Raw genomic sequence first — 54,076 nt, 5'->3', positions numbered from 1 at the left:
GACAGCCGGGGAAGCGGCAGAGCTTCTCGTCGACAACGATCGTTTCCGTCATTGCGTCATCATAGCGTGACGAAAGACGAAACGAATACTTAATAAGTCCCGAAATGAGATCCCGCGGCGCCACACAACATAACCGGCATTATGATGTGTGCCTGTGAGCGCGATCGAGAACCGTCCGAAGACCCCGACCACAGACCTCGCGGTGACGGAATCCGTCAGAGAGCTGTTCCTCGGGGACCTGGCGGAGCTGCCCCCGGAGAAGAGGGCCGAGGCGCTCGCCCGCAGGTTCCTGCTCTCCTACGCAGGGCACACCCGCGCGGCGTACGGACGAGACCTCTCCGACTGGTTCGCCTGGTGTACTGCCCTGGACATCGACCCGCTGGCCGCCAACCGGGCAATGGTCGACGGCTACGCCCGCCACCTGGAGACACGACGGAGCCCGGCGACGATCGCCCGGCGGCTCTCCGCGATCGCCGGCTTCTACCGCTACGGCGTCGCCGAGAACGTCCTGAGCGCCTCGCCGGCCGAGCACATCAAGCGCCCCAGGACCAGCAACGACTCCCAGACCCTGGGGATGGACAGGGGAGAGGCGCGGGCCTTCCTCGTCGCCGCACGCGACCACTCGAGCCGCGCAGCCGCCCTGGTCACGCTCCTGCTCCACGACGGGCTGCGCATCTCGGAGGCCCTGGGCGCCGACGTCACCGACCTCAGCCACTCCCGCGGCCACCGCATCCTGACGATCACCCGCAAGGGAGGCGCCCGGCGCGACGTCGTCCTCAACCCGGCGACCTCTCATGCCCTCGACACCTACCTCGATGCCCGAGTCGACGGCCCGGTCTTCGTCACGGGCACCGGCAACCGCTGGCACCGCTCCGAGGCCTTCCGCCTGATCCGCCGCCTCGGCGCGTCAGCAGGCATCGAGCACGGCGACAAGCTCTCCCCGCACAGCCTCCGCCACACCTTCGTCACCCTGGCCCGCGAGGCCGGCGTACCTCTCGAGGACGTCCAGGATGCCGCGGGTCACGCCGACCCGCGCACCACTCGCCGCTACGACCGCGGCCGCCACAACCTCGACCGCCACCCCGCCTACGCCCTGGGCGCGTTCCTCGCGGACTGAGGCCCTACTCCGCGTGGGAGTGCGCGCCCGCCTCATGGTGATCGGTGGCCCGCATCGCGCCGTAGAGGTGGTGGCTGTACACCTGGTAACCGAGCATTGCCTGCACGTAGCGTCGTTCGTCCTCCATGGACCGGGCGCGGTTGGCGGCCAGTTCGCGGAGGGCATCGAGGCGCTGCTCGAGCTCGTCGCGCAGGACGTCGGTCAGGTAGTCACCCAGCTGTTGGCTCGAGCCTGATTCGATCGCATGCTCGGCCAGGGGGATCACGGGACCGACCGACACCCCGGCCGGCTTCAGGCCGGTGTAAGGAGCGCCCTCCCCGGCGCGGTGCAGGCGCACCACGGTCTCGAAGAACCACAGCTCAGCGGTATCGCGGACCTGCGGTCCGGTGTCACGGAGCGGCGCCACACGGTCGTAGGCCGCGCGAACCTCGGCTTCGGCTTCGGCGGGTACGAACGGCAGGACAAGGTTCACATCAGCCGCTTCCAGCGCCTGGCGAGCCGCAGCGACGACGGGGCCGTCCATCGAGTCACAGTGCGGAGGCATGCCATCCCTCCTTGACGGATTTCGTATCGATCACTTCGACGCTAGGCGCGGGTGCCTGCGAGCGAAAGAGCCCAAGGTCACCGTCGTGTCGGGCCGCGCGGGCCGTTGGGCCCTGCCGTCGACGCCGGCCTGATCGCCACCGTCGATCGGTGTCCACCCGCACCGCCGTCCTGACTGATCCTGATACCGCGCTGCCGCTTCCTGAAGGTCTACGCACCCAGATCGGTCAGGTGCAGATGTCCGTCACCGTCTGCGGGCGCGACAGCGCGCGTCTGGCTTCGACCGCCGGAATCCGCCGGAGGGCCTGACAAGCCGTACCGGTCCCAGTACGTTCGGTGTGGCAGCCACCCTTGTCAGCGTTGACGGAGGAGAGATATGAGCCAGACGAGCGTTCAAGAGCTCACCACGGACTACGTGGTGGTGGGGGCGGGATCGTCGGGAGCCGTGCTCGCAGCACGACTCAGCGAGGATCCGAACGTCCAGGTGACCCTGCTCGAGGCGGGTCCGCGCGACAAGGGCATGAACATCCACGTCCCGGCGGCGTTCTCCAAGCTCTTCCGGACCGAGCACGACTGGGACTACTCCACCGAGCCACAGCCGGAGCTCGGCGGCCGCCGGATCTACTGGCCGCGCGGCCGGATGCTGGGCGGCTGCTCCTCGATGAACGCGATGATGTGGGTCAAGGGCCTCCAGACCGACTACGAGGAGTGGGGTGCGGCGGCCGGACCCGAGTGGGGCTGGGACGCCGTCAAGAAGGCCTACGCGAAGCTCGAGGACGTCGAGGACGCCACCGCGCTCGACGGCACCGGTGGCCCGGTCCGCGTGGAGCGGCAGCGGAGCCCACGTCCCTATACCGAGTCGTTCCTCCAGGCCGCAGAGCAGGCCGGCTTCACTCGCGGGCGGGCCAACGGCCCCAACCCCGAGGCGTACGTCGAGACCATGGTCACCCAGCGCCGCGGCGCCCGGTGGAGCACCGCCGCGGCCTACCTCAAGCCCGCCGCCAGACGCGCCAACCTGAACGTGGTCACCGGCGCCCAGGTTTCCCGGGTGACCTTCGACGGACGCCGCGCGACCGGTGTCGAAGCCGTCGTCGTCGACGGGCAGCGGACAACCGTCACCGCACGGCGCGAGGTGATCCTCGCCGGCGGCGCTGTCAACACCCCCCAGCTCCTGATGCTCTCCGGGATCGGGCCGGCTGCGCACCTGAAGGACCTCGGCATCGAGATCGTCCACGACGCCAAGGAGGTGGGGGAGAACCTCACCGACCATCTCGTCGCGGGTCTCGGCTGGGAGGTCGAGCAGGGCTCGCTCGCGACCGCGGAGTCGCTCCGCCACCTGGCCAACTACCTGCTGCGCCGGCGCGGGATGCTCACGTCCAACGTCGGCGAGGCCTACGGCTTCCTCCGCTCGCGTCCCGACCTGGAGGCGCCCGACATCGAGATGATCTTCGCTCCGGTCGGCTTCTTCGACGAGGGACTGGTGCCGTTCGTGGGCGAGGCGGTTGTCGCCGGTCCGATCCTGGTCGACCCGGCCAGCCGTGGGCGGATCACGCTCGCCTCCTCGGACCCTGCCGCCAAGGTGCTCATCGACCCGCGCTATCTCTCCGACCCCGAGGGCAGGGACCGCGCGGCGATGGTGGAGGGCGTCCGGGCCGCCCTGGACATCGCCGCGCAGCCGGCGCTCAAGCCGATCCTGGGCGAGCTCCTGCGTCCCGAGCTCCCGGCGGACTCCACGGCGGAGGAGGTTGCCGACGCCCTGCTGGCTCGCCACGCGCACACCCTCTACCACCCGACCGGCACCTGCCGGATGGGCACGGACGAGGCGAGCGTGGTGGATCCGAGCCTGCGCGTACGCGGCGTCGAAGGCCTTCGCGTCGCGGACGCCTCGATCATGCCGAGGATCGTGCGCGGCCACACGAACGCGCCCGCGATCATGATCGGCGAGCGCGCTGCCGACCTCATCAGGAACCCGAGACCCTGAAGGCGTACGCCACGGGCAAGGTCGCCCACTACAAGATGCCACGCCACGTCCTGGTCGTCGAGGAGTTCCCGATGACCGTGACCGGCACGGTGCGTAAGCTCGAGATGCGGGAGAAGACGGTCTCCGAGCTCGGGCTGCAGGGACTCAGGTCAGCGAGGCCGCCGCGACCGCCGTGTCGTCGCCGTCGAGGGTGATCTCGACCCGTTCGACATCGGCGATCGGCACCGCGGAGGAGGCGTCCAGTCCGAGCGTCTCCCCGCCCGACCAGGTCCACGACCCGGCGACGGTGCGCGCCCCGTCCCGGCGGACCAGCACCAGGTCGTACGTCACCGGCGGACCCTGATAGTCGGACGGTGTCGGTGGGCTCTGCCCGGGCTTCGGCGGGTAGTGGCAGCTCCACGTGAGCTTGGTGCCCCACGAGGTCGGGGTGACGACGAGCTGGGCCCACATGTCGACGCTGCCGACGGGGCGCAGGTCGACGGTGCGGACGTTCGCGCCCGCGGAGCCTGGCGGCGCGACGGAGGTCGACGGCCGGGCGATCGGGTCATGGCTCCCGGCGCGGCCGAGCAGCAGCCCGCCGATGGCCGTCCCGCCGGCAAGAAGGACGATGGCGGCCGCGACCGCGAACGCCCGGCGCCGCAGTCGCGACCTGCGTACGGCCCCGGCCAGGTCGGCGAGCGGCGGCGGGGTGACCTCGGCAGGCGCGTCCTCGAGCAGCTCCTCGGCCTCCTCGCGCGAGAGCGCCCCGAGCAGTCCTGGCATCCCGGCGAGCTCGGCGACCCCCTCTCGGCACACGGCGCAACCGGTCAGGTGGCGCTCGAAGACCCTGCGGTCGCTCGGGCTCAGCGCCCCGAGCACGTAGGACGCGTCCCAGTCGGCGAACGTCTGGTGCCCGGAGGCGTCCAGGCGGTCATTCATGAGGTGACCCCCTTCTCTTGCAGGGCGAGACGCAGGGCTCGCAGTCCGTAGTGCAGCCGAGACTTCACGGTGCCGGGCGGGATGTCGAGCTCGCGGGCGAGCTCCGCGACCGACCGGCCGCCGTAGTAGGCGCCGACCACCACGGCCCGGTGCTCGACGGAGAGGGCCAGCAGCGCATCGGCGACGACCCAGGAGTCGAGCACGGCCTGGGTGTGGTCGGCCCGGCTCTGGTCCGGGGGCGACTCCGCGGCGTACTCCCGCTTGCGGCGAGCGCTGCGCAGGTCGTCGATGACGAGGTTGCGGGCGGTGGTGAACAGCCAGGCGCGTACGCCGTCGTCGGGCCGCTGCAGCACCTCCGGGCTGCGCCAGGCGCGCAGCAGCGTCTCCTGCACCACGTCGCGGGCCTCCTCCGCGTCGCCGGTGCGGCGTACGACGTAGCGGTAGAGCGCCTCGGAGTGGGCGTCGTGCACCGCCACGAGCAGCTCGTCCTCCGCGCCAATGTCAGCTCCCCGCACCGAACCAGGATCCCAGAGTCCCGGTCAGCCCTTGACCAGCTCGAGCGAGAACTCGACGCTGCCGGTGTCCTCAACGCTCACGAAACCCAGGTTCGGGGCCTCGACCCCGAAGTCCGCGAACGTGATCGGGACGCTGCCGACGACCTGGAGGGCGCTGGCGCCGTCGCCGCCGACCTCGGCGTCCACCGTCACCGACCTGGTCTCGCCGTGCACGGTGAGATCGCCGACCAGCTCGACCTCGGTCGCACCCGCCTCGAGGGCAGCGGGCTCGGTGAGCTCGAAGGTGGCGGTCGGGAACTTCTCGGCCTCGATCGCGTCGTCGCGGAAGTAGCCGTCCCGGTTGCCGGAGTCGGTGGCGATCGTGGCCACTTTCACCTCGATGGCGGCTGCGGTGACCTCGTCCTCGGCGATGGTGACCTCGCCGGTCACGTCCTCGGTGCGCCCGGTGACGGTGACGTCCTCGCCGCGCAGCACCTCGTCGAGGCGGTAGCCGGCGTAGGAGCCTTCGGAGACGGTCCAGGTGCCGGTGCTGTCGGCGCCGTCAGCCGGCGCCGCCGACGCGCTGAGGCTGGGCTTGTCGGCCGCCGCGTCCTCGGCCCGATCCGCGTACCAGCGGGGTCCGAAGATCGCCGCGACCCCGCCGACCACAACTACTGCCGCCCCGATCCCGACCACTGCCTTCGTACGTGTCCGCACGCCGTTTCCTCTCACCGCGAGGCCGGCCCGATGCCCGCCTTCATCCCTACTACGGAGCGCTGTGGCGAACGGTTCAAACCGGTCGCCGTGACGGGTGACACAATCGGTCGCGGCCCCGATCGAACCCCAAGGAGACTCCCCATGCCCCAGACCCCGCTCGAGCTCTTCGGCATCGAGACCCTCATCGGCGATGAGGACCGCGCGATCCGCGACACGGTGAGATCCTTCGCGGAGAAGGAGATCAAGCCGCACCTCGCCGACTGGTTCGAGGCGGGCTCGGTGCCCGTCAAGGAGCTGGCCCCCGAGCTCGGCAGGCTCGGCGTGCTCGGGATGCACCTGGAGGGCTACGGCTGCGCGGGCACCAGCGCCACGGCGTACGGCCTGGCCTGCCTGGAGCTCGAAGCCGCCGACTCCGGGATCCGCTCGCTGGTCTCGGTGCAGGGGTCGCTGGCGATGTTCGCGATCTGGAAGTGGGGCAGCGAGGAGCAGAAGCAGGAGTGGCTGCCGCGGATGGCGGCCGGAGACGCGATCGGCTGCTTCGGTCTGACCGAGCCTGACTTCGGCTCCAACCCGGCCGGGATGCGCACGCGTGCCCGGCGGGACGGCGACGACTGGGTGCTCACCGGCACCAAGATGTGGATCACCAACGCTCCGGTCGCCGACGTCGCTGTCGTCTGGGCCCAGACCGACGAGGGCGAGAACGGCAAGGGGATCCGCGGGTTCGTGGTCCCGACCGATACGCCCGGCTTCTCCGCCCCGGTGATCAAGCAGAAGCTGTCGCTGCGCGCCTCGGTCACCGGCGAGATCGTCCTGGACGAGGTTCGGCTCCCGGCCTCCGCGGCTTTCCCCGAGGTCAGGGGGCTGAAGGGCCCGCTGTCCTGCCTCAACGAGGCCCGTTTCGGCATCGTCTTCGGCGCCGTCGGCGCGGCCCGTGACTGCCTCGAGTCGGCGATCGCGTACGCCGCTTCCCGCGAGATCTACGACAAGCCCCTCGCCGGCTACCAGATCACCCAGACCAAGCTCGCCGACATGACGGTGGAGCTCGGCAAGGCAATGCTGTTGGCTCTGCACCTGGGCCGTCTGAAGGACGAGGGCACCCTCCGCTCCGAGCAGATCTCGCTGGGCAAGCTCAACAACGTCCGCGAGGCGATCGCCATCGCCCGCGAGTGCCGCACCATCCTCGCTGCCGCCGGTGTCACCCTCGAGTACCCGATCCTGCGCCACGCCAACAACCTGGAGTCGGTCCTCACCTACGAGGGCACCAGCGAGGTCCACCAGCTGATCATCGGGCAGGCGCTGACGGGGGAGTCCGCATTCCGCTGACCCGGGCTCACGCGAGGCGCCTCAGTCAGGTCGCGCAGGTGGGCTGTTCGGTGAAGAAGCTGGTGCCCCGGCGAGCATGAAGCCCAGGGTGAGGTGGGTGGTCGCGGTCGAGGTGGAGGCACGGGCATGACCCCACTTCTCGAAGATGTGAGCCCGCCCGTCGGGTACGCCCTGCGCTGTGCGGTGGAAAAGCTCCGGGCTGTAGAAGGCGTCGCTGCGGCCGCCGACTACCAGTGTGGGGGCCATGATCTGCGGCAGGTCGGCCTCGACGTCGAAGGCGTCCTCGGCATCGAGGGTAACCAGCAGGTCGGTCGGGTCGGCGGGGACCATCAGGCGGGCCGCCCAGCGCGCGAGCGGGCCTGTCGGACGCCGTAGGGGCCAGGGAAGCATGCCCGTCATCATGGATGCCCACGCGGCGCGTGGCTCTCCGGCCCTGATCAGGCGCGCCATCTCTGCTTGCATCGCACGCCCGCGCGAACCCAGTCGGCACGCCGATGAGACCACCACCAGTCGGCGCACGAGGTCCGGCCGGTCGACGGCGAGCTGGAGCGCGACCGACCCGCCGGTGCTGGTGCCGTGCAGGAACACTGGCTCGCTGAGATCGTGCGCGATCGCGTCGGCCAGATGGCCTGCGATCTCGGACATCGACTGCCCTGGTCGCAGTCCTCGCCTGCGATTGACCACGAGCACGGTGAAGTCCTGGGCGAACGGGGTCGCGAAGGCAAGCGCCATCCGACGCTGCAGGCCTTCGGGCACTTCGTGGTCGGGGGTCAGACCCAGCACCGACACCAGCGGCGGGCCGTGTCCGATCCTCAGGTAGGGGATGTCGCCGTGGAGCAACCCGACCGACTCTCGTTCCTGCATCTCATGCCTCGTCTTCGCGGGCGCGCTCTCTGTCGGCTGTCAGTGCGCCGGCGAGGGTGAGCACCAGTCCGCCGAAGGCGACCGGAGGCAGCAGCACGGGCAGCAAGGTCGAGTCGACGCCGGCCAGCCACTGCAGCAGCACGACACCGAGAAGGAGTGCCAGGAAGCTGCTCACGGTGAGCAGCAGTAGGGAGCGCCACGCAGAAGCCAGCGCGCGGCGAACACGGCCGGGCTTCCTGGGCCGGGTCCTCGGGTCTGCGCGGAGCAGGCCGATGGCCAGCACGAGGCCGACCAGTGGCGGTCCGAACCCGCCGCCCACGACCAGCAGCAGAACGGAGAGGCTGAGCAGCACCCAGCCGTCCCGGCGGTGAGGCCGGGCCCGTACCGCCCACCATCCCAGAGCAACGGCGGTCACGACGCTGACCACACCGGCGATGCGCAGGTCGGGGATCAGGGTCATGGCCGGCTCACCGTCCAACGGCTCGAAGGCTGCCACGTCCGGCCACGACTCGATCACCAGCCCATCGGCCGTCGAGGCGTCCTGGAGGAGCTCGCCCACCCCGTGCTCGATCCCCGCCAGCGATGCCACCAGCCCGATGGTTGCGACGACGACGCGGACCGCCGAGGACGACGCTGTCTCGCGATCGAGAAGGGCGGGCTCGGTCCGGCTCATGGCGTCGCGTCACCTCCAGTGTTCAGGGTCCGACAGCCACAGCCTCGGTGCCGCCCGGCAACCCGAGGAAGGGGCAGAGGACCCGGGAGGACGGGACATGGTGCCTTCCCTTGCGGGTTCGGGGTCGAGGACGCGAGGCCGGGCGGGTTCAGACGAGGGCGGCGGCGAGCAGGGTGAAGGCCGCGACGATGACGGCGACGCGCAGGTAGTGCCAGCGCTCCCAGAGGCTCAGCTGGGCCTTCCAGTCCTCGGGCCGGTTCTCCGGGGTCCAGGACTTGTTCCGGTTGTTGATCGGGACGAGCAGCAGGACCGACATGACCACGCTGAGGATCAGAAGCGCGCCCGCGGTGATGACGAGAGCAGTGCCGTCGTGCTGCCACCCGGCGATGGTCCAGATGCTCACCAGCACGAGAGAGCTGATGTACCAGACCGGCATCACGGTGCCGAGCATCCGACCCCCGTGCGCGTGGCCCAGTTGGCTGCTCTCCTCCGGCAACGCGTTGAGGATCCGGTTGAGGACGAAGGCGACGGAGAACTCGACGCCCACCATGACGCCGACGACCACGGTGGTGACGACCTCGAGTGTGTTGAACATGATGCTCCTTCAGAAATCTAGCAGCGCTAGGACGACGTGCAACGCTAGCAGTGCTGCTGCTCGAATGTCTAGCAGTGCTAGGATTCCGATCATGTCGGTACAGGAGCGCAAGCAGCGCGAACGAGCAGACCGTGAGCGGTTGATCGTGGCGACGGCCCGTGAGCTCGCGGAGGCCCAGGGCTGGGAAGCGGTGACCACGCGCCGGCTCGCCGAGCGCATCGAATACAGCCAGCCCGTGCTCTACAGCCACTTCCGCGGCAAGCGGGAGATCATCGGCGCCGTGGCCCTCGAGGGGGCTTCCGAGATGGCCGCGGCGATGCGGGCCGCGACGGCCGTCGCGAAGACTCCGCGAGAGCGGGTCGCCGCGCTGGCCCGTGCCTACCTCGACTTCGCTGACCGCAACCCCGCGGTCTACGACGCCCTGTTCCAGCTCGACGGCGGCCTGGCGTACGCGCAGGAGGACACCCCGGAACAGCTGAAGGACGCCTTCGCGGCGCTGATGGAGACCCTGGGCGAGGTCGCCGGGGACGGCGTCGCCCCGGGGCTGTTCACCGAGGTGTTCTGGGCGTCGCTGCACGGGATCGCGACCCTGAGCCGGTCGGGACGACTGCTGCCCGAGGATGCCGAGCGGAGGCTCGAGCTGCTGGTGGATCGCCTCGCCGTGCTCTGAGCGCGTCAGTCGCGCGGCACCAGGAAGGAGGCGCGCCAGAGCTTGCGGTCCTTCTCCGAGACCATCCCGTGCTCGGTGAGGTAGGGCATCATCTTCTCGCCCATCCAGGCCAGGGTGGCGCGGTAGTGCTCGTTGCCGAGCGCCTCGCGGCGGGCGGCCATCGGGTCGAGGCCGACGGCCGCATAGCAGTCGGGGTGGACCAGCGAGCGGGCCATCACGTAGGCCGAGCGGGCGGTGAGGTTCTGGTGGAGCCGGAGCTGCGTACGCCCGATCTTCTGCGTCATCGCCGCGGCGAGCTCCTCGCGGGCGAAGGTGACGTGGCGAGCCTCCTCGGTGACGTGGATGCGGGAGGCCATCCGGGTCAGCGGCTGGCAGCGCTCGTCCTTCATCAGCTCGCGCTGCCAGCGGTCGAGCGGCTCCTCGCCGACGAGGGTCGCGGAGAAGACGCTGGGCCCGTGCAGCAGCGGAGCGAGCTTGCCGATGCGCAGGACGGCGGGGCGAGGGCCGTACGCCGGTGCGTCCATCGCCGCGATCGCCCGGCCGAACATCACCGAGTGGCGGGTCTCGTCGCCGATCTCGGTCAGCGCGTACTGCGTGCGCGCCGTGCGTGGGTCGGCCCCGTAGACCTCGCGGAGCAGGAGCTGCATGAGCAGCACCTCGAACCACAGTCCCACGCTCATGATGCTGGCGACCTCGTGGCGGGAGAGCTCGATCTGCTGCTCCTGGCTGAGTCGGTCCCAGGTCGGGGTGCCGTAGAGGGAGACGCGCTCGGGCTGCATCCACCACAGGCCTTCGACGGGCGCGGCGTCCCAGTCGAGATCGACCTCGGGGTCGTAGGACTGACGCGCGGTGGAGCGCAGGAGCCGGTCGGAGGTCGGGTCGGCGATGGTCATTCTTCTCCAGACTGAACTACGTGTTACCGAGAGTTACGGATAGTTGCTAGAGTGCAGGACATGACACGGAAGGTCAAGGACGACGGTCGCTCCTCGCGCTGGGACGCGCACCGGGAGGCGAGGCGCGCAGAGCTGGTCGGGGCGGCCGTACGCGCCGTCGACTCCGCCGGCGCCGAGGTCTCGATCGCCGACATCGCCGTCGAGGCCGGGGTGAGCAAACCGGTGCTCTACCGCTACTTCGCCGACAAGGCGGAGCTGCACGGCGCCGTGGGGATGTGGGCTGCGCGGCAGATCCTGGACGCGGTCGTCGATGCCGTGCTCGCGCCTGCGCCGACCCGGCAACGCGTCGAGGCAGGGGTCGCTGCGTACGTCGAGACCATCGCCGAGCACCCCAACGTCTACCTGCTCCTGGTGCGCCAGCACACCGGCGGCACCGACCCGCTCGCCGACGGCAAGCAGCTCATCGCGGCGACCTTCGCACGCCTGCTCGGCGACACCTTCGGCCGTCTCGGGGTCGACGCCGCGGGAGCTGAACCATGGGCGCACAGCCTGGTCGGGATCGGTGAGTCCGCGGGCCAGTGGTGGCTCGACCGGCGCACCATGTCGCGCGCCGCGTTCACCCGCTACCTGAGCGAGTTCGTCTGGCACGCCCTGGAGGGCACCACCGCCGAGTACGGCGTCGACCTGAGCGCCCTGGACCGTCCCGAGATCGTCACCTCACTGCGAAAGAGTCCCCGATGAGCGAGCACGAGCCCCAGCACCTCTACGACGGCCCCGCCCACCTCGAGTCCGCGGACGCCACCTGGGAGGCCGACGTCGCCCTGCGCGGCGTCTTCCAGCCGATCGACGGCCACTTCCACTGGTACGGCCGTGTCGGGGCGACCCTCGACGGCGTACGCAACGGGCAGACCGTCACCGTCCGCACCGATCACGGCGAGGCCGAGGGCCGGCTCTCCGACATCGACCCCTGGGGGCGGTTCCGGGTCTCCGGGACGGGGAAGCCGCCGTTCTGACGCCGCGGTACCTCAGCGCACGAGCATGAGCGTGGCGGCGCCGATCCCGACGACGACGATCAGCGAACGCAGCACCGTGGCCGGCAGGCGACGACCGATGTGGGCACCGACGTACCCGCCCACGACCGAGCCCGCGGCGAGCAGTCCGACGGCCCGCCAGTCGAGATCGGCGATGGCCAGGAAGATCACGGTCGCGACGACGTTCGAGGCCATCACCGCGAAGGTCTTGAGCGCATTGACGGTGCGGAACTCCAGGTCGGTGCCGAGCCCGAGCACGGCCATCATCATCACCCCGGACCCGGCGCCGAAGTAGCCGCCGTAGACGCCGGTCAGCGTCGCGAACACTGTGGTCAGACCGGAGATCCGCACCCGCGGCTCGTCGTCGGTGGCGTGCTGGCGCAGGAACCGGCTCAGCCGGGGCTGGATGCCGACGAGTACGCAGGTGCCGAGGATCAGCCAGGGCACGACCGCCTCGAAGACCGCTCCTGGCAGCCACAGCAGCAGCAAGGATCCGGCGACGCCGCCTCCGGCCGCCGTCATCAATACGGCAGCGGTGACGCCCGGATGCTCAGCGAGCTCGCGCCGGTAGCCGAAGGAGCCGCTCAGCCCGGCCGGCGTCATCCCGACCGTGTTGGAGGTGTTGGCCACCACCGGCGGCAGACCGACCGCGACCAGGACCGGAAAGCTGAGCAACGAGGCGACCCCCACGGTGGAGGTGAGGATGCCGGCGCCCAGGCCCGCGGCGAGCACCGCGAGCTGGTCCAGCCATGTCATCAGTCGCGGAGCAGCGCGACGTCGCTGACCAGCATGACGTGGCCGTGCATCGCGGCCGCGGCGGCCTGCGGGTCGCCCGAAGCGATCGCGTCGGCGATCTTCTGATGGCCGGCGAGCGAGGTCTTGGGCCGGTCGGGCTGGGAGAGTGACTCGATGCGGGTCTCCCGGATCAGCTCGCTGATCTCCGACATCATCTGCTCGAGCAGAGGGGAGTGGGCGGCCTCGGTGACCGCGTGATGGAAGAGCTCGTCGCCCTGGACCCCGCGCCCACCGCCCTCGATGTCGTCCGCCATCGCCTTCAGCGCGGCCTGGATGCGGTCCAGATCCTCCTGGGTACGCCGCTGCGCGGCCAGCGCGGCGATCTTGGTCTCCAGTGCGTCGCGCGCCTCGATGACGTCGGGGATCCGCTCCGCGTGCGCCCGGATCGCATCGGTGATGCGATCGACCCTCGGCTTGTCGGTCAGCACCGTCCCGTCGCCGTGCCGCACCGCGACGACGCCGATCACCTCGAGCGCGACCAGCGCCTGGCTGAGGGTCGCCCGGCTCACCCCGAGGCTGGTGGCGAGCTGCCTCTCCGGCGGCAGCCGGTCACCGGCCTTCAGGTCGTTCTCCGAGATCCAGGCCGTGATCTGCTCCGCGACCTGCTCGTACAGACGAGTTCGCTGCAGGGGTCGCGGAAAGCGGGAGGACTCACTCATGGCTACAGGGTATTGACGTTCCTTCGATTGTCCTATTGGCTAGGCCACTGAGCCGCCGTGATCCGGGTCACACAGCATGCGGTGTCATCTGGGGGCCAACAGAAGGGAAGTCCGATGGGACCGGAATGGGTGGCGATCATCGCGTTGGTCGCCTTGTTCGTGGCCGGCACGTTGCTGCCGATCAACATGGGAGCTCTGGCCTACGTCGCGGCCTGGCTGGTCGGGATGTTCGCGCTGAACCTCGACGAGAAGGAGATCCTGGCCGGCGTCAGCGCCGACCTGATCCTGACGCTGATAGGTGTCACCTATCTGTTCGCGATCGCGAGGAACAACGGCACGGTCGACCTGATCGTCAGCAGTGCTGTCCGCGCGGTCGGAGGCAGGGTCGCCCTGATCCCGTGGGTGATGTTCGGCGTGACCGCGCTGCTGACCGCGATGGGCGCTGCCAGCCCGGCTGCCTGCGCGATCATCGGGCCGGTGGCTCTCGGCTTCGCCGGCCGCTACAAGATCAACCCGCTGATGATGGGCATGTTCGTCGTCCACGGCGCCCAGGGCGGTGGCTTCTCGCCGATCAGCATCTACGGCACCATCACCAACTCGGTCATGGTCGACAACGGCCTGCCCGCCAGCGAGATGACGGTCTTCCTGACCAGCCTGGTCGTCAACCTGATCATGGCGGCGATCCTGTTCTTCGCCCTCGGTGGACGGTCGCTGATGGCCATGCGGCTCGACCCCGACGAGGCGGCCAGCGCAGCAGCCGGCGTACCGGGCGAGCTGAACGAGGGCGGCGTCACCGTCCCCGCCCGCGGCTACGGCACCGTCGCCCCGACCGGCACCAAGCCAGGCATCCGCACCGAGCAGGTCCTGACCCTCGCCGCCTTCGTGATCGTCGCGGCCATCGCCCTGTTCTTCGACAAGAACATCGGCTTCGCCTCGATCACCGCGGCGACCGTCCTCGCGGCTCTCTCGCCGAGCCAGCACAAGGACGCCATCCGCCAGATCGCCTGGCCGACCGTGCTCCTGGTCGCCGGCGTCTCGACGTACGCCACGATCCTGAACACCGCCGGATCGCCCGAGTTCGTGGGTGGCTGGGCGGCCGGCCTGGGCGTCGCCGCGGTCGGTGCGCTCATCCTCTGCTACGTCGGGGCCGTGGTCTCCGCGTTCGCCTCTTCCACGGCGCTGCTGCCGATCATCATCCCGATCGCGGTGCCCCTGATAGCCGAAGGCGGGATCTCGGCGGCGATGTTCGTGGCGGCGCTCGCGATCTCCTCGACGATCGTCGACGTGAGCCCGTTCTCCACCAACGGCGCACTGATGCTGGCCAACCGGCCCGAGAGCATCACCGAGGAGCACTACTACAAGCAGATCCTCGGCTACAGCGTCGTCGTGGTGCTGGTCGGTCCCCTCCTGGTCTGGGCCACCATGGTCCTCCCGGGTTGGTGACGCGCATGCGTGGACCACTCGACGACGTCGTCGTCCTCGACCTCTCCCGCGCCCTGGCCGGGCCGCACGCCGCGATGATGATGGGCGACCTCGGTGCCCGCGTGATCAAGGTCGAGGCGCCCGGGCACGGCGACGACACCCGGGGCTGGGGCCCGCCGTTCGTGGGGGAGGAGGGGCAGCGCGAGGCGACGTACTTCCTCTCGGCGAACCGCAACAAGGAGTCGATCACCCTCGACCTCAAGGACACCGACGACAAGGACGTGCTGCTGCGGCTGGTCGACCGGGCCGACGTGCTCATCGAGAACTTCCGCACCGGCGTCCTCGACCGGCTCGGACTCGGCATCGACGAGCTCCAGGCCCGCAACCCGCGTCTCGTGGTGCTCTCGATCACCGGGTTCGGCCACGACGGACCCGAGGGCGGACGATCCGGTTACGACCAGATCGCGCAGGGCGAGGCTGGCCTGATGTCGCTCACCGGCTCGGGCCCCGATGACCCCCAGCGGGTCGGCACCCCCATCGCCGACCTGCTGGCCGGGATGTACGGCGCCTACGGTGCACTTGCCGCTCTCCACGAGCGCGACCGCACCGGCCGCGGCACCGTCGTCCGCACCTCGCTGCTCTCCGCGGTCGTCGGCGTCCACGGGTTCCAGGGAACCCGATGGACCGTCGCCGGCGAGGTCGGCCGCGCGCAGGGCAACCACCACCCGAGCATCTCCCCGTACGGTCTGTTCCGCTGTGCCGACGGGACCGTGCAGATCGCGGTCGGGAGCGAGGGGCTGTGGCGGCGGTTCTGCAGCGCGTTCGACATCTCGCCGGACATCGACGGGATGGCCACCAACCCCGAGCGTGCGGCCAACCGGGACAAGGTCGTCGAGCTCGTCGAGACACTCTTCGAGCCGTGGCCCGCCGAGGAGCTGCTCGCCAAGCTCGCCGAGGCCGGTGTCCCCGCTGGCAAGGTGCGCTCCCTGGACGAGGTCTACGCCTGGGAGCAGACCGCCAGCCAGGGTCTCCTGATCGACGTCGACCACTCGACGCTCGGACATCTCACTCTTCCGGGGCCGCCGCTGCGGTTCTTCACCGAGGGAGCAGAGGTGACCCCCACCGGCCACGCCGCGCCGCCCACGCTCGACCAGCACGGCGCGGACCTGCGTACGTGGGTGGCGGATCAGCCCTGAAATGAGCAGAGGGAGGGGCGCCCGACTGGGATACTCCAGATCATGGACGACTCCCGGAGTGACGGCGCCCCTCTCCGGCTGAAGAGTGCCCGTGGTCGCTGGGTGCTACTGACCACGGTGCTGGGCTCAGGACTGGCGATGCTCGACTCGACCGTCGTCAACGTCGCCCTAGGCCGGATCGGGGAGGATCTCGATGCGGGCTTCTCGGGTCTGCAGTGGACGGTGAATGCCTACACGCTGAGTCTTGCGGCGCTGATCCTCCTCGGTGGCTCGCTCGGTGACCGCTTCGGCCGGCGCCGGGTGTTCCTCGTCGGCGTGGTGTGGTTCGCAGCCGCGTCGCTGCTGTGCGGACTGGCGCCCGACATCGATCTGCTGATCGCGGCGCGGGGGCTGCAGGGGGTCGGCGGTGCCCTTCTGACACCGGGGAGCCTGGCGATCATCGCCGCCTCGTTCCACGCCGAGGACCGGCCGGCCGCCGTGGGTGCCTGGTCGGGTCTCAGCGGCATCGCGGCGGCGATCGGTCCGCTCGTCGGCGGCTGGCTGGTCGAGGTCGACTGGCGGCTGGTCTTCCTCGTCAACGTGCCCGTCGCGGTGCTCATCGTGATCGTCGCCATCCGCCACGTACCCGAGAGCCGTGACCCGGACGCCGGCGGCCGGCTCGACCTGGCCGGGACGGTGCTCGCCGCGGCGGGGCTCGGAGCACTCACCTACGGCTTGACCCGGGCCGGCGAGGTCGGGTTCGCCGGAGCGGTGGCGGCGACCGCCGCCGTCGGGATCGCCTGCCTGGTGGCCTTCGTGGTCGTCGAGGCCCGCTCGACCCACCCGCTGGTCCCGCTCGAGCTGTTCCGCAACGCCCAGTTCAGCGCAGCCAATGCCGTCACCCTGCTCGTCTACGCGGCGCTCGGCGTGATCTTCGTGCTGCTCGTCCTCCAGCTCCAGGTCGTCAGCGGCTGGTCGCCGCTCGCCGCGGGATCCGCACTGCTCCCCGTCACGGTGGTGATGCTGCTCTTCTCCTCGCGCGCGGGCGCCTTGGCGCAGCACATCGGCCCGCGCCTGCCGATGACCCTCGGGCCGCTGCTCGGAGCGGCTGGGGTGCTCTGGATGGGGCGGATCGGCGCGGAGGCGTCGTACGTCGCGGACGTCCTCGCGCCCGTCCTGCTCTTCGCCGCAGGGCTCACGCTGCTGGTCGCGCCGCTGACCGCCACCGTGCTCGACGCGGCGGACGACCGGCACGCCGGGATCGCCTCGGGCGTCAACAACGCGGTCGCCAGGACCGCCGGGCTGCTGGCCGTGGCCGTGGTCCCGGCCGCGGTGGGGATCGCCGGTGACGACTACACGAACCCGAGCACCTTCGACGACGGCTACAGCATGGCGATGATCCTCAACGCCGTCCTGCTGCTCCTCGGCGCGGCGCTCGCGGCGGTGTTCGTGCGACGGCCGCTCGCGGCCGTGGAGGAGCCCGACGAGCACCGCGTGCACATCGAGACATGTGCGCACTGCGGCGTCACCGGGACGCAGCTCCATCCCGCCGACCACGACCACTGAGAGCGGCCGACGGACCCTCGACCGAGGGCATGACCTGAGCGGCCTCCGGTTACCGGGCTTCCGTGGATTCTCCGTGGTGGCGTGAGGCCGTGACGTACCAGATATATCCGCGCTCGTTCGCCGATGCGGACGGGGACGGCACCGGCGACCTCGCAGGTATCACCTCGCGACTGGACCATCTGGCCGGCCTCGGCGTGGACGCGATCTGGCTCTCGCCCTTCTATCCCTCGCCGCAGATCGACTACGGCTACGACGTCGTCGACGCCCGCGGGGTGGACCCACTCTTCGGGACCCTCTCCGACGCCGAGGACCTGCTCACCAAGGCGCACGAGGTGGGCCTGAAGGTGATCATCGACCTGATCCCCAACCACACCTCCTCGGACCACCCGTGGTTCGGCGAGGCACTCTCGGCGGGCCCCGGGTCTGCGGAGCGTGATCGCTACATCTTCCGCGACGGTCGTGGGCCGAACGGGGAGGAGCCGCCGACCAACTGGCAGTCCGTCTTCGGCGGGTCGGCGTGGACCCGCGTCGAGGACGGACAGTGGTACCTGCACATGTTCGCCGAGGAGGAGCCAGACCTGAACTGGCGCCATCCCGAGGTCGCCGAGGAGTTCCGTTCCGTGCTGCGGTGGTGGCTGGACCGGGGTGTCGACGGGTTCCGCGTCGACGTCGCCCACGGCCTGGTCAAGGCGCTGCGCGACCAGCACGTCCCCGAAGGGATGTTCCCGAACTCCGACCCGGCGGTGATGTACGACGCCGGTATCGAGGACGATCCGATGTGGGACCACCCGGACGTCCACGGTGTCTACCGCGACTGGCACGAGGTCATCTCCTCCTACCCCGGGGAACGGATGCTGATCGCCGAGGCGTGGACCCAGGGTCCGGCGAACCTGCGGGGCTACCTGCGCACCGACGAGTTCGAGCAGGCGTTCAACTTCCAGTGGCTGCAGGCGCACTGGTCGGCGAGCGAGTTCATGGACGCGATCATGTCCACGCTGGAGGCGCTGAGTCCCTCCCGTGCCTGGCCGACATGGGTGCTCTCCAACCACGACGCGGTACGTCACCGGACACGCTACGGCGACGGCGCGCAGGCCCTCGCGCGCGCCCGCGCGGCGACGCTGACGATGCTGGCCCTGCCCGGGTCGGCGTACCTCTACCAGGGCGAGGAGCTCGGGCTGCCGCACGTGGAGCTGCCGCCGGAGCACCAGCAGGACCCCTGGGCCGCGGGTGGGAACGGCCGTGACGGCTGCCGGGTGCCGCTGCCGTGGAGCGGCGACGCACCGCCCTTCGGATTCGGTCCCGGCGACGGACAGCCGTGGCTGCCGCAGCCGGTCCAGTGGGCCGACCTGACGGTCGCCGCGCAGACCGGCCGGCCCGGCTCGACCCTGGAGTTCTACCGGTCGGCGCTCGCGGCCCGCCGCCGCTACGCCCGGGGGAGCGAGGTGAGCTTCCTCGACATGCCCGACGACGTCATCGCCTTCCGCCGCGGCCGGCTGACCGCAGTCATCAACTGCGGTGCGGTGCCCACGCCGCTGCCCCCTGGCGACGTCGCCATCTGCAGCGGCGAGCCGGTCGGCGCCGAGCTGCCGCCGGACTCCGCGGTCTGGTTGCTCGGCGACGGCTGAGCCCGGCTCAGCGGCGGTAGACCCGCGACTCCCACGGTGCCATCACCGGACCGTGGCCGGACCCGAGCACGAGCTCGCCCCGGCACTCCTCGACGAGCTCACCGAGGACGGCGTCGGTGCCGCTGAAGTTCGCGAGCACCGTCAGCTGCCCACTCTCGTGGCGTCGGCTGAAGGCGAAGAGCTGCGGATGGCTCTCGGCCAGCAGGCTGAAGTCGCCGTCGACCACGGCGGGGTCCTCGTGCCGCAGCCGGATCAGCCGACGATAGTGCGAGAGCACCGAGTCCGGGTCCTCGCGCTGCGCGGCGACGTTGATCTCGGTGTGGTTCGGGTTGACCGCGAGCCAGGGCTCCCCGGTGGTGAACCCGGCGCCGGGCGAGGCGTCCCACTGCATCGGCGTACGTCCGTTGTCACGGCACATCGCCCGCAGCGAGCGCATCACGTCCTCGTGATCCAGGCCCGCGGCGATCGCCTCGTGGTAGTAGTTCACCGCCTCCACGTCGTCGACCTCGTCGATGGAGGCGAACGGGTAGTTCGTCATGCCGATCTCGTCGCCCTGGTAGACGAACGGGGTGCCCCGCTGCAGGTGCAGCACGGTCGCGAGCAGCTTGGCCGACTCGGCCCTCCAACGGCCGTCGTCACCGTAGCGCGACACCACCCGCGGCTGGTCGTGGTTGTCCCAGTAGAGGCTGTTCCAACCCACGTCTGCCAGGCCGGTCTGCCAGGCCGCAAGCCGGTCCCGGAGGCGAGGGAGGTCGAAGGGGCGTACGTCCCACTTGAAGGTTCCGTGGTCGATCTCGACGTGCTCGTAGTGCAGGACCATGTCGAGCTCACGACGTGCCGGATCGGTGTACTTGCGGCCTTCTTCGACAGTCGTCTCGCCGGTCTCCCCGACGAGCAGCAGGTCGCGGTCGTAGCGGTCGAAGACCTCCCGGTGCATCTCGGCGAGGAACTCGTGCACGCGCGGCCCGTCGATCACCGACCTGCGCATGTTCCCGTAGCGCTGCCCGGGCATGACCGGAGCCTCCGGCAGCTCCGGGTCCTTGGAGATCAGGTTCACCACGTCCATCCGGAAGCCGTCGACGCCACGGTCGAGCCACCAGCGCATGACCTCGTACACCGCCTGCCTGACCTCGGGGTTCTCCCAGTTCAGGTCCGGCTGCTTCCTGGTGAACAGGTGGAGGTAGTAGGCGGCCCTGCCTTCGCTGTAGGTCCAGGCCGGCCCGGAGAAGAACGAGCCCCAGTTGTTGGGCTCATCGCGCCACCAGTACCAGTCGCGCTTCGGGCTCTCGGGGCTCATCGTCGAGTCCACGAACCAGGGATGCTCGTCGGAGGTGTGGTTTGCGACGAGATCCATCACCAGCTTCATCCCCCGCTCGTGGAGATCGGCGATCAGCGCGTCCAGCTCCGCAAGCGTTCCGTACGTCGGGTCGACGTCGTGATAGTCGCTGACGTCGTAACCGTTGTCGGCCATCGGCGAGGGATAGACCGGCGAGATCCACAGCACGTCGACCCCGAGCCACTCGAGGTGCTCGAGCCGCTCCCGGATCCCGCGCAGGTCGCCCACGCCGTCACCGTTCCCGTCGGCGAAGCTGCGCGGATAGACCTGGTAGACGACGGCGGAACGCCACCACCCCGGACCGGTGCGACCAGCGGGTTCGGTGAGGTTCGAAGGCATCCTGGTTCCTCCTGAAGAGCGGACGGCGGTCCCTGCGAGCGGTAACCACGCCGGACGCCGCGCATACGCGCCGCGCCCGGACGGCCGCTAGCGTGTGCGCATGGCTATGACCCACGACTACACGGTCTCGGTGGAGTGGACGGGCAACCGTGGCACCGGGACGAGCGGCTACCGCGACTACACCCGCGACCACGTCGTACGCATCGACGGGCTGCCCGACATCCTCGGCTCGGCCGACCCGACGTTTCGTGGCGACGCGAGCCGGCACAACCCCGAGCAGCTGCTGCTGGCCTCCCTGGCGCAGTGCCACATGCTCTCGTATCTGCACCAGGCGGTGAAGGTCGGCGTGGTCGTCCTCGACTACCACGACGCCGCGACGGCGACCATGGAGACGCAGGGCACCGGCGGCCGGTTCACCCGGGCCGTGCTCCACCCCGTCGTCACCGTCGCCGACGAGTCCATGATCGAGGCCGCGACCACCGCGCACCACCAGGCCCACCTGGACTGCTTCATCGCGAGCAGCGTGAACTTCCCCGTCGAGGCCGAGCCCACCGTCATCGTCGGTGGGCTGAACCCTTGACCCCGCTTCCAGGGACGTATCAGGCGTATCAGTCCGACGGAGGGCGAGTCGGGGAGCTGGTCTGGGCCCGGACGAGCGACGCCACCACCACGATGTCGAAGACGATCATCACGCACACCAGCGCCCGCGCGATCTGACCCGCTGCGTGGACGTCCCCGTACCCGACCGTCGTCATGGTGCTCAAGGTGAAATAGAGAGCATCGGTCCGCGTCTCCAGGCCGATGAGCTCGTCAGGACGAACCTGGTCGAGCAGGAAGAACGTCAGTGACGCCGACATCACCAGCAGGATCAGCAACATCGCCAGCACCCGCGCGCTGCGTCCAGGCACGCCTCGGCGGACGGAGCCGAGCTCTCTGATCATCACCGTCGCGACGAGTGCGAGCGCACCCACGGTCACCAGCAGGCTCGCGCCGACCGACACCACCGAGTCTGGCGTCCACCTCAACGGGAAGGCGTAGTAGGCGATGAGGAGGCCACCCAAGGTCCAGATCGGACGCGACCAAGCCTTGGGCCGCGGACCCGTCTCATGCGATCGACGGCGCGTCACCGGGCTCTCCGCTGGTGAGAGGCAGTCGCCATCCGCACGGAACTCTCGATTCATCGTTCGACCTGAATCCTCAGGATGCGGTCACGGGCGGCGCCGACGCGTCACCCATCTTGGGTGACACCGCGGCCGGTGCACCGTGCTCCGCCCCCTCTTCCGGGGGTAGGGCACGCGTCGGCCTCGCGACGATGATGAGCGCCATGACCCGATCGACCTCGACCGACGCCCTGCTCGCCGCCCGAGACGCGCTGATCGCCCAGCGTCTCGACCACACCGCGGCCGTCGACACCTTCCGCTGGCCCGACGTCGGCGAGAGCTTCAACTTCGCCCACGACTGGTTCGACCCGATGGCCCGGGGCAACGACGCTGCGGGGCTGGTCATCGCGGAGCCGGACGGGTCACGTGCTGCGTACTCCTTCGACGAGCTGGCGCGCCGTTCGGACGCGGCGGCCCGCTACCTGCGGCGGCTCGGGGTCGGGCGCGGCGACAGCGTGGTCGTCATGCTCGGCAACCAGGTCGAGCTGTGGGAGACGATGCTGGCGGCGATGAAGGTCGGTGCGGTGCTGATGCCGACGACGACCGCGGTCGGCACCGCCGAGCTGGTCGACCGGCTCGAGCGCGGCCGGGCGAAGGCCGTGGTGTGCAACGCCGACGACACGGCCAAGTTCGACGGCGTCCCCGGCGACTACGTCCGGATCAGCGTGGGGGAGCAGGAGGGCTGGCACGGGTACGCCGCGGCCGCCGAGGAGAGCCAGGAGCCGCTCGAGCATCCCGGCAACGCCACCAGCGACGCGCTTCTGCTCTACTTCACCAGCGGCACCACGAGCCGGCCGAAGCTGGTCGAGCACACCCACTACACCTACCCGGTCGGACACCTGTCGACGATGTACTGGCTCGGGCTGCGCCCCGGCGACGTGCACATGAACATCTCCAGCCCCGGCTGGGCCAAGCACGCCTGGTCGAACTTCTTCGCGCCGTGGCTCGCGGGAGCGACCGTCTTCGTGCTCAACTACGCGCGCTTCGAGGCGGCCACTCTGCTGCAGCGGATCCGGGAGGAGCACGTCACCAGCATGTGCGCCCCGCCAACGGTGTGGCGGATGTTGATCCAGGCCGATCTCAGCGGTGGCTGCGGCTCGCTGCGCGAGGCGATCAGTGCGGGGGAGCCGCTCAACCCCGAGGTGATCAGCCAGGTGCGCCAGGCCTGGGGCCTCACCATCCGGGACGGCTTCGGGCAGACCGAGATGACCGCGACGGTCGCCAACAGCCCGGGCCAGCCGGTCCGGCCGGGTTCGATGGGACGACCGCTTCCCGGCGTACCGGTGGTGCTGGTAGACCCGATCGAGGGCACCGTGATCGAGGGACCGGGGGAGGGCGAGCTGTGCCTCGACCTCTCCGTGCGGCCGGCCACGCTGATGACCGAATACCGCGACGACGAGAAGCGCACCGCCGACGCGATGCGCGGTGGCTTCTTCCACACCGGCGACGTCGCCAGCCGCGACGCGGAGGGCTACATCACCTACGTCGGCCGTACCGACGACGTCTTCAAGGCCTCTGATTACAAGGTCTCGCCCTTCGAGCTGGAGTCGGTGCTGATCGAGCACCCCGCGGTGGCCGAGGCCGCGGTCGTCCCCGCCCCGGACCCGGTGCGGCTCGCTGTGCCCAAGGCGTACGTCTCCCTCACTGCCGGCCACGAGCCGACGGCCGAGACCGCCCGGGCCATCCTCGAGTTCGCCCGCGACCACCTGCCGCCCTACCTGCGGGTGCGTCGCCTGGAGTTCTACGACCTCCCCAAGACGATCTCGGGGAAGATCCGCCGCGTCGAGCTTCGGGTCCGCGAGCAGGACGTGGTCGACGAGCGGCCGCCGGGTGAGCACCGCTACGAGGACTTCTTCCCCCGCAGCTAGCCGTGTTCCTGCGCGGGAACGGGTGAACGAAGCTGGGGGCTGATGGCACTGCGGCCCGGGACCAGCGACCTTGCTGCAGTCATCGTGGTGGAGAAACGATCGACATGTGACGAACGAGGCGGCTGGAATCCATCGGGCACGCTCACCGGTGAGCGACCTGGTCGTGCTGCTGGATCTCGGTGCCAAGCTGCTGCTCGTGCTCTCTCTCGTCAGGGTGGGGCTCGATCCGACGTGGGGGAACCTCGAAGGCAAGGCTCCGGTCGCCAGGGCGGTCCTCTATCCGCTGCTCGCGTTCGCCGTCCCTGTCGTGTGGCTCGTGCGCCGTCGTCAAGAGGCGCCGTACCCCTGGGCCGCGGACCTGCTCATCTCGGCGGCCTGCTTCGGCGACATCCTCGGCAATCGTCTGGACCTCTATGACGCCGTCGTGTGGTTTGACGATGCCAGTCACTTCTTCGCCACGGGCCAGTTCAGCGCGGCCGCGGTCCTGCTCACCTTGCGCCGTGGCACCTTCCTACAGGCGCTCGAGCGTGCGGTGGCGTTCGGGTTGACCATCTCGCTGGGTTGGGAGGTGTTCGAGTACTTCTCGTTCGTCACCAGGTCGTCCGAGCTTCAGTGGGCCTACCGCGACACCATCGGCGACCTGACGCTGGGGTGGCTCGGTTCGGTCGCCGCCGCGGCTGCCATCGCGGCGTACTGGCACCACACCCGGTCACCTTCAGGCGCGAGTTCGGCGGCCATCACGGACGCACCGTCAGGCACTGCGTACTGACGCCGAAGGCGCCGCGCTCGTCGTGGAGCACGGTGGTGGTCACGCCGGCGCCGCCGGGACCGAAGGAGACGGTCGTGTCGAGCCCCAGCCAGCCGTCGACCGGGGCACGGAACAGGTGCGCGGTCAGGTCGAGGTTGGGGAAGCTGACGTCCTTCGGGTCGACCCGGACGGCGACACCGTTGGTGATGTCGAGCAGTCCGGCGACCTGTGCGAGCCGGCTCACCTCCTCGTCGGCGACGAGCGGATGAGGCGTACGCACCCAGGACTGCGCCCGCCCCGGACCGAGGTCGTGGCGTCGCACCTCGACCGAGGCGATGAAGCCTCCGTCCCACAGGGAGGTCATGTCCCAGGCAGGCACCGCATCCGGTGCGGGCAGCGGCGCGTGATGGGTGCCCGAGAGATCAGCGGTCGGGTAGCCGGCGGTCAGCCAGGCGCGGAGCAGCACGACCGCCCGGCCACCGTGGCAGGCCCGCGCCTCGACGAGCTCGATCGTGCGGCCGGCACGAAGCACGGCGACCTCGACGTCGACCGGCTCGAGCGGGATCGTGCCGAGGATGTCGTAGCTGATCCGGGTGATCTGGACCCCGTCGTCGCGGCGGGCGTCGCGGTCCAGCTCGACCTCGTGCGCGAGCACGCCGAGCAGCGTGGCGATGTGCTGGGTGTTCAGGTCCCAGGCGCCGCCGACGTGCTCGGTCGGGGTGAAGCGGTGCGGACCGGTGCGGTGCCAATAGGCCATGCGGCGGCTCACAGGCCGAGCAGAGCGACGCTCTGCTCGCGCATGTCGATCTTGCGGACCTTGCCGGTCACCGTCATCGGGAACTCGTCGACGATGAGCACGTAGCGCGGCGACTTGTAGTGCGCGAGCTTGCCGGCGGCGAAGGCGCGGACGGCGTCGGCGTCCAGCGGCTCGGCGCCGGGGCGCATCCGGATCCAGGCGCAGAGCTCCTCGCCGTACCTCTCGTCGGGCACGCCCACGACCTGGGCCTCGGCGATGTCGGGGTGGGTGAAGAGGAACTCCTCGATCTCGCGGGGGTAGATGTTCTCCCCGCCGCGGATGACCATGTCCTTGATCCGGCCGACGACCACGCAGTAGCCGTCCTCGCGCATGACGGCCAGGTCGCCGGTGTGCATCCAGCCGTCGGCGTCGATCGCCTCGGCGGTCTTCGTCTCGTCGTCCCAGTAGCCCAGCATCACCGAGTAGCCGCGGGTGCAGAACTCACCCGCCGTTCCGCGGGGGACCACCTCGCCCGTGGCGGGGTCGACGATCTTGATCTCGACGTGCGGCGCGGCCCGGCCGATCGTCTCGGTGCGACGCTTGAGGTCGTCGTCGGTGCGGGTCTGGCAGGAGACCGGAGAGGTCTCGGTCATCCCGTACGCGATCGCGACCTCGCTCATGTGCATCTCGCTGACGCACCGCTTCATGACCTCGATCGGGCACAGCGCGCCGGCCATGATCCCGGTGCGCAGGGTCGAGAGGTCGAACGAGGCGAACCCCGGGTCGTCCTGCATCGCGATGAACATCGTCGGCACACCGTACAACGCCGTGCACCGCTCGTCCTGGACCGTCTGCAGGGTCGTACGCGGGTCGAAGCCGGGGCCGGGGATGACCATGGTCGCGCCGTGGGTGGTGCAGCCGAGGTTCGCCATCACCATGCCGAAGCAGTGGTAGAACGGCACCGGGATGCAGAGCCGGTCCTCCTCGGTGAAGTGGATCGTCTCGGTGACGAAGAAGCCGTTGTTGAGGATGTTGCGGTGCGACAGCGTCGCGCCCTTCGGGAAGCCCGTGGTCCCGGAGGTGTACTGGATGTTGATGGCGTCGTTCGGGTCGAGGGTGTAGTCGACATGGTCGGCCAGCCGCTCGCCACGACCCGCGGCGACCAGGGCGTCCCATTCCGGCGTACCCAGGAAGACGGTCTTCTCGAGCGCACCGCAGTCGGCCTCGACCTCGCCGACGAGCTCGACGTAGTCGCTGGTCTTGAAGGAGGTGGCGCTGATCAGCAGGCGCACGCCGGACTGGTTGAGCGCGTAGGCGAGCTCGTGGGTGCGGTAGGCCGGGTTGATGTTGACCAGGATCGCGCCGATCTTCGCCGTGGCGAACTGGACCATCGTCCACTCGGCGCAGTTCGGAGCCCAGATGCCGACCCGGTCACCCTTGCCGATACCCGCCTTGCGGAGGCCGACCGCGAGGGCGTCGACGTCCGCGTTCAGCGAGGCGTAGGTCCAGCGTCGTCCGGTGGCGATCTCGACGAGCGCCTCACGCTCTCCGTGGCGGGCGACGGTGCGTTCGAAGTTGGCTCCGATCGTCTCCTCGAGCAGCGGAACGTCGATGTCGCCACGGGCCGACGATGCGGTGATGGATGAGGTCTCGGTCATGCCGCGAGCATGACCGAGACCGTGGTGTCCGCCACACCCCCGAAGGAGGGTGGATCAGGCCGGCGCCGGCTCCGCGTCGAGCTCGACGCGGCTGGTCTCCTTGGCGACCAGCAGGCAGACGACGCTCAGCACGGCCAGAGCGGTGAGGAAGTACGCGATCCCGTCGGTGCCCCACCGGGCCAGCAGGTCCTCCGCGATGACCAGCGGTACGGCGCCGCCGAGGATGCCGGCGATGTTGTAGCCCAGCCCGGCGCCGGTGTAGCGGTACTTCGCCTGGAACGTCTCGGGCAGGAACGCCGCGATCGGACCGTAGTTGAGACCGAGCACGCACAGCAGCAGGCTGTTGCCGAGCGCGAAGCTCGCGAAGCTGCCCGGCTGCATGACACCGAAGGCCAGCGGACCGGCCACGACGCCGAAGGCGGCGCCCAGGAGCAGGACCGTGCGGCGGCCGAGGATGTCGGAGAGCCAGGCGGAGAGGATGACCGTCACGCTCATCGCGAACGCGGCGACGATGACTCCGAGCAGCGCCTGGGTCATGCTCAGGCCGAGTGTGCCGACCGCGTGGGCGACCATGAAGCTGGCGCCGGTGTAGAAGGCGCCGAAGACGATCGCCATGATGCCGCCGCCGAGCAGCACCTGGCGCCACTGGTCGCGGATGCAGCCGACGAACGGGAGTGCACTACGGGTGCCGGCTGACTGCACCTTCTTGAACGACGGCGTCTCGGCGATGTTGAGCCGGACCCAGAGGCCGACGCCGATCAGGACGGCGCTGGCCAGGAACGGGATCCGCCAGCCCCAGGCCGCGAAGGCGTCGGGGTCCATCAGGCGGAAGGTGGTCAGCATCGCCCCGGCTGCGATGATCAGGCCCAGGCTGGGACCGAGCTGCGGGAACATGCTGTAGCGCCCGCGCTGGCCGTGTGCGGCGTACTCCGTGGTGAGGAGGGCGGCGCCCGCCCACTCACCGCCCAGCGCGATGCCCTGCAGCGCCCGCAGCACCACCAGGATGACCACGGCGCTCTTGCCGATCGACTCCACGCTCGGGATGAGCCCGATCGCGAACGTCGAGGACCCCATGATCAGCAGCGTGGTGATCAGCGTCGCCTTGCGACCGATCCGGTCGCCGTAGTGGCCGAACAAGATCGCGCCCAATGGGCGGAAGACGAACGCGACGCCGAAGGTCGCGATCGAGGCTAGGGTGCCCTCCGGGCCGCCCATGGACGGGAAGAAGATGGCGTTGAAGACGAGCGCTGCGGCGAGTCCGTAGATGAGGAAGTCGTAGAACTCGATGGTGGTGCCGGTCAGTGACGCCGTCGCGACGCGGCGCATGGTGCGCCCGTCGACCTCGGCTCGGTTAGCCGCGATTTGGGCCATGATCGTGCCTCCTACTCGGATTGGTGAACCGAGTGTGGGGCGGTCGCCACATGTCCGATACCCCCGGACGAGTGCCCTCGAAGGAGGGGGCCTGCCTCTTGTTGCCTGTGATGGTCGTCACTTACGCTCAACGCCATGAGCACCCCCGCGATCGCCCCCGAGGCGCCGTACGACGGGTCCCGGATCGCCCAGACACTGGCCTCCTTCCGGGCCGCGTCGGGGCTGGACCTCGCCTTCGGAGGGCCGGTCCGCGGCGACGGCACGGCCATCGACATCACCGCGACCTGCGGCGCGAAGGGCGTCTCGCTACGCGGCCTGCGGGTCGTCAACGGGGAGGGACTGGGCGGGAAGACCCTGCAGACCCGTCAGCCCGGCTCCGTCGACCACTACTACACGGCGCGCGGGATCACCCACCTCTACGACACCGCTGTGGCCCAGGAGCAGATCCAGACCGTCGCGGCCCTGCCGATCCTGGTCGACCGGAGCCCGCGGATGCTCATCTACCTCGCCTCCCGCTCGCGGCTCGGCCTCGGCGGCGTCTGGTTCGACGGGCTGCGCCCGCTGATCCGCACCCTCGAGCGCGAGATCCTGATCGACGACGAGGTCCGCAACCGGCTCTCCCGGCTGGCCCCTGCGCCGGCTCCCGCCTCGAGATCGGCGGAGGCCGCGACTGCGGCGAAGCGCGATCTCGCCGAACGCCGGGAGATGGCCGCCGAGCTCACCGATCTGGCCGGTCAGGTGATGGACCCTGAGGTACGCAGCCGTCTGGAGGCCATGGTGCTGCGGCTCACCGCCGGCCCCGGGGAGAGCCGCCCGGCGCAGCTGGTCCCTGCCGTGCGCCTGGCCGCGCGCGAGATCGACGTCCTGCGCCAGGTGGCGCTCGGAAACAGCAACCGGGAGGCCGCCGAGGCCCTCGGCATCGTCGAGAGCACCGTGAAGTCCTACCTCAAGAGCGCGACCCGCAAGCTCAACGCCAACAACCGGGTCCACGCCGTCCGGATGGCGCGCGAGGCCGGACTGATCGACTGACGCCGCCCTCGTACGGGGGTACCGCCCGATGAGCCGGGTGCGCAGTATCTCGGCATGACGCATGGGGACTCGGGCGGAGTGTCGGAGAGGTGGCGTACCGCGCTCGCGGACGCCTTTGCAGGACTGCAGGCGGAACGGTTGCCACCGGGGCAGCAGGTGCCGCCGGGGCCGCTGGCGGGAGCGATCGAGCACGCCAGCCTGGGGCGGGTCGACGCGTTCCGGGTCGGCGGCACCCCGCAGGTCGTACGCCGCACCCGCCGCTCCCTCGCCGACGTACCCGACGAGCCGTTCAAGGTGTGCCTCCAGCGCCGGGGCCGGTCCGTCGTACGGCAGGGCGGCACCGAGCTCGTCCTGAGGCCGGGGGACATTGCGATCTACGACACCAGCCGCCCCTACGAGCTACGTTTCGACGAAGCGTGGGAGTGTCTCGCGATGACCCTCCCGCGCCGTGCGCTTGCGGCACCCGGTCCCGCGGTCGAGCGGTCGATGGCGCACGGCTGGACCTCGACCGACGGCCGAACCGGCGTACTCGGGCATCTGCTGGGGAGCGCCGTGCGTCAGGTTCCGCAGGCCGGAGGAGCGACACATCTGGGCGAGGCGGCGATCCAGCTGCTCTCGAGCCTGGTCGGCGGTGAGGATCTGGTCGACCCGGGAGAGGCGCTCCGAGCCCGGGTCATCGCCCACCTGGAGGCCCACGCCTCCGACCCGGAGCTGAGCCATGACGCGGTCGCGGCCGCCCACGGGCTCTCGCCCCGCAGCCTCCACCGGCTCTTCGAGGGCCAACCGCTCTCGGCGATGGCGCATCTGCGCGAGTTCCGCCTGCTGGCGATCCGGGACGCACTGGTCGACCCGGCCCATGCCTCCCGATCGACCGCGACGATCGCGAGTCGCTGGGGATTTCCCGACCCTTCGCACTTCGCCCGCACCTTCCGGTCCCGGTTCGGAGTCACGCCGGGCGCGCTCCGTAAGGGCTCCCTGACCTCGGTGTGAGCCGGTCGCCCGAGCTGGCGCGGAAAGTCAACGAAGTTGGCGTTCCAGGGCGACACAGGTGTGACGCGCCACACATAACGTGACCAGGACCCGACCGGACCAACGGAGGAAACCGCCTTGTCAACACATCCCGAGACGTCACCAGGCCTGTCGGTATCGGGCCTTGCCGACCACGAGATCGGCCGCCGCCGCTTCGTCGGCTACCTGCTGGCCGCAGCCACCGTCACCGGCGCGGCCCAGCTCGGTATCGGCCTCGGCACCCCGGCGGCTGCGGTCGTCCCCGGGGTCCCGCAGCCGGCCGATCTCTACGACCTCAACGACCTGCTGACCGATGCCGCCCGCCCCACGGCGAACCTGATCCAGGTCGTCGTCGAGAAGGATGGCACCGCGTCGTTCGAGCTGCCCCGCGCCGAGGTCGGCCAGGGCATCACCACCTCGATCGCGATGCTGATCGCCGAGGAGCTCGACCTGCCGCTCGGCAAGGTGAACGTGACCTTGTCGAAGGCGCGGCCCGAGCTGATCTGGAATCAGATGACCGGCGGCTCCAACACGATCCATGCGATGTACACGCCCGTACGCGTGGCCGCGGCCATCGCTCGCAAGGCCTTGCTCGACGCGGCGGCGATCGCTCTCGCCCAGCCTCACGACACGCTCTCCGTCTTCGAGGGGGTCATCTCCGCCCCCGGCGGCGCCTCCATCTCCTACGGCGAGCTGGCCACCTCGGCGGCGGCCCTGGTGACGAAGGTCGTCGACGTCGACCTCAAGCCGAAGTCCGACTTCGCGGTGATCGGCACCCCGCGGCGCCGCAAGGACGCCCTGGACGCGGTGACCGGCAAGAAGCAGTTCGCCATGGACATCGACATCCCCGACGCGCTGCCCGCGATGGTCTGCCGCGCCCCCGAGCACAACGGGACGGTGAAGTCCGTCCGCAACCAGAAGGACGTCGAGGCGATGCCCGGCGTGACGCATGTCGTCACCATCCCGACCGGCGTGGCCGTACGTGCCGGCACGTTCGGACAGTGCATCAATGCCATCCGTGCCCTCGATGTCGAGTGGAACCCCGGCAGCGTGAGCGGCCGCTCGGACGCGGACGTCCTCGAAGAGCTCCGCGGCATCCAGCGCCCGCTGGCGGTGCCGAACGTCGAGGAGCTGCTCGGCACGGCGACCGATGCGCTGGGCGGCCTCACCGGTGGTCTCACCGCGGCCGACGTGAAGACTTTGGACACCGACTACGTCTTCTACACCCGCAGCGGATCGCCCCTGGAGACCAACTGTGCCGTGGCCGACGTCCGCGCCGACAAGGCCACGATCTGGGCCGGCTCGAAGACCCCGATCGTGGCCGCCGAGAGCATCGCGCTCGAGCTCGGTCTGGCGCCGACGGCGGTGACGTTCAACGTGATGGAGTCCGGCGGCTCCTTCGGCCGCAAGCTCTTCTGGGACGCCGCGCTGGAGGCGGCCCTGGTCTCGCAGAAGTGCCAGGCGCCGGTCCGGCTGATGTGGCACCGCGCCGACGAGCCCCGCCAGGGCCGCAACCACCCGATGGCGACCTCCCGGGTGCGTACGGTCTGGGCGGGGGACAACATCCTCTCCGTCGAGCAGCAGCACACCTGCACCGCCACCGACTACCGCCACGGCTTCGGCGAGATCCTGACCTCGTCCGCGATCTCCCTCCCGGCGGGTGTGAGCAACCTGGGCGTCTCGGAGACCATCTTCGTGACCTCGCAGCAGGTGCCCTACGACTTCGGCGTCACCACCCAGGGCCTCATGGAGACGACCAGCAAGGCGATCAACTCCGGTGCGGTGCGCAACGTCTACTCGCCCGACGTACGCACGGCCCTCGAGCTGACGATCGACCAGGTCGCCAAGAAGATGCGGCTGAATCCCGTCGAGTTCAGGCTCAAGTACGCCAAGGAGGACCGCCTGCGCCGCGTCATCAAGCAGGTGGCCGCGGCCGGCAGCTGGGGCAGGGCGATGCCCGCCGGCACCGCCCAGGGCATCGCGGTGCACCAGGAGTACAAGGGCTACTCCGCCTGCCTGGTCGAGATCGACTGCCGCCCCGAGACCGTCAACCGGAAGGTCTACAACGCCGTCACCGGGCCCCGGGTCACCAAGGTCACCTTCGCCATCGACTGCGGCGAGGTGATCAACCCCCGGGGCGTCGAGGCGCAGATGCAGGGCGGGATCATGGACGGCATCGCGCTCGCCCTGACCGCCAGCTCGCACCTGGAGGACGGCCACTATCTCGAGGCCAGCTGGGACAACTACTTCTACACCCGGCAGTGGAACACCCCGCCCGACGTACGCGTCTTCGTCATGGATCCGGTCACCGACATCCCCGGCGGCGCGGGGGAGGCCGGGGTCGCGGCCTCGTTCGCGGCGGTGGCCTGCGCCTACGCCCGGGCGACGGGCACCACGCCGACCTCGTTCCCGATCAACCACCACGACCCGATCTCGTTCGAGGTGAAGTCGTTCGTCCCGCCCGTGCCCGCCTCGCCGACCGACGGCCTCAGCTACACATACTGAACAGGGGAAAGAGCATGCCCAACTACACCTTCAGGCTCAACGGGGAGAAGATCACGGTCGACGTCGAGGACAGCGAGCGCCTGCTGTGGGTGCTGCGTGACGTGCTCGGCGTGCGTGGCCCCAAGTACGGCTGCGGGATCAACGTGTGCAAGGCCTGTACGTCGCACATCAACGGCAAGGCGTTCAACCCCTGTGCCACCCCGATCAGCGAGCTCGACGAGGACGACGAGATCACCACCATCGAGGGCCTCGCCGACACCGCTCCTGGCGACGGCCTGCACCCCATGCAGGAGGCCTGGCTCGACGCCGACGTGGCCCAGTGCGGCTATTGCCAGCCCGGCCAGATCATGGCCGCCGTCGCGACCGTCAACAAGGCCCGCGCCGAGGGGCGTTCGGTCACCGACGCCGACATCGACCAGATCCGCAACATCTGCCGCTGTGGCACCTACGTCCGGATCCGGGAGGCGATCAAGGCCGGCGCGAGCAAGATGGGCTGACCTCGCGGCCCCTGGTCACGTACGCTCACGGGATGGCCATCGTCGGAGTCATCGCCTGCGCCGCAGCCGGTGTGGAGCAGCTGTGCGACGAACTGGTCACCCCGTTGCGGGTCGCCGGCCACCAGGTGCCGGTGACCCTGACACCGACGGCGTTCAACTGGCTCAGCGCGAACGGGGAGGCCGAGCGGATCGAGGCCGCCACCGGCTTCCCGGTTCGCGGGCCGAGCCGTCTCCCGTGGGAGCCACGCACCCACCCGGCCCAGCTCGACGTCATCGTCGTGGCGCCGGCGACCTTCAACAGCACCGCCAAGATCGCCCTCGGCCTGGCCGACAACCAGGCCCTGACGGTCGTCACCGAGAGCCTCGCGACCGTCCCCGTCGTGCTCTTCCCGCTCATCAACGCCGCCCACGCCGAGCACCCCGCCTGGGCGTCCCACATGGCCGCGCTCCGGGCCGCCGGCGTACATCTCATCGAGGGTCCCGACCTCTGGCCCCTCCACCCTCCCCGCCAGATGCCCGCGGACCAGGCCCTGCCGTGGCAGGCGATCTTCGATGCCGCTCAGGGGGCAGCACATCGTCGACGGCTCCCAGGGCTCAGTCGGGGATGGTGATGACCTCGATCACGTCGATGTCGAGGGCCTGCAGGGCGTGCAGGATGCCCTGCAGACCCTCTTGGTCGGGCACTTCGCCGGCGAGTGTCGACTGCTCATGATGCGCCCGGGCAGCCAGCCGGGGGAACGCGCTCTGAAGCTCTTGGGAGAGCTCACCGTTCACCCTGATCAGCACCCTCGTCATGGTCGTCCTCGCCTGCTCACGATCAGCACGGTACGGATCATCGGGGCGCGGCAGCTCGCCGAATTCGGGTGAGGCGAGGAGCCCGGTCCGCCGGGATGGTCGGTGAGGAGCCGATGCCGACGACAGCAAGGACTGATGATGGCGAGCCTGACCGCATGGGTCTACGACCGGATCATGGGCGCCGCAGACGCCGAGGTCTGGCTCACCGACCTGCAGGACCGTGGGGCGCTCACCGTGCACGACGCGATCACGCTCACCTGGTTCCCTGGTGCGGAGGAGCCGCAGATCGGCCACCTCCGCCACCGTACGGCGGGTGCCGCAGCAAAGGGCTCTCTGCTCGGTGGCCTTCTCGGGCTCCTCGTGCTCAATCCGGTCGCGGGCGCCGTCGTGGGGGCGGCATCCGCGGCTGCGGTTCAACGGCTGAGGCAGGCCGGCATCGGCGACCAGGTGCTCGCCGATGTCACTGAGCACCTCGGGCCGGGCAGGTCCGCACTCGTGGTGCTGAGCAGCGACGGTGACCCGGATGCCGTCACCGCGGCGATGAAGCACGGCAACCCCACGCTCGTATACGCCGAGCTGGACGACGACCTCGCCGAGGACCTCGAGGAGATCTTCCGCACCGAGACCGCAGAGCCGACTGACGACGGAGACTGACCATGGTGATGAACCGACCGCCCTCCCCACGACCACAGCCCGCCGTCGACACCGGTCGCCACGGTGATGGATGGCGCCGCTGCGGTCGGGGCCGCCCCTGAGCTCTGGTGGGGTCACGAGGTCGAGTCGGCCTCAGACCAGGCCGCGCCCGCGTGCTTCGCGCACCGCCGCCGACCGCGTGTTCACGCCGAGCTTCTGGTAGATCGAGCGCACGTGTGTCTTGACGGTGTTCTCGCTGACTCCTTCGGCCGCCGCGATCGCAGGAATCGTCAGCCGCGAGGGTAGGTCGTGGAGGACGTCGAGCTCACGGGCGCTCAGCAGCCTGCCGAAGACCCGGATGTTGCGGTCCTCCGAGTCGGCCCAGCCGGGTGCGCTGCAGGACGAGGATGCCGGCCACCGTCGTCAGGCCCACGACCAGCGACGCGGGATCGACCCCACCGAGGTGCAGCACCAGGTCGAGCGCCGCGGCGACGCGGTTGCCTCCCTGGGAGTCGTAACCGGTGAAATTGTCGAGCTGGCCGAGCACGATGCTGATGCCGACCGCGGAGATGAACCCCGTCATCGCTGATGCCGACCGCGGAGATGAACCCCGTCATCACCGACGTGGACACGAACCGCAGCAGTCGGCCCAGACGGAGCGCCCCGGCGGCGATCATCAGGACGCCGGTGAGGATCGTCAGCGTGGCGAGCGCACGGACCGGATCCCCGTACGCATCGAGGTCGACGTCCGCCACGATGATCGCCATCGCGCCCGTGCCCTGGATCGCCATCGCGGCGCTGCCCGTGAACAGTGCCCCGCCGGCAAGGCCGAACAGGTAGCCGTAGAGCCCGGCGACCGGGTTCACCCCGGCGAGGAGCCCGCTGGCCAGCCCGTCCGGGACGGACTCGATACCGAGCACGGCACCCGCAGCGGCGTCACGCCGGGCCGCGCGACGGTCGAACAGATGGCGAGGCAACCGGACCCGCTCGCGCAGCCAGGTCAGCATCGGGCCTTCGGCAGGCTGTTGGTGACGTACGCATGACTGCTCACCACACCATCGCAGCGCAGCACCGCGGCGGCGGCCTCACCTGACTCGGGTGAGGGCAAGGCACTCCAGTGATTCCGAGCTCACGACACACCAGGAAGCGCCGAGCGGTTCCCGTTGGACGAAGGCCGTCGACCAGGCGTCGGCTCGCCGGGGGCGTAACGCTCGGTCGAGAGCTGGTCGGCGGAGACCCATTCCGTCGACCAGTCCGTCGGTGTCGTCATACGCACGATCTGAGCCCACCACACGTACTTCCCGAACTGATCGGCCGGCGAGTGTGCCCAGGCCAGGAGGAACACCGGGTCCCCTTCGCTCCCCGGCGAGGGCGACAGGTGCCGCCAGCAGTGCCGTGCCTCCGGGCGGGGCACGATGATCGGTGGCTCAAGGCCGGGCGGCTTCGAGGAACCTGGCGTGCGGGTCATGAATCGATCATACGTTCGATTGACTCGGAAGTGATCTCCGAGGTGCTGGCAGGGGAGGGGCACATGAAAGAACCCCGTCTGACCAGTCAGACGGGGTTCTCGTTGGTGGACGATACTGGGTTTGAACCAGTGACCTCTTCCGTGTCAAGGAAGCGCGCTACCGCTGCGCCAATCGTCCGTGGTTATTCAGTTTATATCAGGGTGGTGCTTCGAGGTGGGTACGGGATTTGAACCCGTGTACACGGATTTGCAGTCCGTTGCCTCGCCTCTCGGCCAACCCACCGCTGGAGGCAATGCCTCCGGTGGAGACCTACTCCGAGCGGACGACGAGGCTCGAACTCGCGACCTCAACCTTGGCAAGGTTGCGCTCTACCAACTGAGCTACGTCCGCTTGTTGCTTCCGGCCCGGTTTCCCGTGCCCTTGGCGACGAGAAGAACATTAACGGAGCCGCACTCGGGGGACAAATCGGGGGTCACCTTCGTGTCATTCACCAACAGCCCCAGGAGTCCCATCGGCGGGCATTCCGGGCCCTGACCAGGGACGTCATAGGGTTGCCGCATGCGCGCGTGGATCGATGGTCAGCTTCTCGACAACCCGGCCGCTCCGGCGGTCTCCATCCGCGACCACGGTCTGGTGGTCGGCGACGGCGTCTTCGAGACGCTCAAGGTGATCGAGGACCAGCCGTTCGCGCTCGACCTTCACCTGGACCGCCTGGAGCGGTCGGCGACCGGACTGGGCCTGCCCGCTCTCGACCGCGGGTTCATCACCAAGGGCGTGGAGGCCGTGCTCGGGGCAGCCCCGACGGCGTACGGGCGCCTTCGGATCACCGTCACGGGCGGGCCGGCGCCGTTCGGGTCCGGCCGCGTGGAGGTCGCGCCGACGGTCATCATCGGCCTGGAGGACGCGGAGCCGAACCCGGCCGCGACCAAGGTCGTCAGCGTGCCGTGGCGCCGCAACGAGCATGGTGCGACGAGCGGCCTGAAGACGACGTCGTACGCGGAGAACGTGATCGCCCTCGCCGAGGCGCGCAAGCACGGGGCTACCGAGGCGATCTTCGCGAACACCGTGGGCGACCTGTGCGAGGGCACCGGGAGCAACATCTTCTACGTGCTCGACGGGGCGCTGAAGACCCCGACGCTGTCCAGTGGTCCGCTGGCCGGGATCACCCGCGCGCTGGTGCTGGAGTGGTTCGGTGCGGAGGAGACCGACGAGCCGCTGGCCGAGGTCGAGGAGTACGCCACGGAGGTCTTCCTCACTTCGAGCCTTCGCGACGTGCAGGCGGTGACGGAATGGGGCACGCGCACCCTCCCGCACGGCCCGGTGACCCGGGCGGCGCAGGAGGCGTGGCGTGCGAACGAGCCGAGCCTGCTCGGCCTCTGAGCCGGAGGAAGAGCTCAGCCGGTGAAGAGCTGCGCCGCACGGCGCAGCGTCTCGATGACTCCGTAGGCCAGCGGAATCCCGACCAGGGCCCAGGCGACGACGATCTTGGGGTTCATGCTGCGCTCCTCTCGGTCTCAGCGGGATCGGCCGAAGACGGCTCGTGGAAACGGTCCGGCACCTGGTGGACCAGGAGGTTGGCGACGAAGCCGACCGCCAGCAGACCGATCATGGTCAGCAGCGCGGGCCGGTAGGCGTCAGCGGTGAGCGTGCCGGGCTCGCCCTGCGCGTCGAGGAAGGCGTTGATGATGAGCGGCCCGGCGATGCCGGCGGCCGACCAGGCGGTCAGCAGCCGACCGTGGATGGCTCCGACCTGGAACGTGCCGAAGAGGTCGCGCAGGTAGGCGGGGACGGTCGCGAAGCCGCCACCGTAGAAGGACAGGATCACCACCGCGAGCAGCACGAACAGCGCCATCGAGGCGCTGCCGACCGTCGCCAGCAGCAGATAGAGGACCAGGCCGACGCCGAGGTACATCATGTAGATCGGCCTGCGGCCGATGACGTCCGAGGTCGAGGACCAGATGAACCGGCCGGCCATGTTGGCGATCGAGAGCAGCCCGACGAAGCCTCCGGCCGCGACGGCGCTCACCGAGGAGACTCCGTCGGAGCGGAAGAAGTCCTGGATCATCGGAGCCGCCTGCTCGAGGATGCCGATGCCGGCGGTGACGTTGCAGAAGAGCACGATCCAGACGAGCCAGAAGGAGCGGGTACGGACGGCGTTGCGAGCAGAGACGCTCGCGGTGGTGACGAGCTTCTTCTCCTTGACGCTGGCCGGGTCCCAGCCGGCCGGCGTCCAGCCCTCCGGCGGGACCCGCACCGTGGCGGCGCCGAAGGACATGAAGACCAGGTAGACCACGCCCAGGGTGAGGAACAGCATCATCACGGCGTGGCCGTCGGGCACGGTCGTGGCGTCACCGGTGTAGGACGGGTCGTAGAGCGCCAGGAGCCGGCCGCTGAGCGGGCTGGCGATCATCGCGCCGCCGCCGAAGCCCATGATCGCCATCCCCGTGGCCAGGCCCGGCCGGTCCGGGAACCACTTGATCAGCGTGGAGACGGGGGAGATGTAGCCGATGCCGAGCCCGATGCCTCCGATGAAGCCGTAGCCGAGGTAGACCAGCCACAGCTGGCCGGTGCCGATGCCGAGCGCCCCGATGAAGAACCCGGAGGCCCAGAACACCGCGGCCGCGGTCATCGCCGCGCGCGGTCCGTTGCGGTCGACCCAGGTGCCCATCACGGCGGCGGAGAGGCCGAGCATCACGATCGCGATCGAGAAGATCACGCCGATCGCCGTCTGGCTCGAGTCGAAGTGCTCGACGAGAGCGGTCTTGTAGACGCTCGTGGCATACACCTGGCCGATGCAGAGGTGGACGGCGAGAGCGGCGGGTGGGATGAGCCAACGGCTGAAGCCGGGGGCGGCCACCGTTCGCTCGCGAGACAGGAAAGCTGGCAGCACTGTGACCTCCGAGAGGGTGCGGGTGACGCACATCACTACCACAGTTGACCTGGCAACCGCGAGGGATCGCTTCCGGTCAGCGAAAAGCACGCACCCTCCCGTCCCGGGCTTCCGGGACGGGAGGGTGCGCTGACGAACGAGCAGGCGGGCGGAGTGCCTACTCGGCGTCGAAGGAACTGCCCAGCAGGTCCGCGATCAGCGCGTCGAGATCCATGTGCTGGTTCTCCGAGCCGACCGGGACGGCCGAGAAGGACTTGCCGAGGAACGTCTGGACCTCGCTGGAGTCGGCGGTCGCGATGAGGCGGCCGTCGGGGGAGCTGAAGTCGAAGACGGCCACCGCCTTGGCGTCCTCGTCGATGCTGGGGTAGATCTTCACGTCGCCCTCACCGGCGGGGGCGGCCAGTCCCTGAAGCATCAGGGTGCGGGACACGACCCACTCGACGTCACCGCCGCTGGAGTGGAAGGTCAGGCTCACTGCGTACGGGTCGTTCTCGCGGTAGCCCAGGGTGGTCGGCACCTCCACCGTGCGACCCCAGGGGTCGAGGCACGAGATCTTGATGTCCTGCTGCACTGCCGGGTGCTTGATGTCGCTCATTCGTCCGCTCCTTCTTGGTGGTCTTGCCAAGGAGACGGAGCGGTACGCGGCTGATGATGCCGTTTCTACAAACTTTCTGAACCGAGTTGTGGAGGCCTGGATCACACCCGGGCGAGAGCGGCTTCCAGGCGGGCGACCGGGGAGGCCAGGTTGTAGGTCGCGGCGAGCTCGCGCAGGCGTTCCGGGTCGGCCGGAGCGCTCGGCAGGGCGGTCCGGCTGCGGTCCAGGTCGAGGTCCCGCGCCACCGCCACGACCTGCGGGGCCACGGCCAGATACGGGACCGCGTCGATGAACTTCTGCCGCTGCGCCTTGGTGAGGGCGGTGGTCGGGTCGGCGACGGCGGCGACGATCCCGTCGAGGTCGCCGTACTGCTCGAGCAGCTTGGCCGCGGTCTTCTCACCCACTCCCTTCACGCCTGGCAGCCCGTCGGAGGTGTCGCCGCGCATGGTAGCGAAGTCGGCGTACTGGGCGGCGGTGATGCCGTACTTCGCGATCACCCACTTCTCGTCCACCAGATCCGGATCGCCCACACCGCGGGTCGGGTAGAGGATGCGTACGCCGGCGGCGTCGTCGACCAGCTGGAAGAGGTCGCGGTCGCCGGTGACGACGTCGACCGGCATCCCCGCGCCGGTGGCGAGGGTGCCGATCACGTCGTCGGCCTCGTAGCCGTCGGCGCCGATCACGCAGATCCCGGCGGCGGCGAGCACCTCGCGGATGATCGGCACCTGGACCTGCAGCGGGTCGGGGACCTCCTCCACGTCCGGGGCGGTCTCGAGCTCCTCGACCACACGGTGGGCCTTGTAGGACGGGATCAGGTCGACCCGCCACTGCGGGCGCCAGTCGTTGTCCCAGCAGCACACCAGATCGGTGGGGGAGTAGTCGTTGACCAGCCGGGAGATGAACTCCAACAGACCACGGACGGCATTGACCGGGGTGCCGTCCTCGGCCTTGATGTCGGGCACACCGAAGTAGGCCCGGAAGTAGAGCGACGCGGTGTCCAGCAGGAGCATTCGAGGTTCAGCCACGGGTGAAGCCTAATGAATCGCCCGCGTCGTGTCGGTCGGGTCGGACGAGAGTCGCTGGGCGAACCAGATCGGCGCCACGGAGACGACGATCATGACCACCGCCACCACGTTGACGATGGGCGCCTGACCAGGCCGGAACAGGTTGGTCAGGATCCAGACCGGCAGCGTGGTCACCCCCGGACCCGCGGCGAACGTCGTCACGATGATCTCGTCGAAGCTGAGCGCGAACGCCAGCAGTCCTCCGGCCAGCAGCGCCGAGCGCAGCTGGGGGAGCGTGACCAGCCGGAAGGTGGTCCACATCCCCGCCCCGAGGTCGGCGGAGGCCTCCTCGAGGTTGCCACCCATCCGCCGCAGCCGCGCCTGCACGTTGTTGAAGACGGTCACGATGCAGAACGTCGCGTGCGCCACGACGAGGGTGAAGAACCCCAGGCGTACGCCGAGGATCGACGAGAACGCGTTGGACAGCGCGATGCCGGTGACGATTCCGGGAAGGGCGATCGGGAGCACCACCAGCAGGTTGACGGTGTCCTTCCCGAAGAAGGAGTAGCGCTGCATCGCCAGGCCGAGCAGCGTGCCGAGCACGAGCGCCAGCACCGTGGCACAGGCCGCGACCGTCAGCGAGGTGAGGATCGCGTCGTGCGCTCCCGGGTTGACCGCCGCCCGCTGCCACCACTGGGTGGTGAAGCCGCTGGGCGGCCAGGTCAGTGCCTGGGAGGTGTTGAAGGAGTTGACCACGACCAGGGCCAGCGGTGCGTAGAGCACGGCGAGCACCAGGCCGGTCACCGCGGCGAGGAGGCGTCGGGTCGATCGCGAGATGGTCATAGGTTCTCCAGAGCTCCGGTGCGGCGTACCAACGCCAGGTAGATCATGATCACGACGATCGGGATCAGCGCGATCGCGGCGGCCAGCGGCAGGTTCGACCCCGAGTTGATGTAGACGAGGTTGCCGAGCATCTGGTTCGCGCCGCCGACGATGTTGACCGTGATGTAGTCGCCCATGGTCAGCGAGAACGAGAAGATCGACCCCGCGACCAGTCCGGGCACCACCAGCGGCAGCACCACGGTGCGGAACGTCAGCGCGGGCCGGGCTCCGAGATCGCCGGCGGCGTCGAGCAGGGAGTCCGGCACACGCTCGTAGGCTGCGTACACGGGCAGGATGACGTACGGAAGCCAGATGTACGCCTGGGTGAGCACGATCGCGGTGAAGCCGAATCCCGGCGAACCGATGCCGATCAGGCCGCCGGCCCAGTCGAGCAGGCCACCGTTGGACAGCAGCGAGCGCCAGGCGAGCGCCTTGACGAGGTAGGACGCCCACAGCGGCATCAGGAACGCGATCACCAGCAGGTGGCGCGAGCGCCGGGAGGCGATCTTGGCCATGTAGAAGCCGACCGGCAGCGCGATCGCGCAGTCGATCAGCGTCACCAGCAGGGCCACCCCGAGGGTGCGTAGCGTGACGGTCCGGTAGAGCGCCTCGCCGGTGATCTCGCGGACGTTGTCGAGGGTGAAGGTGCGCTGGAGCTCGTTGGTGAAGGAGTCGATCGTCCAGAACGCCGTCACCAGCAGCGCCGCGAGGGCGACGACGTAGACGAGCACCAGCCAGGTCAGGGGAGCGGCCAGCAGGAGGCCGAGGCGGATGCCCGGCCTCCTGCTGAGCGTGCTGCTGATGGAGCTCGAGGTCACCCCTTGATCTCCGCCCAGGCCTTGGTCCAGTCCTGGTAGTCGGTGCACTTGACGTCGGTCCGTCCGTCCAGGCACTTCTCGATGGGGGTGTTCCAGAACCAGATCTGCTCGGCGTACTTCTCGTCACCGGCGTGGAAGGTCTCGCAGTGGCCCTCGGAGGCGAACTCGCAGGCCTTGTCGGAGTTGGGGGCCTCGCCGAAGTACTCGGTCGCCTGGGCGTTGGTCTTGGGGTCGGAGATGTGGTTGAGCCAGGCGTAGGCGCAGTTGGGCGACTTCGCGTTCGAGGAGATCATCCAGGTGTCGTTCCAGCCGGTCGCGCCCTCGGAGGGGAGGATCGCCTCGACCGATGCCTTCTTCGGGTCGATCAGGTTGGCGATCACCTGCCAGGTGGTGCCGACCACGGTGTCGCCGGTCTCGAAGGAGGCCTGCGTCTTGGTGTAGTCGGACCAGTACTCACCCACGGAGGCCCGCTGCGTCTTGAGCAGGTCGACGGCCGCCGCGAGCTGCTTCTCGTCGAGCGAATAGGGGTTCTCGATCCCGAGGTCGGGCTGGTGCGCCATCAGGTAGACCGCGGCGTCGGCGATGTAGATCGGCGAGTCGTACGCGGTGACCTGGCCCTTGTGCTGCGGCGCGTCCTCGAAGACCGCCTTCCACGAGGTCGGGGCGGGGGTGACGTCCTCGGTGTTGTACATCAGCAGGTTCGCGCCGTAGCCGTGCGGGATGCCGTAGTTCTTCCCGTCCACGGTGTTCCACTCGCGGTCCTTGAGGAAGTCGTAGATGCCCTCGTAGTTGGGGATCAGGTCGGTGTTCACCTCGGCCGCCTCGCCCGCCGCGATCATCCTCAGGGTGAGGTCGCCGGAGGCGGCCACCACGTCGTACTCGCCGGACTTGGCCAGGTTGAAGGCCTCGTCGGAGGTGCCGTAGACCTTGGCGGTGACCTGGCAGCCGGTCTCCTTCTCGAAGCCGGAGACCCAGTCGACCGCCGGGTCGGTCGAGCCGTCCTCGACGTAGCCGGGCCAGGCCAGGATCGAGACCTCGCCCTCGTTCTCGCCGAGCTTGTCGACCGCGCCGGTCGACTCGCCCCCGCCGTCACCGCCGCATGCGGTGAGCGTGATCAGGGACAGGGCCGCCACCGCTGCGCCGATGGTGCGGCTGGCGGTGTGCCTGGTCGGGATGTTGCGCATGATCAAACCTCTCTGGATGGGTTCTGGCTCATCGGTGTTGCACGGCACGGGACGAGTCGGTGCCCAAGGGGACCAGGTCGCCCGGCGACCAGGAGGCGACCACGCGGTCGCCCCGAGACTCTGGTTCGGCGGCATCGGGGTGCAGCGCGCCGCGGCTCTGCTCGAGGGCGACCAGCCTGGTGCCGTCCTCGAGCTCGATGTGGACGCGGTGACCGGTGCCGATGTAGATCGACTCGGTGATCACCCCGGCGGCGGTCATCGCGCCGGCCGGGGCACTCGCGGTCGCGGGGGAGAGCAGGATCTTCTCGGGCCGCAGCGCGAAGGCACCCTCCATGTTCAGCACCCGCTTGGCCACCTCCTCGTCGAAGACGTTGGAGGTGCCGACGAAGTCGGCGACGTACGGGGACGTCGGCCGCTCGTAGATCTCCTTCGGAGTGCCCAGCTGCACGATCCGCCCGCTGTCGAACACCGCGATCCGGTCGCTGAGGGTCAGCGCCTCCTCCTGGTCGTGGGTGACGAAGACGAAGGTGATCCCCAGCTCGCGCTGGATCTGCTTGAGCTCGACCTGCATCTGCTCCCGCAGCTTGAGGTCGAGCGCCCCGAGCGGCTCGTCGAGGAGCAGCACCCTGGGACGTACGACGATCGAGCGGGCCAGCGCGACCCGCTGCCGCTGCCCGCCGGAGAGCTCGGTCGGCTTCCGGGTGGCGACGTGCTCGAGGCGGACCATCGCCAGCGCCTCGCGCGCCCGGGCGCTCCGCTCGCTCTTGGAGACTCCACGGACACGCAGGCCGTAGGCGACGTTCTCCAGCACGTTGAGGTGCGGGAAGAGCGCGTAGTCCTGGAAGACCGTGGTCACGTCGCGGTCGAACGGCGCCAGCGCGGTGACGTCCTCGCTGCCGAGGCGGATCGTGCCGGAGTCAGCACGCTCGAAGCCCGCGATCAGGCGCAGGACGGTCGTCTTGCCGGAGCCGGAGGGCCCGAGCATCGAGAAGAACTCGCCGTCGCCGATCGTCAGGTCGAGAGCGTCGACGGCCATCACATCGCCGTACGCCTTGGACACCGCGTCGAGCTGGATCTGCGGGGATTCGGTCGGTCGCATTACTGAATCATATGGAACCAGATCTTAGATTTTAAAGACCTTCTGCGTAAGTTCTTCGTAAACCCACTCGAAGGAGGAGCCCGATCGTGGCCAACCCCCGCGCGATCACCTCGCGCGCCCGGTCGGCGATCTTCGCGCCGATCGGCGACGAAGGCAGAGCCGTACGTGTCGAGAACCGGCTGGCGGAGGCGATCCGCTCCGGCGTCCTCGCCGACGGTGACCGCCTGCCGAGCGAGCTCGAGCTCGCTCAGATGCTCGGCGTGGCGACCGTGACCGCCCGCGAGGCGCTGGTCTCGCTGCGGGCGCAGGGCCTGGTCGTGACGACACGGGGGCGTGGCGGCGGTTCGTTCGTGCGCGCGCCCGATCCCGGCGACATCGTGAAGGGACGGCTCGCGACGATGTCGCGCGTCGAGCTCCGCGACCGGGCGAGTCTGTATCAGGTGGTGCTGACCGGCTGCGCCGAGCTCGCCGCCGAGCGGGCGGCACCGGAGGAGATCGAGGATCTCCAGGACCTGCTGATCCCGGAGGACGAGGAGGACGTCGGCCGGTGGCGCGATGCGGAGAGCGAGCTCTATCTCTCCGTCGCCGCGTTGACCCAGTCGGCGCGTCTCACCCGAGAGGTGGTGCGACAGGAGGCCGACTTCGGTACGTTGCTGCGAGTGCCGCTGAGCGAGCCGGACTTCCGGCAGGCATCCGGCGAGCGGCACCGGGCGCTGGTCGCCGCACTGGGGTCGGGCGACGTGGCCGCGTCCCGGGCGAGCGTACGCGACCATCTGACCCACGCCGTTGCACGTCTGACCGAGATCCACGAGGTGGTACGCCAGTGAACATCGATGTGTCCCTCGACTGCGCCGCCCGGATCGAGCAGCACTTCGGCTCCATCCTCGCCGAGCTCGAACGCCTGCGCGCCGAGGTCGGTGCTCTCTTCGCCGGCGGACCCGTCACCTCGGATCAGCTTCGGGCGCAGGTCGAGGAAGGCACGCTGGCGTTCCTCCAGGACCCCAGCTTCCTGGGCGGCGGGTTCGTCGCCGCACCGGACGCGCTCAGCGATCGGCGGCTCTACCTGGCCTGGTGGCAGGGCGCGGGCCGCGACCTCCTCGGCGAGGTCGAGGTGCCGGGCACGGGGGAGGCCATGGACTACACCCGCCAGCCGTGGTTCCGCGTCCCGGAGCGCACCGGCCGGCTGCACATCGCCGGCCCCTACGTCGACTTCGTCTGCGCGGACGAGTACGTCATGACCACGACGCTGCCGGTCTACACCGACGGGCGGATGGTCGGCGTCGCCGGCGCGGACACCTCGGTCGAGACCCTGGAGAAGATGCTCCTGCCCGGGCTGCGAGAGGCCGGCGCGACGTTGGTCAACGCGCACGGCCGGGTGGTCGTCTCGGCGGACCCGCACCGCGCGACCGGCGAGGCCATGAACGGCGCCGACGAGGCCCCCGAGGGCCGGCTCCTGTCCGTGGTCCGGGCAGCTACCGACGACGGTCAGGGTGAGCTGGTCTCGCTCGCCGGCTGGCCCCGCTGAAGCCGGAAATCTTTCGACATCAACTAGTTTTTTGGACGTTGCGGCGGAGATATTGCTGTTGTGGGTACGCTGTCGCCGTGACTGCACCTGAGATCGAGGCCACCGACCGTAAAATCCTCCAGCTTCTCGCGGAGGACGGTCGGATGTCCTACACCGACCTGGGCAAGGCGACCGGCCTGTCGACCTCGGCCGTGCACCAGCGCGTCAAGCGGCTCGAGCAGCGCGGCCTGATCACCGGCTACGGCGCCACCGTCAACTACGCCGCCATCGGCGTGCCACTGACCGCGTTCGTCGCGGTCCAGCCCATGGACCCGTCCCAGCCCGACGACTGCCCCGAGCGCGTCGCCGACCTCCACGAGGTCGAGGCCTGCTGGTCGATCGCGGGCGTGGAGTCCTACATGCTCAAGGTGCGGGTCGCGACCCCCGAGGCTCTCGAGGAGCTGCTCGGCCGGATCCGCTCGGTCGCCAACGTGTCCACGAGGACGACCATCGCGATGTACACCTACTACGAGAACCGCCCGACCCTCACGCACTGAGCAGCGCGCGCTGGGCCGGGCGGATCACGGTCACTTCCCGTGGGTGCGCCACCACTCCTGACCTGACTCGGGCAGGGTGTGGATCGGGTCGTAGTACTCGTAGGTCCTGGTCAGCGCCTCGGAGTCGGAGGCCTCGATCGAGGTGCGGTAGTTCTTCGTCCAGTAGGAGATGCCACGCTCGGTGTCGTAGTCGGCGAGCTGGTGGACCCAGCGCTTGCCGACGAAAGGCACGTCGCACACGATGCGCGGGGTGGCGAACCCGGGCAGGTATCCCATGATGTCGTGCTGCATCCGCTGGGCGTCGGCGACCGAGACGCGCCAGTGCTCCGAGAACGGGATCATGTCGCACATGTAGAAGTAGTAGGGCATGATCTGCGCGCCGTCGAGAAGGCGGAAGCAGAGGTCGAGCAGCGAGTGGCTGTCTGCGTTGACGCCGGCGAGCAGCACACCCTGGTTGCGTACGTCCCTGACCCCCGCGGCCATCAGCGCCTTGGACGCCTCGGCAACCAGGGGAGTGACCGAGTTGGCGTGGTTGGCGTGGGTGTGGACGGCCAGTGAGACGCCCCGCTCGCGGGCGATGCTGGTCACCCGGCTCATCCCCTCCAGGAGCGGCTCCTGGAGCCAGTGCTGGGGGAGCCCGACCAGACCCTTGGTGGCCAGCCGGATGTCGCGGATGTTGTCGATCTCCATCAGCTTGGTGAGGAAGTCCTCCAGCCGCGGCCAGGGCAGGTTGGCGACGTCGCCGCCGGAGACGACCACGTCACGCACCTGCGGGGTGTTGCGCAGGTATTCGAGCATCGCCTCGTGGCGGTCGACCGGCTTGCCGGTGAGCTTGAGCTTGTCGATGACCGGGGTCGAGTTGCCGACCAGGTCCATCCGGGTGCAGTGGCCGCAGTACTGCGGGCAGGTGGAGAGCAGCTCGGCGAGCACCTTGGTCGGGTAGCGGTGGGTCAGCCCCTCGGCGACCCACATGTCGTGCTCGTGCAGCGAGTCGCGGCTCGCCTGCGGGTGCGAGGGCCAGTCGGTGCGGCGGTCGGAGAAGACCGGGATCATGTAGTGCCGGATCGGGTCTGCGTAGAACGCATCAGTGAACTCGCCGGGATCGGTGGTCGAGCTTGTCGAGACCACCATGGTGTTGACCATCTGGGGCGGCACGAGCATCGACATGGTCGCGCGCTCGGCCATGTCCTTCTCGAGGTCGGCGTAGAACCGCTCCTCGAGAAGATCGCCCATGAGGGCACGGAGCTGGCGGACGTTCTTGATGCAGTTGACGCGCTGCCACTGCACGTCGCGCCACTGCTCGTCGGTGACGTCGGCCCATCCCGGGAAGCGGGTCCAGTCGGGTTCGACCAGCTCGACGCGCTGGTAGGCGTAGGGCTGTCCGTCTCGGGTCGTAGGCTCGATGGTTGCCGTCATGTTCTCCACCATAGCGGGAGATCCTCCGGTTGTTGCAAGCCTAGGCCGCAATTCTTCCATCCAACGCTGGTAGGGTCCGCCATGAGATGGACGCAAGGAGGCGTACGACGATGACCACATCTGACCCGACAGGCCTGCACCGGGTGCTCGATGAGCCGGTGGCCGGCTCGTTGCCGCTGCCTCAGGCGGCGCGAAGACTCGACACCCGAAAGAACTTGTGGCCCGACGAGGTGCGGATCCGGGTCGAGCGGCTGAACCTCGACGCCGCGTCCTTCCGGCAGCTGGAGTCCGCGCACGACGGCGACGGTGAGGCCGTACGCCGCGAGGTGCTGGACATCGTCGCCGAGCGCGGCAAGATGCAGAACCCGGTGACCGGCTCGGGCGGGATGCTCGTCGGCGTCGTCGAGGAGGTCGGTCCGGAGTCGCCGCTGGGGCTCGCCGTGGGCGATCGCGTCGCCACTCTGGTGTCGCTGACCCTGACGCCGCTCGTGATCGAGGACGGGCTCGCCGGCTGGGGCGGTGACTCTGAACAGGTGCCGTGCGACGGGTACGCCATCCTGTTCGGCCGCTCGATCGCAGCCGTTCTTCCCGACGACCTCGCCCCCGAGCTCGCGCTGTCGGTGATGGACGTATGCGGCGCGCCGGCGCTGACCCGGCGGGTCGTCTCCGAGCGCTACGTCGACGGTGTCGTCGCCGTCATCGGTGGCGGCGGCAAGTCCGGGTCGCTCTCGCTCGCCGCGGCCCGTGACGCCGGAGCCCGCCACCTGATCGGCATCGTCCCGACCGAGGCCGAGGCCGAGCGCCTCCGCGAGGCAGAGCTGGCCGATGAAGTGGTCGTCGCCGATGCGCGCAACCCGGTGGCGCTGCGCGACGCGGTCGCCAAGGCCGGCGGCCCGGCCGACGTCACCGTCGTCTGCGTGGATGTGCCCGGCTGTGAGGGCGGCGCCATCCTGGCCACCGCCGACCGGGGCACCGTCGTCTTCTTCTCGATGGCCACCTCCTTCTCCGCCGCCGCGCTCGGTGCCGAAGGCCTCGCCGCCGATGTCACGATGCTCGTCGGCAACGGCTACGTCCCCGGGCACGCCGCCTATGCGCTGGATCTGCTCCGCGCGAACCGAGGCGTCCGGGCGCTCTTCGAGGGGAGACTTGCCCAGTGAGACTCGATCTGGACCCACGTACGATCGCCCAGGCCCGCGCGCTCGCCGCAAAGGTCGGCGACCCGATCGTCGAGATGGCCACGAAGCACACGACCGTCGCCGTCGAGCGAGCCACTCTGCGCCTGGCCGGGCTCGCCGGCGCCGACCCGGACGGCACCCCGTGGGTGAACCACCTGGTCGACGCGGTCCGCGCCGACATCGGTCTGGAGCACGGCATCGCCCTGCCCGTCTGGCAGGCGCTGGCTGCCCATAACAACGACCTGACGCGTCTCGCCGAGGATGCCGCCGCCGGTCAGGTGACCTTCCGCCTGCCCGAGGGCGCCGAGGCCGAGCTGGCCGCGAAGCACGCCCGTGAGGCGGTCGGGGTCGGGATCGCCCGGCTCGACGCCAGCCGGGTGGCTCGCGAGCGGATGATCGCCGAGATCGGCGACGCGCCCCGCAAGCCCTGGATCTACCTGATCGTCGCGACCGGCGACATCTACGAGGACATCCCGCAGGCGCAGGCGGCCGCGCGGGAGGGCGCCGACATCATCGCGGTCATCCGCTCGACCGGCCAGTCGCTCCTCGACTACGTGCCCGAGGGCGCCACCCGGGAAGGGTTCGCCGGGACGTACGCGACGCAGGAGAACTTCCGGCTCATGCGCGCGGCCCTCGACGAGACGAGCCGCGAGCTGGGCCGCTATGTACGGCTCACCAACTATGCGAGCGGGCTGTGCATGCCAGAGATCGCCGCGCTGGCCGGTATGGAACGTCTCGACATGATGCTCAACGACTCGATGTACGGGATCCTGTTCCGCGACATCAACCCGGTGCGTACGTTCGTCGACCAGCGGCTCTCCCGCCAGATCCACGCGCGGGCGGGGATCATCATCAACACCGGCGAGGACAACTACCTCACCACCGCCGACGCGGTCGAGGCGGCGCACACCGTGACCACCTCGCAGCTGCTCAACGAGTACTTCGCCAAGGAGGCCGGTCTCGAGGACTGGCAGCTGGGCCTCGGTCACGCCTTCGAGATCAACCCGGACGTACCGGACTCGTTCCGGCTCGAGCTCGCGCACGCGCTGCTGGCGAAGACGATCTTCCCCGACGCACCGCTGAAGTGGATGCCGCCGACCCGGCACATGACCGGCGACATCTTCAAGGGCTACCTGCTCGACGGGTTCTTCAACCTCGCCGGCGCGATGACCGACCAGGGCATCCTTCTGGTCGGGATGATGACCGAGGCGGTCGTGACGCCCTGGCTCTCCGACCGTGACCTGGCCCTGCAGAACGTCCGGTACGTCATGGACGCCGCCGGACGCCTCGGCGAGGATTTCCACCCCGCCCCCGACGGGTTCATCGCCAACCGGGCCCGCGAGGTGCTCGGAGAATCGATCGACCTGCTCGGGAAGATCATCGACGAGCCCAACGGGCTCCTGGACGCCATCGCCGACGGCACCTTCGGCCTGATGAAGCGCCCCGCCGACGCCGGCAAGGGACTCGAGGGCGTGGCCGAGAAGTCCGAGGCGTACTACAACCCGGCCAGCGACATCTTGGAGGGCAAGTGAGCATCATCAGGCCGTACGGCGACACCACCGGCGACGGGATGGTGCAGGTCTCCTTCACGCTGCCGATCAAGCACAGCAAGGTCGCCGACGGTGCCGCGCTGCAGCTGGCCAACAAGATGGGCATGGAGCCGGCGATGGTCGTCCACTCCAAGCCGATGGGCGACGACTTCACCTTCTTCGTCGTCTACGGGCAGGTCAACCACCTCGTCGACACCGACAAGGTGCAGGTCGTCGAGCGCGACTTCCCGCTGCTGACGCCCAAGGAGGCCAACGCGGTGATCAAGGAGACGCTGCGACGGCCGATGGTCGTCGTCGGCGCCTGCATCGGCACCGATGCCCACACCGTCGGCATCGACGCGATCCTCAACATCAAGGGGTTCGCGGGGGAGAAGGGGCTGGAGTACTACAAGGAGATCGAGGTCGTGAACCTCGGCGCCCAGGTCTCCGTGCCGTCCCTGGTGGACGCCGCCGTCACCCGGCGCGCCGACGCCGTGCTCGTCTCCCAGGTCGTCACCCAGCGCGACGCCCACCTGCTCAACACCCGGGAGATGTCCGCCGCCTTCCGCGAGGCCTATCCGGCAGGCGAGCGACCGCTGCTCGTCGTCGGCGGACCCCGCTTCGACGAGTCGATGACCGGTGAGCTCGGCGTCGACCGTATCTTCGGCCGCGGCACCACGCCCGCCGAGGTCGCCTCCTACCTTGTCCACCGCACCACCGCCAAGGAGCCCGCAGCATGACGTCACCCGAGACCGGGCCCGTGATCGGGACCAAGGTCGTCCACCGCCGCTACGTGCCCTACTCGCACGCCCACTACGCCGGCAACCTCGTCGACGGCGCCTACAGCCTCGGCCTCTTCGGCGACGTCGCGACCGAGATGTGCATCCTCACCGACGGCGACGAAGGCCTCTTCGCCTCCTACGACGACGTGCAGTTCAAGGCGCCCGTGCGCGCCGGAGACGTCCTCGAGATCACCTGCGAGCTGGCCAAGGCCGGCCGACGGTCCCGAGTGATGGAGTTCGCCGTGTACGTCGTGGCCCGCGGCACCGCCACCGAGGCCCGCCCCGGGGCTGCCGAGATGCTGGTCCAGCCGATCCTCGCCACCTCCGCACGGGGTACTGTCGTCGTTCCCTGATCGCCGTGACGGGCACGCGTATGCGACGCGCCGAGATTCCTCGGGAATTCTTTGCTTTTTCGCGGCCCGCAGGCTGTTGCTGACCTGCGGAAACATGTGTTTCCGCAGGTCAGTGCCGTGTTGACTTACGTCGAGCCAGCGGGTGATGGTGGCAGCGTTCGCCCATGCAGAGTCGCGGCTGGCGGACCGGCGCTCGACGAATCGGGTCGGGGGGTGTCGAGCCAGGCATACCTTCGTTCCGTTTTCGCGGGCGCGGTCAACGGCCGCGAGGGCAACGCGGGAGGGCCAAGGCGCCCTTAGACAACGATCTTCTCCCTGCATCCAGCAGGGATCGGAACGGCCCGAAGAACGTCTTGCTCCTCCCGCGCTCTGTACCTTTTGCGATTGCTTCGCAATTCGCGCAGCGCTTTCGCTTGATCCTCGTCTTCCCTCCCGCCGCTCAGTCGCTTCGCTCCCTCGCTCTGGTCAGTCCAGACGAGGAGCGCTTCAGCGCTGTTCTATTTGCGATTGCTTCGCAATTCGCGAGCGCCTCCGCTTGACCCTCGTCTTCCTCCGCTGCGCTCGGTCGCTCCGCTCCCTCGCTCCGCTGCGTCCAGACGAGGGACGCTCCGGCGCTGTTCTATTTGCGATTGCTTCGCAATTCGCGCAGCACCTCCGCTTCACCCTCGTCTTCCTCCGCTGCGCTCGACGGCGCGAGGATCTTGGGTTCGACCGTGGGACGGATATCCTGTGACTTCCACCCCAATCCTTTGACAAGGCCGGCGTACGTGACGAACGAGCAGCTTCCACCCTGGACCGAGATCGGCCGGGCGGTGATGGTGATCCCGACCTACAACGAGGCCGACAACCTCGCCTGGATCGTGGGGCGGCTGCGCAAGGCGCAGCCCCGCGTCGACGTACTGGTCGTCGACGACGGCTCGCCCGACGGCACCGGCACGATCGCCAACGAGCTCGCGGACAACGACGAGCAGATCCATGTGCTGCACCGCACCGAGAAGGCCGGACTGGGGGCTGCGTACCTCCACGGGTTCGGGTGGGCGCTCGAGCAGGGCTACGACGTCGTGGGGGAGATGGACGCCGACGGCTCCCACCAGCCCGAGGAGCTCCACCTGCTGCTCGAGGCGCTGACCTCCGCCGACCTGGTGATCGGCGCCCGCTGGGTCCGCGGCGGGTCGGTGGTCAACTGGCCGCTGTCGCGGCGACTGCTCTCGGTCGGCGGCAACTTCTACGTCCGGCTCCTGCTCGGGATCGGCGTCCACGACGCCACCGCGGGCTACCGCCTCTTCCGGCGTACGACGCTCGAGAAGCTGCAGCTGAACAGCGTCGAGTCGACCGGTTACGTCTTCCAGACCGAGATGGTGACGCGTACGCTGCGGGCCGGTCTCACCGTCAAGGAGGTCCCGATCCAGTTCATCGAGCGGGTCCGGGGCGAGTCGAAGATGAGTCCGGCGGTCGCTGCCGAGTCGATGCGCCGGGTGACCCGCTGGGGCTTGGCCGAGCGCCGGGAGCAGCTGCTCCGGCTGCTGCGCCGCTTCGGGCTGGAGCGTCTCGTGGGAGGCCGTCGATGACCACGCGACGCCGCAGGCTCTCCTGGGTGCTGGTGCTGCTGTTCCTGGTGATGCCGCTGGCCGAGCTGTTCGTGCTGATCCAGGTCGGCCAGGTCATCGGTGTGTGGTGGACGATCCTGCTGCTGATCGCCGACTCGATCTTCGGTGCCTGGCTGATGCGACGCGAGGGCTCCCGCGCCTGGAACGCGCTGACGACGGCGCTCTCCTCGGGCAAGCTGCCGTCCAACGAGATCGCCGACGGCGCGCTGGTCCTGCTCGGCGGTGCGTTGATGCTCAGCCCGGGGTTCGTGACCGACATCTTCGGGATCGTGCTGATCCTGCCGTTCACCCGGCCGTTCTTCCGGCGCATCCTGGCCACGGTCGTGCAGAAGCGCCTGGTCACCGCAGCGATGCCCTCGACCTTCGGTCCGGGCGCCCGGCCCCGCAACGACGACATCGTCACCGGCGAGGTCATCGACAAGGACAACATCGCCTAGGCACGCCTCCAGATACGCCGAAGGCGGCCTC

At 69.5% G+C, this 54,076-nt stretch carries 58 protein-coding genes, 3 tRNA genes and 1 pseudogene (1 of these 62 cut by a window edge); 30 read left to right on the top strand and 32 right to left on the bottom strand.

The window, feature by feature from the left end; translation table 11 throughout:
- Nucleotides 1-52, bottom strand: the 5' portion of a protein-coding gene (locus tag ACFVDI_RS15930) for a hypothetical protein (protein WP_378906635.1). It extends 1,043 nt beyond the left edge of the window; 52 of the gene's 1,095 nt are visible here — the first part of the coding sequence; the start codon lies at nt 50-52; its stop codon lies beyond the left edge, outside the window.
- Between the two features lie 102 nt (nt 53-154).
- Between ACFVDI_RS15930 and ACFVDI_RS15925 the strand changes: the two genes are divergently transcribed.
- Nucleotides 155-1,117 (top strand): tyrosine-type recombinase/integrase, encoded by a 963-nt coding sequence (locus tag ACFVDI_RS15925; RefSeq protein WP_378906633.1) that lies wholly within the window; start codon nt 155-157, stop codon nt 1,115-1,117.
- A gap of 4 nt (nt 1,118-1,121) precedes the next feature.
- On the opposite strand, the gene ACFVDI_RS15920 is transcribed toward ACFVDI_RS15925, so the two are convergent.
- A complete protein-coding gene (locus ACFVDI_RS15920) occupies nt 1,122-1,640 on the bottom strand; it encodes a DUF6448 family protein (protein WP_378906631.1) in 519 nt (172 codons plus the stop codon).
- A 170-nt stretch (nt 1,641-1,810) separates the two neighbouring features.
- On the opposite strand from ACFVDI_RS15920, the gene ACFVDI_RS15915 reads away from it, so the two are divergent.
- Together ACFVDI_RS15915 and ACFVDI_RS15910 are read left to right on the top strand one after the other, a co-directional pair.
- Nucleotides 1,811-1,969: a hypothetical protein gene (locus ACFVDI_RS15915; protein WP_378906629.1), complete on the top strand. Its 159-nt coding sequence runs from the start codon at nt 1,811-1,813 to the stop codon at nt 1,967-1,969.
- Between the two features lie 67 nt (nt 1,970-2,036).
- Nucleotides 2,037-3,641: a GMC family oxidoreductase gene (locus ACFVDI_RS15910; RefSeq protein WP_378906627.1), complete on the top strand. Its 1,605-nt coding sequence runs from the start codon at nt 2,037-2,039 to the stop codon at nt 3,639-3,641.
- Nucleotides 3,642-3,785: 144 nt separating this feature from the next.
- Here ACFVDI_RS15910 and ACFVDI_RS15905 read toward each other — a convergent pair whose 3' ends face one another.
- Genes ACFVDI_RS15905 through ACFVDI_RS15895 form a run of 3 tightly spaced genes read right to left on the bottom strand, consistent with a single transcriptional unit; the run spans nt 3,786 to nt 5,770 of the window.
- On the bottom strand, nt 3,786-4,559 hold the full coding sequence (locus tag ACFVDI_RS15905; RefSeq protein WP_378906625.1) for an anti-sigma factor family protein: 774 nt from the start codon (nt 4,557-4,559) through the stop codon (nt 3,786-3,788).
- Nucleotides 4,556-5,074 (bottom strand): sigma-70 family RNA polymerase sigma factor, encoded by a 519-nt coding sequence (locus ACFVDI_RS15900; RefSeq protein WP_378906623.1) that lies wholly within the window; start codon nt 5,072-5,074, stop codon nt 4,556-4,558. Before ACFVDI_RS15900 ends, ACFVDI_RS15905 begins: the two co-directional genes overlap by 4 nt.
- 24 nt (nt 5,075-5,098) lie before the next feature.
- On the bottom strand, nt 5,099-5,770 hold the full coding sequence (locus tag ACFVDI_RS15895; protein WP_378906621.1) for a YceI family protein: 672 nt from the start codon (nt 5,768-5,770) through the stop codon (nt 5,099-5,101).
- A 141-nt stretch (nt 5,771-5,911) separates the two neighbouring features.
- On the opposite strand from ACFVDI_RS15895, the gene ACFVDI_RS15890 reads away from it, so the two are divergent.
- A complete protein-coding gene (locus tag ACFVDI_RS15890) occupies nt 5,912-7,093 on the top strand; it encodes an acyl-CoA dehydrogenase family protein (RefSeq protein ID WP_378906619.1) in 1,182 nt (393 codons plus the stop codon).
- 21 nt (nt 7,094-7,114) lie between these two features.
- Here ACFVDI_RS15890 and ACFVDI_RS15885 read toward each other — a convergent pair whose 3' ends face one another.
- The 3 genes from ACFVDI_RS15885 to ACFVDI_RS15875 form a co-directional block, all read right to left on the bottom strand.
- Nucleotides 7,115-7,957 (bottom strand): alpha/beta fold hydrolase, encoded by an 843-nt coding sequence (locus ACFVDI_RS15885; RefSeq protein WP_378906617.1) that lies wholly within the window; start codon nt 7,955-7,957, stop codon nt 7,115-7,117.
- A 1-nt stretch (nt 7,958) separates the two neighbouring features.
- On the bottom strand, nt 7,959-8,630 hold the full coding sequence (locus ACFVDI_RS15880) for a hypothetical protein (RefSeq protein ID WP_378906615.1): 672 nt from the start codon (nt 8,628-8,630) through the stop codon (nt 7,959-7,961).
- Between the two features lie 148 nt (nt 8,631-8,778).
- Nucleotides 8,779-9,225, bottom strand: a complete 447-nt coding sequence (locus tag ACFVDI_RS15875) for an anthrone oxygenase family protein (RefSeq protein ID WP_378906613.1) — start codon at nt 9,223-9,225, stop codon at nt 8,779-8,781.
- 91 nt (nt 9,226-9,316) lie between these two features.
- Between ACFVDI_RS15875 and ACFVDI_RS15870 the strand changes: the two genes are divergently transcribed.
- Nucleotides 9,317-9,895, top strand: a complete 579-nt coding sequence (locus tag ACFVDI_RS15870) for a TetR/AcrR family transcriptional regulator (RefSeq protein WP_378906611.1) — start codon at nt 9,317-9,319, stop codon at nt 9,893-9,895.
- Nucleotides 9,896-9,900: 5 nt separating this feature from the next.
- Here the strand turns inward: ACFVDI_RS15870 and ACFVDI_RS15865 are convergent, their stop codons facing one another.
- Nucleotides 9,901-10,788, bottom strand: a complete 888-nt coding sequence (locus ACFVDI_RS15865) for a diiron oxygenase (RefSeq protein WP_378906609.1) — start codon at nt 10,786-10,788, stop codon at nt 9,901-9,903.
- Between the two features lie 60 nt (nt 10,789-10,848).
- Between ACFVDI_RS15865 and ACFVDI_RS15860 the strand changes: the two genes are divergently transcribed.
- Nucleotides 10,849-11,529: a TetR/AcrR family transcriptional regulator gene (locus ACFVDI_RS15860; RefSeq protein WP_378906607.1), complete on the top strand. Its 681-nt coding sequence runs from the start codon at nt 10,849-10,851 to the stop codon at nt 11,527-11,529.
- Nucleotides 11,526-11,801 carry a DUF4873 domain-containing protein gene (locus ACFVDI_RS15855; RefSeq protein ID WP_378906605.1) on the top strand — a complete coding sequence of 92 codons (276 nt, stop codon included), beginning with the start codon at nt 11,526-11,528 and terminating at the stop codon, nt 11,799-11,801. The genes ACFVDI_RS15860 and ACFVDI_RS15855 overlap by 4 nt, the downstream gene beginning before the upstream one ends.
- 12 nt (nt 11,802-11,813) lie before the next feature.
- Here the strand turns inward: ACFVDI_RS15855 and ACFVDI_RS15850 are convergent, their stop codons facing one another.
- A complete protein-coding gene (locus ACFVDI_RS15850; RefSeq protein WP_378906603.1) occupies nt 11,814-12,575 on the bottom strand; it encodes a sulfite exporter TauE/SafE family protein in 762 nt (253 codons plus the stop codon).
- Nucleotides 12,575-13,273 carry a FadR/GntR family transcriptional regulator gene (locus tag ACFVDI_RS15845; protein WP_378906601.1) on the bottom strand — a complete coding sequence of 233 codons (699 nt, stop codon included), beginning with the start codon at nt 13,271-13,273 and terminating at the stop codon, nt 12,575-12,577. Before ACFVDI_RS15845 ends, ACFVDI_RS15850 begins: the two co-directional genes overlap by 1 nt.
- Nucleotides 13,274-13,387: 114 nt before the next feature.
- Between ACFVDI_RS15845 and ACFVDI_RS15840 the strand changes: the two genes are divergently transcribed.
- The 4 genes from ACFVDI_RS15840 (at nt 13,388) to ACFVDI_RS15825 (ending at nt 19,061) form a co-directional block, all read left to right on the top strand.
- Nucleotides 13,388-14,716 (top strand): SLC13 family permease, encoded by a 1,329-nt coding sequence (locus ACFVDI_RS15840; protein ID WP_378906599.1) that lies wholly within the window; start codon nt 13,388-13,390, stop codon nt 14,714-14,716.
- Between the two features lie 5 nt (nt 14,717-14,721).
- The gene (locus ACFVDI_RS15835) at nt 14,722-15,891 is read left to right on the top strand and encodes a CaiB/BaiF CoA transferase family protein (RefSeq protein ID WP_378906597.1); all 1,170 of its coding nucleotides are present in this window, start codon (nt 14,722-14,724) and stop codon (nt 15,889-15,891) included.
- Between the two features lie 42 nt (nt 15,892-15,933).
- The gene (locus ACFVDI_RS15830) at nt 15,934-17,436 is read left to right on the top strand and encodes an MFS transporter (protein WP_378906595.1); all 1,503 of its coding nucleotides are present in this window, start codon (nt 15,934-15,936) and stop codon (nt 17,434-17,436) included.
- A gap of 89 nt (nt 17,437-17,525) precedes the next feature.
- The gene (locus ACFVDI_RS15825; protein ID WP_378906593.1) at nt 17,526-19,061 is read left to right on the top strand and encodes a glycoside hydrolase family 13 protein; all 1,536 of its coding nucleotides are present in this window, start codon (nt 17,526-17,528) and stop codon (nt 19,059-19,061) included.
- 7 nt (nt 19,062-19,068) lie between these two features.
- Here ACFVDI_RS15825 and ACFVDI_RS15820 read toward each other — a convergent pair whose 3' ends face one another.
- Complete coding sequence (locus ACFVDI_RS15820) at nt 19,069-20,736, bottom strand: alpha-glucosidase (protein ID WP_378906591.1); 1,668 nt, start codon at nt 20,734-20,736, stop codon at nt 19,069-19,071.
- Nucleotides 20,737-20,836: 100 nt separating this feature from the next.
- Here ACFVDI_RS15820 and ACFVDI_RS15815 point away from each other — a divergent pair, with 100 nt between their 5' ends.
- Complete coding sequence (locus ACFVDI_RS15815) at nt 20,837-21,316, top strand: OsmC family protein (protein WP_378906589.1); 480 nt, start codon at nt 20,837-20,839, stop codon at nt 21,314-21,316.
- Nucleotides 21,317-21,344: 28 nt separating this feature from the next.
- On the opposite strand, the gene ACFVDI_RS15810 is transcribed toward ACFVDI_RS15815, so the two are convergent.
- Complete coding sequence (locus tag ACFVDI_RS15810; RefSeq protein WP_378906587.1) at nt 21,345-21,797, bottom strand: potassium channel family protein; 453 nt, start codon at nt 21,795-21,797, stop codon at nt 21,345-21,347.
- Between the two features lie 263 nt (nt 21,798-22,060).
- On the opposite strand from ACFVDI_RS15810, the gene ACFVDI_RS15805 reads away from it, so the two are divergent.
- Together ACFVDI_RS15805 and ACFVDI_RS15800 are read left to right on the top strand one after the other, a co-directional pair.
- Nucleotides 22,061-23,764 carry an AMP-binding protein gene (locus ACFVDI_RS15805; protein ID WP_378906585.1) on the top strand — a complete coding sequence of 568 codons (1,704 nt, stop codon included), beginning with the start codon at nt 22,061-22,063 and terminating at the stop codon, nt 23,762-23,764.
- 163 nt (nt 23,765-23,927) lie between these two features.
- Complete coding sequence (locus ACFVDI_RS15800) at nt 23,928-24,533, top strand: hypothetical protein (protein ID WP_378906583.1); 606 nt, start codon at nt 23,928-23,930, stop codon at nt 24,531-24,533.
- Here ACFVDI_RS15800 and ACFVDI_RS15795 read toward each other — a convergent pair.
- The 3 genes from ACFVDI_RS15795 to ACFVDI_RS15785 are packed head-to-tail and all read right to left on the bottom strand — an operon-like array spanning nt 24,502 to nt 28,277.
- Nucleotides 24,502-25,281, bottom strand: coding sequence for a thioesterase family protein (locus ACFVDI_RS15795; RefSeq protein ID WP_378906581.1), 780 nt, complete (start codon nt 25,279-25,281; stop codon nt 24,502-24,504). The genes ACFVDI_RS15800 and ACFVDI_RS15795 overlap by 32 nt on opposite strands.
- On the bottom strand, nt 25,278-26,906 hold the full coding sequence (locus tag ACFVDI_RS15790; RefSeq protein WP_378906579.1) for an AMP-binding protein: 1,629 nt from the start codon (nt 26,904-26,906) through the stop codon (nt 25,278-25,280). Before ACFVDI_RS15790 ends, ACFVDI_RS15795 begins: the two co-directional genes overlap by 4 nt.
- 54 nt (nt 26,907-26,960) lie before the next feature.
- Entirely contained in the window at nt 26,961-28,277 is a 1,317-nt protein-coding gene (locus tag ACFVDI_RS15785; RefSeq protein ID WP_378906577.1) for an MFS transporter, read from the bottom strand.
- A gap of 135 nt (nt 28,278-28,412) precedes the next feature.
- On the opposite strand from ACFVDI_RS15785, the gene ACFVDI_RS15780 reads away from it, so the two are divergent.
- The 5 genes from ACFVDI_RS15780 to ACFVDI_RS15760 all read left to right on the top strand — a co-directional run bounded on the left by ACFVDI_RS15780 (nt 28,413) and on the right by ACFVDI_RS15760 (nt 33,927).
- On the top strand, nt 28,413-29,306 hold the full coding sequence (locus tag ACFVDI_RS15780; RefSeq protein ID WP_378906575.1) for a response regulator transcription factor: 894 nt from the start codon (nt 28,413-28,415) through the stop codon (nt 29,304-29,306).
- Nucleotides 29,307-29,360: 54 nt separating this feature from the next.
- On the top strand, nt 29,361-30,296 hold the full coding sequence (locus tag ACFVDI_RS15775; protein ID WP_378906573.1) for a helix-turn-helix domain-containing protein: 936 nt from the start codon (nt 29,361-29,363) through the stop codon (nt 30,294-30,296).
- A 117-nt stretch (nt 30,297-30,413) separates the two neighbouring features.
- A complete protein-coding gene (locus ACFVDI_RS15770; RefSeq protein ID WP_378906571.1) occupies nt 30,414-32,819 on the top strand; it encodes a molybdopterin cofactor-binding domain-containing protein in 2,406 nt (801 codons plus the stop codon).
- A 14-nt stretch (nt 32,820-32,833) separates the two neighbouring features.
- Nucleotides 32,834-33,316, top strand: a complete 483-nt coding sequence (locus ACFVDI_RS15765) for a (2Fe-2S)-binding protein (RefSeq protein ID WP_378906569.1) — start codon at nt 32,834-32,836, stop codon at nt 33,314-33,316.
- A gap of 32 nt (nt 33,317-33,348) precedes the next feature.
- A complete protein-coding gene (locus ACFVDI_RS15760) occupies nt 33,349-33,927 on the top strand; it encodes a flavoprotein (protein WP_378906567.1) in 579 nt (192 codons plus the stop codon).
- Here the strand turns inward: ACFVDI_RS15760 and ACFVDI_RS15755 are convergent.
- Nucleotides 33,911-34,111, bottom strand: a complete 201-nt coding sequence (locus tag ACFVDI_RS15755) for a hypothetical protein (protein WP_378906565.1) — start codon at nt 34,109-34,111, stop codon at nt 33,911-33,913. The two genes, ACFVDI_RS15760 and ACFVDI_RS15755, sit on opposite strands and share 17 nt — an antisense overlap.
- A 138-nt stretch (nt 34,112-34,249) precedes the next feature.
- Between ACFVDI_RS15755 and ACFVDI_RS15750 the strand changes: the two genes are divergently transcribed.
- The gene (locus tag ACFVDI_RS15750) at nt 34,250-34,765 is read left to right on the top strand and encodes a DUF1269 domain-containing protein (RefSeq protein ID WP_378906563.1); all 516 of its coding nucleotides are present in this window, start codon (nt 34,250-34,252) and stop codon (nt 34,763-34,765) included.
- 132 nt (nt 34,766-34,897) lie between these two features.
- On the opposite strand, the gene ACFVDI_RS15745 is transcribed toward ACFVDI_RS15750, so the two are convergent.
- From ACFVDI_RS15745 to ACFVDI_RS15715, 7 genes and pseudogenes are all read right to left on the bottom strand, one after another.
- Nucleotides 34,898-35,032 carry a LuxR C-terminal-related transcriptional regulator gene (locus ACFVDI_RS15745; protein ID WP_378906688.1) on the bottom strand — a complete coding sequence of 45 codons (135 nt, stop codon included), beginning with the start codon at nt 35,030-35,032 and terminating at the stop codon, nt 34,898-34,900.
- Between the two features lie 37 nt (nt 35,033-35,069).
- A complete protein-coding gene (locus tag ACFVDI_RS15740) occupies nt 35,070-35,327 on the bottom strand; it encodes a SulP family inorganic anion transporter (RefSeq protein WP_378906561.1) in 258 nt (85 codons plus the stop codon).
- Between the two features lie 106 nt (nt 35,328-35,433).
- Nucleotides 35,434-35,751: pseudogene (locus ACFVDI_RS15735) on the bottom strand (SulP family inorganic anion transporter); the annotation flags it as partial.
- Nucleotides 35,752-35,873: 122 nt separating this feature from the next.
- Nucleotides 35,874-36,212 carry a hypothetical protein gene (locus ACFVDI_RS15730; RefSeq protein ID WP_160146572.1) on the bottom strand — a complete coding sequence of 113 codons (339 nt, stop codon included), beginning with the start codon at nt 36,210-36,212 and terminating at the stop codon, nt 35,874-35,876.
- 103 nt (nt 36,213-36,315) lie between these two features.
- Nucleotides 36,316-36,390, bottom strand: a tRNA-Val gene (locus tag ACFVDI_RS15725).
- A 34-nt stretch (nt 36,391-36,424) separates the two neighbouring features.
- Nucleotides 36,425-36,495 (bottom strand) — tRNA-Cys (locus ACFVDI_RS15720).
- Between the two features lie 35 nt (nt 36,496-36,530).
- A tRNA-Gly gene (locus ACFVDI_RS15715) sits at nt 36,531-36,603 on the bottom strand.
- Nucleotides 36,604-36,771: 168 nt separating this feature from the next.
- Between ACFVDI_RS15715 and ACFVDI_RS15710 the strand changes: the two genes are divergently transcribed.
- Nucleotides 36,772-37,593, top strand: a complete 822-nt coding sequence (locus tag ACFVDI_RS15710) for an aminotransferase class IV (protein WP_378906559.1) — start codon at nt 36,772-36,774, stop codon at nt 37,591-37,593.
- A 112-nt stretch (nt 37,594-37,705) separates the two neighbouring features.
- On the opposite strand, the gene ACFVDI_RS15705 is transcribed toward ACFVDI_RS15710, so the two are convergent.
- From ACFVDI_RS15705 to ACFVDI_RS15675, 7 genes are all read right to left on the bottom strand, one after another.
- On the bottom strand, nt 37,706-39,136 hold the full coding sequence (locus ACFVDI_RS15705; RefSeq protein ID WP_378906557.1) for an OFA family MFS transporter: 1,431 nt from the start codon (nt 39,134-39,136) through the stop codon (nt 37,706-37,708).
- Between the two features lie 124 nt (nt 39,137-39,260).
- On the bottom strand, nt 39,261-39,698 hold the full coding sequence (locus tag ACFVDI_RS15700; RefSeq protein WP_378906555.1) for an SsgA family sporulation/cell division regulator: 438 nt from the start codon (nt 39,696-39,698) through the stop codon (nt 39,261-39,263).
- A 101-nt stretch (nt 39,699-39,799) separates the two neighbouring features.
- Nucleotides 39,800-40,708 carry a 5'-3' exonuclease H3TH domain-containing protein gene (locus ACFVDI_RS15695; protein ID WP_378906686.1) on the bottom strand — a complete coding sequence of 303 codons (909 nt, stop codon included), beginning with the start codon at nt 40,706-40,708 and terminating at the stop codon, nt 39,800-39,802.
- Nucleotides 40,709-40,732: 24 nt separating this feature from the next.
- Nucleotides 40,733-41,545: an ABC transporter permease gene (locus ACFVDI_RS15690; protein WP_378906553.1), complete on the bottom strand. Its 813-nt coding sequence runs from the start codon at nt 41,543-41,545 to the stop codon at nt 40,733-40,735.
- Nucleotides 41,542-42,402: an ABC transporter permease gene (locus ACFVDI_RS15685; RefSeq protein ID WP_378906551.1), complete on the bottom strand. Its 861-nt coding sequence runs from the start codon at nt 42,400-42,402 to the stop codon at nt 41,542-41,544. Before ACFVDI_RS15685 ends, ACFVDI_RS15690 begins: the two co-directional genes overlap by 4 nt.
- Nucleotides 42,399-43,586, bottom strand: a complete 1,188-nt coding sequence (locus ACFVDI_RS15680; protein WP_378906549.1) for an extracellular solute-binding protein — start codon at nt 43,584-43,586, stop codon at nt 42,399-42,401. Before ACFVDI_RS15680 ends, ACFVDI_RS15685 begins: the two co-directional genes overlap by 4 nt.
- Before the next feature lie 28 nt (nt 43,587-43,614).
- A complete protein-coding gene (locus ACFVDI_RS15675; protein ID WP_378906547.1) occupies nt 43,615-44,685 on the bottom strand; it encodes an ABC transporter ATP-binding protein in 1,071 nt (356 codons plus the stop codon).
- A gap of 86 nt (nt 44,686-44,771) precedes the next feature.
- Here ACFVDI_RS15675 and ACFVDI_RS15670 point away from each other — a divergent pair, with 86 nt between their 5' ends.
- From ACFVDI_RS15670 to ACFVDI_RS15660, 3 genes are all read left to right on the top strand, one after another.
- Nucleotides 44,772-45,512, top strand: a complete 741-nt coding sequence (locus tag ACFVDI_RS15670) for a FadR/GntR family transcriptional regulator (protein ID WP_378906543.1) — start codon at nt 44,772-44,774, stop codon at nt 45,510-45,512.
- Nucleotides 45,509-46,210 (top strand): cache domain-containing protein, encoded by a 702-nt coding sequence (locus ACFVDI_RS15665; RefSeq protein ID WP_378906541.1) that lies wholly within the window; start codon nt 45,509-45,511, stop codon nt 46,208-46,210. The genes ACFVDI_RS15670 and ACFVDI_RS15665 overlap by 4 nt, the downstream gene beginning before the upstream one ends.
- A 92-nt stretch (nt 46,211-46,302) precedes the next feature.
- Entirely contained in the window at nt 46,303-46,746 is a 444-nt protein-coding gene (locus ACFVDI_RS15660) for an Lrp/AsnC family transcriptional regulator (protein ID WP_040755579.1), read from the top strand.
- Between the two features lie 30 nt (nt 46,747-46,776).
- On the opposite strand, the gene ACFVDI_RS15655 is transcribed toward ACFVDI_RS15660, so the two are convergent.
- Nucleotides 46,777-48,162, bottom strand: a complete 1,386-nt coding sequence (locus ACFVDI_RS15655) for a KamA family radical SAM protein (RefSeq protein ID WP_378906539.1) — start codon at nt 48,160-48,162, stop codon at nt 46,777-46,779.
- Nucleotides 48,163-48,272: 110 nt separating this feature from the next.
- Between ACFVDI_RS15655 and ACFVDI_RS15650 the strand changes: the two genes are divergently transcribed.
- The 6 genes from ACFVDI_RS15650 (at nt 48,273) to ACFVDI_RS15625 (ending at nt 54,045) form a co-directional block, all read left to right on the top strand.
- Nucleotides 48,273-49,319 carry an L-erythro-3,5-diaminohexanoate dehydrogenase gene (locus ACFVDI_RS15650; RefSeq protein ID WP_378906537.1) on the top strand — a complete coding sequence of 349 codons (1,047 nt, stop codon included), beginning with the start codon at nt 48,273-48,275 and terminating at the stop codon, nt 49,317-49,319.
- The gene (locus ACFVDI_RS15645) at nt 49,316-50,869 is read left to right on the top strand and encodes a lysine 5,6-aminomutase subunit alpha (RefSeq protein WP_378906535.1); all 1,554 of its coding nucleotides are present in this window, start codon (nt 49,316-49,318) and stop codon (nt 50,867-50,869) included. The genes ACFVDI_RS15650 and ACFVDI_RS15645 overlap by 4 nt, the downstream gene beginning before the upstream one ends.
- Nucleotides 50,866-51,606, top strand: a complete 741-nt coding sequence (locus tag ACFVDI_RS15640) for an OAM dimerization domain-containing protein (RefSeq protein WP_378906533.1) — start codon at nt 50,866-50,868, stop codon at nt 51,604-51,606. Before ACFVDI_RS15645 ends, ACFVDI_RS15640 begins: the two co-directional genes overlap by 4 nt.
- Nucleotides 51,603-52,001 (top strand): hotdog domain-containing protein, encoded by a 399-nt coding sequence (locus ACFVDI_RS15635; RefSeq protein WP_378906531.1) that lies wholly within the window; start codon nt 51,603-51,605, stop codon nt 51,999-52,001. The genes ACFVDI_RS15640 and ACFVDI_RS15635 overlap by 4 nt, the downstream gene beginning before the upstream one ends.
- A gap of 767 nt (nt 52,002-52,768) precedes the next feature.
- Nucleotides 52,769-53,569: a polyprenol monophosphomannose synthase gene (locus tag ACFVDI_RS15630; protein WP_378906529.1), complete on the top strand. Its 801-nt coding sequence runs from the start codon at nt 52,769-52,771 to the stop codon at nt 53,567-53,569.
- The gene (locus tag ACFVDI_RS15625; RefSeq protein ID WP_378906527.1) at nt 53,566-54,045 is read left to right on the top strand and encodes an FxsA family protein; all 480 of its coding nucleotides are present in this window, start codon (nt 53,566-53,568) and stop codon (nt 54,043-54,045) included. Before ACFVDI_RS15630 ends, ACFVDI_RS15625 begins: the two co-directional genes overlap by 4 nt.
- Nucleotides 54,046-54,076 lie beyond the last annotated feature (31 nt).

The organism is Nocardioides sp. NPDC057767 (genome assembly GCF_042798275.1).
Lineage (GTDB): Bacteria > Actinomycetota > Actinomycetes > Propionibacteriales > Nocardioidaceae > Nocardioides.
The sequence above is the reverse complement of the archived record's forward strand: the minus strand, read 5'-3'. Positions and strand labels throughout refer to the sequence as shown.

What these genes read in the sequence shown, in the direction of transcription:
- ACFVDI_RS15920 (WP_378906631.1), bottom strand. Translation starts at nt 1,640, where the DNA reads ATGGACGGCCCCGTCGTCGCTGCGGCTCGCCAGGCGCTGGAAGCGGCT.
- ACFVDI_RS15910 (WP_378906627.1), top strand. Translation starts at nt 2,037, where the DNA reads ATGAGCCAGACGAGCGTTCAAGAGCTCACCACGGACTACGTGGTGGTG.
- ACFVDI_RS15905 (WP_378906625.1), bottom strand. Translation starts at nt 4,559, where the DNA reads ATGAATGACCGCCTGGACGCCTCCGGGCACCAGACGTTCGCCGACTGG.
- ACFVDI_RS15890 (WP_378906619.1), top strand. Translation starts at nt 5,912, where the DNA reads ATGCCCCAGACCCCGCTCGAGCTCTTCGGCATCGAGACCCTCATCGGC.
- ACFVDI_RS15885 (WP_378906617.1), bottom strand. Translation starts at nt 7,957, where the DNA reads ATGCAGGAACGAGAGTCGGTCGGGTTGCTCCACGGCGACATCCCCTAC.
- ACFVDI_RS15880 (WP_378906615.1), bottom strand. Translation starts at nt 8,630, where the DNA reads ATGAGCCGGACCGAGCCCGCCCTTCTCGATCGCGAGACAGCGTCGTCC.
- ACFVDI_RS15875 (WP_378906613.1), bottom strand. Translation starts at nt 9,225, where the DNA reads ATGTTCAACACACTCGAGGTCGTCACCACCGTGGTCGTCGGCGTCATG.
- ACFVDI_RS15870 (WP_378906611.1), top strand. Translation starts at nt 9,317, where the DNA reads ATGTCGGTACAGGAGCGCAAGCAGCGCGAACGAGCAGACCGTGAGCGG.
- ACFVDI_RS15865 (WP_378906609.1), bottom strand. Translation starts at nt 10,788, where the DNA reads ATGACCATCGCCGACCCGACCTCCGACCGGCTCCTGCGCTCCACCGCG.
- ACFVDI_RS15860 (WP_378906607.1), top strand. Translation starts at nt 10,849, where the DNA reads ATGACACGGAAGGTCAAGGACGACGGTCGCTCCTCGCGCTGGGACGCG.
- ACFVDI_RS15855 (WP_378906605.1), top strand. Translation starts at nt 11,526, where the DNA reads ATGAGCGAGCACGAGCCCCAGCACCTCTACGACGGCCCCGCCCACCTC.
- ACFVDI_RS15850 (WP_378906603.1), bottom strand. Translation starts at nt 12,575, where the DNA reads ATGACATGGCTGGACCAGCTCGCGGTGCTCGCCGCGGGCCTGGGCGCC.
- ACFVDI_RS15845 (WP_378906601.1), bottom strand. Translation starts at nt 13,273, where the DNA reads ATGAGTGAGTCCTCCCGCTTTCCGCGACCCCTGCAGCGAACTCGTCTG.
- ACFVDI_RS15840 (WP_378906599.1), top strand. Translation starts at nt 13,388, where the DNA reads ATGGGACCGGAATGGGTGGCGATCATCGCGTTGGTCGCCTTGTTCGTG.
- ACFVDI_RS15835 (WP_378906597.1), top strand. Translation starts at nt 14,722, where the DNA reads ATGCGTGGACCACTCGACGACGTCGTCGTCCTCGACCTCTCCCGCGCC.
- ACFVDI_RS15830 (WP_378906595.1), top strand. Translation starts at nt 15,934, where the DNA reads ATGGACGACTCCCGGAGTGACGGCGCCCCTCTCCGGCTGAAGAGTGCC.
- ACFVDI_RS15820 (WP_378906591.1), bottom strand. Translation starts at nt 20,736, where the DNA reads ATGCCTTCGAACCTCACCGAACCCGCTGGTCGCACCGGTCCGGGGTGG.
- ACFVDI_RS15815 (WP_378906589.1), top strand. Translation starts at nt 20,837, where the DNA reads ATGGCTATGACCCACGACTACACGGTCTCGGTGGAGTGGACGGGCAAC.
- ACFVDI_RS15805 (WP_378906585.1), top strand. Translation starts at nt 22,061, where the DNA reads ATGACCCGATCGACCTCGACCGACGCCCTGCTCGCCGCCCGAGACGCG.
- ACFVDI_RS15790 (WP_378906579.1), bottom strand. Translation starts at nt 26,906, where the DNA reads ATGACCGAGACCTCATCCATCACCGCATCGTCGGCCCGTGGCGACATC.
- ACFVDI_RS15785 (WP_378906577.1), bottom strand. Translation starts at nt 28,277, where the DNA reads ATGGCCCAAATCGCGGCTAACCGAGCCGAGGTCGACGGGCGCACCATG.
- ACFVDI_RS15780 (WP_378906575.1), top strand. Translation starts at nt 28,413, where the DNA reads ATGAGCACCCCCGCGATCGCCCCCGAGGCGCCGTACGACGGGTCCCGG.
- ACFVDI_RS15775 (WP_378906573.1), top strand. Translation starts at nt 29,361, where the DNA reads ATGACGCATGGGGACTCGGGCGGAGTGTCGGAGAGGTGGCGTACCGCG.
- ACFVDI_RS15765 (WP_378906569.1), top strand. Translation starts at nt 32,834, where the DNA reads ATGCCCAACTACACCTTCAGGCTCAACGGGGAGAAGATCACGGTCGAC.
- ACFVDI_RS15760 (WP_378906567.1), top strand. Translation starts at nt 33,349, where the DNA reads ATGGCCATCGTCGGAGTCATCGCCTGCGCCGCAGCCGGTGTGGAGCAG.
- ACFVDI_RS15755 (WP_378906565.1), bottom strand. Translation starts at nt 34,111, where the DNA reads ATGACGAGGGTGCTGATCAGGGTGAACGGTGAGCTCTCCCAAGAGCTT.
- ACFVDI_RS15750 (WP_378906563.1), top strand. Translation starts at nt 34,250, where the DNA reads ATGGCGAGCCTGACCGCATGGGTCTACGACCGGATCATGGGCGCCGCA.
- ACFVDI_RS15740 (WP_378906561.1), bottom strand. Translation starts at nt 35,327, where the DNA reads ATGACGGGGTTCATCTCCGCGGTCGGCATCAGCATCGTGCTCGGCCAG.
- ACFVDI_RS15730 (WP_160146572.1), bottom strand. Translation starts at nt 36,212, where the DNA reads ATGACCCGCACGCCAGGTTCCTCGAAGCCGCCCGGCCTTGAGCCACCG.
- ACFVDI_RS15710 (WP_378906559.1), top strand. Translation starts at nt 36,772, where the DNA reads ATGCGCGCGTGGATCGATGGTCAGCTTCTCGACAACCCGGCCGCTCCG.
- ACFVDI_RS15705 (WP_378906557.1), bottom strand. Translation starts at nt 39,136, where the DNA reads ATGTGCGTCACCCGCACCCTCTCGGAGGTCACAGTGCTGCCAGCTTTC.
- ACFVDI_RS15700 (WP_378906555.1), bottom strand. Translation starts at nt 39,698, where the DNA reads ATGAGCGACATCAAGCACCCGGCAGTGCAGCAGGACATCAAGATCTCG.
- ACFVDI_RS15695 (WP_378906686.1), bottom strand. Translation starts at nt 40,708, where the DNA reads ATGCTCCTGCTGGACACCGCGTCGCTCTACTTCCGGGCCTACTTCGGT.
- ACFVDI_RS15690 (WP_378906553.1), bottom strand. Translation starts at nt 41,545, where the DNA reads ATGACCATCTCGCGATCGACCCGACGCCTCCTCGCCGCGGTGACCGGC.
- ACFVDI_RS15680 (WP_378906549.1), bottom strand. Translation starts at nt 43,586, where the DNA reads ATGCGCAACATCCCGACCAGGCACACCGCCAGCCGCACCATCGGCGCA.
- ACFVDI_RS15675 (WP_378906547.1), bottom strand. Translation starts at nt 44,685, where the DNA reads ATGCGACCGACCGAATCCCCGCAGATCCAGCTCGACGCGGTGTCCAAG.
- ACFVDI_RS15655 (WP_378906539.1), bottom strand. Translation starts at nt 48,162, where the DNA reads ATGACGGCAACCATCGAGCCTACGACCCGAGACGGACAGCCCTACGCC.
- ACFVDI_RS15650 (WP_378906537.1), top strand. Translation starts at nt 48,273, where the DNA reads ATGACCACATCTGACCCGACAGGCCTGCACCGGGTGCTCGATGAGCCG.
- ACFVDI_RS15635 (WP_378906531.1), top strand. Translation starts at nt 51,603, where the DNA reads ATGACGTCACCCGAGACCGGGCCCGTGATCGGGACCAAGGTCGTCCAC.
- ACFVDI_RS15625 (WP_378906527.1), top strand. Translation starts at nt 53,566, where the DNA reads ATGACCACGCGACGCCGCAGGCTCTCCTGGGTGCTGGTGCTGCTGTTC.